53 protein-coding genes (2 of these 53 only partly in view) are annotated in these 56,108 nt (G+C 75.1%); 26 read left to right on the top strand and 27 right to left on the bottom strand.

Translation table 11 applies throughout. The features are described 5' to 3' along the window. From AC5L34_RS12550 to AC5L34_RS12540, 3 genes are all read right to left on the bottom strand, one after another. Window positions 1-598: the 5' portion of a carbohydrate ABC transporter permease gene (locus AC5L34_RS12550; RefSeq protein WP_089001332.1), read on the bottom strand. Its footprint begins 368 nt before the window's first position; only the first 598 of its 966 coding nucleotides appear in the window; it begins with the start codon at window positions 596-598; its stop codon lies off the left edge, out of view. Window positions 599-756: 158 nt separating this feature from the next. Further along, complete coding sequence (locus AC5L34_RS12545) at window positions 757-2,049, bottom strand: ABC transporter substrate-binding protein (protein WP_441175186.1); 1,293 nt, start codon at window positions 2,047-2,049, stop codon at window positions 757-759. A gap of 378 nt (window positions 2,050-2,427) precedes the next feature. Further along, on the bottom strand, window positions 2,428-2,973 hold the full coding sequence (locus tag AC5L34_RS12540) for a plasmid pRiA4b ORF-3 family protein (protein WP_441175187.1): 546 nt from the start codon (window positions 2,971-2,973) through the stop codon (window positions 2,428-2,430). Window positions 2,974-3,124: 151 nt separating this feature from the next. Here AC5L34_RS12540 and AC5L34_RS12535 point away from each other — a divergent pair, with 151 nt between their 5' ends. The 10 genes from AC5L34_RS12535 (at window position 3,125) to AC5L34_RS12490 (ending at window position 14,892) form a co-directional block, all read left to right on the top strand. Then, window positions 3,125-3,871, top strand: a complete 747-nt coding sequence (locus AC5L34_RS12535; RefSeq protein ID WP_441175188.1) for a pyrimidine reductase family protein — start codon at window positions 3,125-3,127, stop codon at window positions 3,869-3,871. Between the two features lie 142 nt (window positions 3,872-4,013). Beyond that, the gene (locus tag AC5L34_RS12530; protein WP_494824957.1) at window positions 4,014-5,768 is read left to right on the top strand and encodes an ATP-binding protein; all 1,755 of its coding nucleotides are present in this window, start codon (window positions 4,014-4,016) and stop codon (window positions 5,766-5,768) included. A gap of 66 nt (window positions 5,769-5,834) precedes the next feature. Beyond that, window positions 5,835-6,983: an exonuclease SbcCD subunit D gene (locus AC5L34_RS12525; protein ID WP_101414770.1), complete on the top strand. Its 1,149-nt coding sequence runs from the start codon at window positions 5,835-5,837 to the stop codon at window positions 6,981-6,983. Further along, on the top strand, window positions 6,983-9,457 hold the full coding sequence (locus AC5L34_RS12520) for an AAA family ATPase (protein WP_494824955.1): 2,475 nt from the start codon (window positions 6,983-6,985) through the stop codon (window positions 9,455-9,457). Before AC5L34_RS12525 ends, AC5L34_RS12520 begins: the two co-directional genes overlap by 1 nt. A 37-nt stretch (window positions 9,458-9,494) precedes the next feature. Continuing rightward, a complete protein-coding gene (locus AC5L34_RS12515; protein ID WP_089001339.1) occupies window positions 9,495-10,454 on the top strand; it encodes a hypothetical protein in 960 nt (319 codons plus the stop codon). Beyond that, entirely contained in the window at window positions 10,454-11,311 is an 858-nt protein-coding gene (locus AC5L34_RS12510) for a spermidine synthase (RefSeq protein ID WP_441175192.1), read from the top strand. Before AC5L34_RS12515 ends, AC5L34_RS12510 begins: the two co-directional genes overlap by 1 nt. 108 nt (window positions 11,312-11,419) lie before the next feature. Next, entirely contained in the window at window positions 11,420-12,118 is a 699-nt protein-coding gene (locus AC5L34_RS12505) for a sigma-70 family RNA polymerase sigma factor (RefSeq protein WP_101414767.1), read from the top strand. Continuing rightward, the gene (locus tag AC5L34_RS12500) at window positions 12,115-12,894 is read left to right on the top strand and encodes an anti-sigma factor family protein (RefSeq protein ID WP_494824953.1); all 780 of its coding nucleotides are present in this window, start codon (window positions 12,115-12,117) and stop codon (window positions 12,892-12,894) included. Before AC5L34_RS12505 ends, AC5L34_RS12500 begins: the two co-directional genes overlap by 4 nt. 289 nt (window positions 12,895-13,183) lie before the next feature. Next, a complete protein-coding gene (locus tag AC5L34_RS12495; RefSeq protein WP_441175194.1) occupies window positions 13,184-13,804 on the top strand; it encodes a hypothetical protein in 621 nt (206 codons plus the stop codon). Window positions 13,805-13,971: 167 nt separating this feature from the next. Beyond that, complete coding sequence (locus AC5L34_RS12490) at window positions 13,972-14,892, top strand: DNA-3-methyladenine glycosylase family protein (RefSeq protein ID WP_441175195.1); 921 nt, start codon at window positions 13,972-13,974, stop codon at window positions 14,890-14,892. Between the two features lie 20 nt (window positions 14,893-14,912). Here AC5L34_RS12490 and AC5L34_RS12485 read toward each other — a convergent pair whose 3' ends face one another. Continuing rightward, on the bottom strand, window positions 14,913-15,416 hold the full coding sequence (locus tag AC5L34_RS12485) for a DUF1990 domain-containing protein (RefSeq protein WP_494824951.1): 504 nt from the start codon (window positions 15,414-15,416) through the stop codon (window positions 14,913-14,915). 89 nt (window positions 15,417-15,505) lie between these two features. On the opposite strand from AC5L34_RS12485, the gene AC5L34_RS12480 reads away from it, so the two are divergent. Then, window positions 15,506-15,997, top strand: coding sequence for a GNAT family N-acetyltransferase (locus AC5L34_RS12480; RefSeq protein ID WP_494825016.1), 492 nt, complete (start codon window positions 15,506-15,508; stop codon window positions 15,995-15,997). Here AC5L34_RS12480 and AC5L34_RS12475 read toward each other — a convergent pair. Both AC5L34_RS12475 and AC5L34_RS12470 read right to left on the bottom strand, forming a co-directional pair. Continuing rightward, entirely contained in the window at window positions 15,972-16,394 is a 423-nt protein-coding gene (locus AC5L34_RS12475; RefSeq protein WP_494824949.1) for an SRPBCC family protein, read from the bottom strand. The genes AC5L34_RS12480 and AC5L34_RS12475 overlap by 26 nt on opposite strands. A 155-nt stretch (window positions 16,395-16,549) precedes the next feature. After that, on the bottom strand, window positions 16,550-16,762 hold the full coding sequence (locus AC5L34_RS12470) for a hypothetical protein (protein WP_494824947.1): 213 nt from the start codon (window positions 16,760-16,762) through the stop codon (window positions 16,550-16,552). A 136-nt stretch (window positions 16,763-16,898) separates the two neighbouring features. Between AC5L34_RS12470 and AC5L34_RS12465 the strand changes: the two genes are divergently transcribed. Continuing rightward, window positions 16,899-18,011, top strand: a complete 1,113-nt coding sequence (locus tag AC5L34_RS12465) for an ATP-dependent DNA ligase (RefSeq protein ID WP_089003615.1) — start codon at window positions 16,899-16,901, stop codon at window positions 18,009-18,011. Between the two features lie 33 nt (window positions 18,012-18,044). After that, window positions 18,045-19,634, top strand: a complete 1,590-nt coding sequence (locus tag AC5L34_RS12460; RefSeq protein ID WP_441175198.1) for an alpha/beta hydrolase — start codon at window positions 18,045-18,047, stop codon at window positions 19,632-19,634. Here the strand turns inward: AC5L34_RS12460 and AC5L34_RS12455 are convergent. After that, window positions 19,561-20,073 (bottom strand): potassium channel family protein, encoded by a 513-nt coding sequence (locus tag AC5L34_RS12455; RefSeq protein WP_494824945.1) that lies wholly within the window; start codon window positions 20,071-20,073, stop codon window positions 19,561-19,563. The genes AC5L34_RS12460 and AC5L34_RS12455 overlap by 74 nt on opposite strands. 74 nt (window positions 20,074-20,147) lie before the next feature. Here AC5L34_RS12455 and AC5L34_RS12450 point away from each other — a divergent pair, with 74 nt between their 5' ends. Then, complete coding sequence (locus AC5L34_RS12450; RefSeq protein WP_441175200.1) at window positions 20,148-20,600, top strand: GNAT family N-acetyltransferase; 453 nt, start codon at window positions 20,148-20,150, stop codon at window positions 20,598-20,600. Between the two features lie 47 nt (window positions 20,601-20,647). Here the strand turns inward: AC5L34_RS12450 and AC5L34_RS12445 are convergent, their stop codons facing one another. From AC5L34_RS12445 to AC5L34_RS12430, 4 genes are read right to left on the bottom strand one after another with little or no spacing between them, the layout of a single operon-like run. After that, entirely contained in the window at window positions 20,648-21,343 is a 696-nt protein-coding gene (locus AC5L34_RS12445; protein WP_494825014.1) for an ABC transporter ATP-binding protein, read from the bottom strand. A gap of 59 nt (window positions 21,344-21,402) precedes the next feature. After that, on the bottom strand, window positions 21,403-22,401 hold the full coding sequence (locus AC5L34_RS12440; protein ID WP_494824943.1) for an ABC transporter ATP-binding protein: 999 nt from the start codon (window positions 22,399-22,401) through the stop codon (window positions 21,403-21,405). A 2-nt stretch (window positions 22,402-22,403) separates the two neighbouring features. Further along, window positions 22,404-25,115 carry an FtsX-like permease family protein gene (locus tag AC5L34_RS12435; protein WP_494824941.1) on the bottom strand — a complete coding sequence of 904 codons (2,712 nt, stop codon included), beginning with the start codon at window positions 25,113-25,115 and terminating at the stop codon, window positions 22,404-22,406. 40 nt (window positions 25,116-25,155) lie between these two features. Continuing rightward, the gene (locus tag AC5L34_RS12430; RefSeq protein WP_494824939.1) at window positions 25,156-28,347 is read right to left on the bottom strand and encodes an FtsX-like permease family protein; all 3,192 of its coding nucleotides are present in this window, start codon (window positions 28,345-28,347) and stop codon (window positions 25,156-25,158) included. Window positions 28,348-28,516: 169 nt separating this feature from the next. Here AC5L34_RS12430 and AC5L34_RS12425 point away from each other — a divergent pair, with 169 nt between their 5' ends. After that, entirely contained in the window at window positions 28,517-28,810 is a 294-nt protein-coding gene (locus AC5L34_RS12425) for a hypothetical protein (protein ID WP_494824937.1), read from the top strand. Window positions 28,811-28,879: 69 nt separating this feature from the next. Here AC5L34_RS12425 and ligD read toward each other — a convergent pair whose 3' ends face one another. Next, window positions 28,880-29,905: a non-homologous end-joining DNA ligase gene (gene ligD, locus AC5L34_RS12420; protein ID WP_441175205.1), complete on the bottom strand. Its 1,026-nt coding sequence runs from the start codon at window positions 29,903-29,905 to the stop codon at window positions 28,880-28,882. Between the two features lie 47 nt (window positions 29,906-29,952). Between ligD and msrB the strand changes: the two genes are divergently transcribed. Further along, on the top strand, window positions 29,953-30,366 hold the full coding sequence (msrB, locus tag AC5L34_RS12415; RefSeq protein WP_101414752.1) for a peptide-methionine (R)-S-oxide reductase MsrB: 414 nt from the start codon (window positions 29,953-29,955) through the stop codon (window positions 30,364-30,366). A 53-nt stretch (window positions 30,367-30,419) separates the two neighbouring features. Here the strand turns inward: msrB and AC5L34_RS12410 are convergent, their stop codons facing one another. From AC5L34_RS12410 to AC5L34_RS12400, 3 genes are all read right to left on the bottom strand, one after another. Continuing rightward, on the bottom strand, window positions 30,420-30,989 hold the full coding sequence (locus AC5L34_RS12410; RefSeq protein WP_441175207.1) for a DUF305 domain-containing protein: 570 nt from the start codon (window positions 30,987-30,989) through the stop codon (window positions 30,420-30,422). A 68-nt stretch (window positions 30,990-31,057) separates the two neighbouring features. After that, the gene (locus tag AC5L34_RS12405) at window positions 31,058-31,804 is read right to left on the bottom strand and encodes a lytic polysaccharide monooxygenase (protein WP_494824935.1); all 747 of its coding nucleotides are present in this window, start codon (window positions 31,802-31,804) and stop codon (window positions 31,058-31,060) included. A gap of 120 nt (window positions 31,805-31,924) precedes the next feature. Further along, complete coding sequence (locus tag AC5L34_RS12400; RefSeq protein ID WP_089001358.1) at window positions 31,925-32,200, bottom strand: isoamylase early set domain-containing protein; 276 nt, start codon at window positions 32,198-32,200, stop codon at window positions 31,925-31,927. Between the two features lie 161 nt (window positions 32,201-32,361). Between AC5L34_RS12400 and AC5L34_RS12395 the strand changes: the two genes are divergently transcribed. The 3 genes from AC5L34_RS12395 to AC5L34_RS12385 all read left to right on the top strand — a co-directional run bounded on the left by AC5L34_RS12395 (window position 32,362) and on the right by AC5L34_RS12385 (window position 34,317). Continuing rightward, window positions 32,362-32,622 (top strand): metallothionein, encoded by a 261-nt coding sequence (locus AC5L34_RS12395; RefSeq protein WP_089001359.1) that lies wholly within the window; start codon window positions 32,362-32,364, stop codon window positions 32,620-32,622. Between the two features lie 37 nt (window positions 32,623-32,659). Then, window positions 32,660-33,118 carry a GNAT family N-acetyltransferase gene (locus AC5L34_RS12390; protein ID WP_441175209.1) on the top strand — a complete coding sequence of 153 codons (459 nt, stop codon included), beginning with the start codon at window positions 32,660-32,662 and terminating at the stop codon, window positions 33,116-33,118. A gap of 110 nt (window positions 33,119-33,228) precedes the next feature. Further along, window positions 33,229-34,317, top strand: a complete 1,089-nt coding sequence (locus AC5L34_RS12385) for a lytic polysaccharide monooxygenase auxiliary activity family 9 protein (RefSeq protein WP_494824932.1) — start codon at window positions 33,229-33,231, stop codon at window positions 34,315-34,317. 69 nt (window positions 34,318-34,386) lie between these two features. Here the strand turns inward: AC5L34_RS12385 and hemQ are convergent, their stop codons facing one another. Genes hemQ through hemE form a run of 3 tightly spaced genes read right to left on the bottom strand, consistent with a single transcriptional unit; the run spans window position 34,387 to window position 37,597 of the window. Next, window positions 34,387-35,088 (bottom strand): hydrogen peroxide-dependent heme synthase, encoded by a 702-nt coding sequence (gene hemQ / locus AC5L34_RS12380; RefSeq protein ID WP_101414747.1) that lies wholly within the window; start codon window positions 35,086-35,088, stop codon window positions 34,387-34,389. Next, on the bottom strand, window positions 35,085-36,494 hold the full coding sequence (gene hemG / locus AC5L34_RS12375) for a protoporphyrinogen oxidase (RefSeq protein WP_494824931.1): 1,410 nt from the start codon (window positions 36,492-36,494) through the stop codon (window positions 35,085-35,087). Before hemG ends, hemQ begins: the two co-directional genes overlap by 4 nt. 5 nt (window positions 36,495-36,499) lie before the next feature. Next, entirely contained in the window at window positions 36,500-37,597 is a 1,098-nt protein-coding gene (gene hemE, locus AC5L34_RS12370; protein WP_441175212.1) for a uroporphyrinogen decarboxylase, read from the bottom strand. 180 nt (window positions 37,598-37,777) lie between these two features. On the opposite strand from hemE, the gene AC5L34_RS12365 reads away from it, so the two are divergent. Then, window positions 37,778-38,350, top strand: coding sequence for a DUF3000 domain-containing protein (locus tag AC5L34_RS12365; RefSeq protein WP_089001365.1), 573 nt, complete (start codon window positions 37,778-37,780; stop codon window positions 38,348-38,350). Window positions 38,351-38,367: 17 nt separating this feature from the next. Here the strand turns inward: AC5L34_RS12365 and AC5L34_RS12360 are convergent, their stop codons facing one another. Both AC5L34_RS12360 and AC5L34_RS12355 read right to left on the bottom strand, forming a co-directional pair. Next, window positions 38,368-39,204 (bottom strand): hypothetical protein, encoded by an 837-nt coding sequence (locus tag AC5L34_RS12360; RefSeq protein ID WP_441175213.1) that lies wholly within the window; start codon window positions 39,202-39,204, stop codon window positions 38,368-38,370. Between the two features lie 76 nt (window positions 39,205-39,280). Further along, window positions 39,281-40,477 carry a S1C family serine protease gene (locus tag AC5L34_RS12355; protein WP_494824929.1) on the bottom strand — a complete coding sequence of 399 codons (1,197 nt, stop codon included), beginning with the start codon at window positions 40,475-40,477 and terminating at the stop codon, window positions 39,281-39,283. 205 nt (window positions 40,478-40,682) lie between these two features. Between AC5L34_RS12355 and AC5L34_RS12350 the strand changes: the two genes are divergently transcribed. The 4 genes from AC5L34_RS12350 to AC5L34_RS12335 all read left to right on the top strand — a co-directional run bounded on the left by AC5L34_RS12350 (window position 40,683) and on the right by AC5L34_RS12335 (window position 46,748). Beyond that, on the top strand, window positions 40,683-42,011 hold the full coding sequence (locus AC5L34_RS12350; protein ID WP_441175215.1) for a ribonuclease D: 1,329 nt from the start codon (window positions 40,683-40,685) through the stop codon (window positions 42,009-42,011). Between the two features lie 260 nt (window positions 42,012-42,271). Beyond that, complete coding sequence (locus AC5L34_RS12345; protein WP_494824927.1) at window positions 42,272-43,468, top strand: thiolase family protein; 1,197 nt, start codon at window positions 42,272-42,274, stop codon at window positions 43,466-43,468. Beyond that, a complete protein-coding gene (locus AC5L34_RS12340; RefSeq protein WP_494824925.1) occupies window positions 43,465-45,534 on the top strand; it encodes a 3-hydroxyacyl-CoA dehydrogenase NAD-binding domain-containing protein in 2,070 nt (689 codons plus the stop codon). The genes AC5L34_RS12345 and AC5L34_RS12340 overlap by 4 nt, the downstream gene beginning before the upstream one ends. A gap of 158 nt (window positions 45,535-45,692) precedes the next feature. Further along, entirely contained in the window at window positions 45,693-46,748 is a 1,056-nt protein-coding gene (locus AC5L34_RS12335; protein ID WP_494824923.1) for a hypothetical protein, read from the top strand. 53 nt (window positions 46,749-46,801) lie between these two features. Here the strand turns inward: AC5L34_RS12335 and AC5L34_RS12330 are convergent, their stop codons facing one another. The 4 genes from AC5L34_RS12330 to AC5L34_RS12315 all read right to left on the bottom strand — a co-directional run bounded on the left by AC5L34_RS12330 (window position 46,802) and on the right by AC5L34_RS12315 (window position 49,752). Then, window positions 46,802-47,188, bottom strand: coding sequence for a VOC family protein (locus AC5L34_RS12330; protein ID WP_441175219.1), 387 nt, complete (start codon window positions 47,186-47,188; stop codon window positions 46,802-46,804). Continuing rightward, window positions 47,185-47,592 carry a VOC family protein gene (locus AC5L34_RS12325; protein WP_441175220.1) on the bottom strand — a complete coding sequence of 136 codons (408 nt, stop codon included), beginning with the start codon at window positions 47,590-47,592 and terminating at the stop codon, window positions 47,185-47,187. Before AC5L34_RS12325 ends, AC5L34_RS12330 begins: the two co-directional genes overlap by 4 nt. Before the next feature lie 247 nt (window positions 47,593-47,839). Then, window positions 47,840-49,009: a sensor histidine kinase gene (locus AC5L34_RS12320; RefSeq protein WP_363897417.1), complete on the bottom strand. Its 1,170-nt coding sequence runs from the start codon at window positions 49,007-49,009 to the stop codon at window positions 47,840-47,842. A 74-nt stretch (window positions 49,010-49,083) separates the two neighbouring features. After that, window positions 49,084-49,752 (bottom strand): response regulator transcription factor, encoded by a 669-nt coding sequence (locus AC5L34_RS12315; protein ID WP_494824921.1) that lies wholly within the window; start codon window positions 49,750-49,752, stop codon window positions 49,084-49,086. 151 nt (window positions 49,753-49,903) lie between these two features. On the opposite strand from AC5L34_RS12315, the gene AC5L34_RS12310 reads away from it, so the two are divergent. After that, on the top strand, window positions 49,904-51,112 hold the full coding sequence (locus tag AC5L34_RS12310) for a C39 family peptidase (RefSeq protein WP_441175222.1): 1,209 nt from the start codon (window positions 49,904-49,906) through the stop codon (window positions 51,110-51,112). Window positions 51,113-51,152: 40 nt separating this feature from the next. Here AC5L34_RS12310 and AC5L34_RS12305 read toward each other — a convergent pair whose 3' ends face one another. Both AC5L34_RS12305 and AC5L34_RS12300 read right to left on the bottom strand, forming a co-directional pair. After that, window positions 51,153-52,436, bottom strand: a complete 1,284-nt coding sequence (locus AC5L34_RS12305) for an outer membrane protein assembly factor BamB family protein (RefSeq protein ID WP_494824919.1) — start codon at window positions 52,434-52,436, stop codon at window positions 51,153-51,155. After that, window positions 52,433-53,734, bottom strand: a complete 1,302-nt coding sequence (locus AC5L34_RS12300; RefSeq protein ID WP_494824917.1) for an outer membrane protein assembly factor BamB family protein — start codon at window positions 53,732-53,734, stop codon at window positions 52,433-52,435. The genes AC5L34_RS12305 and AC5L34_RS12300 overlap by 4 nt, the downstream gene beginning before the upstream one ends. 106 nt (window positions 53,735-53,840) lie before the next feature. Between AC5L34_RS12300 and AC5L34_RS12295 the strand changes: the two genes are divergently transcribed. Beyond that, on the top strand, window positions 53,841-55,712 hold the full coding sequence (locus AC5L34_RS12295; RefSeq protein WP_441175225.1) for a DUF6311 domain-containing protein: 1,872 nt from the start codon (window positions 53,841-53,843) through the stop codon (window positions 55,710-55,712). A gap of 9 nt (window positions 55,713-55,721) precedes the next feature. On the opposite strand, the gene AC5L34_RS12290 is transcribed toward AC5L34_RS12295, so the two are convergent. After that, a protein-coding gene (locus AC5L34_RS12290; protein ID WP_441175226.1) for a DUF6311 domain-containing protein crosses the window boundary here: on the bottom strand, window positions 55,722-56,108 show its end. Its footprint extends 1,404 nt past the window's final position; 387 of the gene's 1,791 nt are visible here — the last part of the coding sequence; its start codon lies beyond the right edge, outside the window; the stop codon is at window positions 55,722-55,724.

The following is a 56,108-nucleotide window of genomic DNA, read 5'->3' as shown; positions in this document are numbered from 1 at the left end:
TCAGGGTGTTGTAGCCGGTCCACCGCCAGTTGACCATCGAGGCGATGGCGGTCCAGGAACTCCAGCGCTCGGCGTCCCAGTCGATCGCGTCGATCCCGACGAAGCTCAGCAGCCAGTTGATGACGCCGAAGTCGCGCTGGAAGAGCATGCCGAAGACGATCGCCACGGCGGCCACCGAGACCACGTTCGGCATGAAGATCGCCATCCGGAAGAACGTGCGCGCGCGCAGGAAGGTGCGGTTGAGCAGGTTCGCCAGGAACAGGGCGAGCAGCAGTTGCGGGATGGTCGACAGCAGGAAGATGCCGAACGTGTTGAGCGTGGCGTTCCAGAAGTACTCGTCCTTGACCAGGGCGACGTAGTTGTCGAACCCGATGAAGCTGTGGTCGCCGATCAGGTTCCAGTCGTGCAGGGACATCCAGGCGGTCCGCAGCATCGGGTAGAGCCCGAAGATGCCGAAGACCACGAAGAACGGCGCGATGTAGAGGTACGGCGAGTACTTCAGGTCCAGCCGGGTCAGCGAGTGCGACCGGCGCCGCGCGGGCGGGCGGGGTGGCGGTGCGGCGGGTGACGGCGGCGCCGTCGTGGCCGAGAGGCTCATGGGGGTCCTTTCCCGGCGTCGGCACGGGCGCGCGCCGACGCCCAGGCGCTCTTACGCGAAAACGGGACGGCGCCGATGGCGTCCGGGGACGGAACGGGGACGGCGCCGGTGGCGCCCGGGTGTGTGAGGACCCGGACGCCACCTGGCGACGAGGTGGGTCAGAAGGCGCCCTGCGTCTTGGCGTCCTTGGCGAACTGCTCCCAGGCCTTGTCCTTCGTGGCCTGTCCCTGTTCGTACGAGCGCAGCGCCGGCTCGAACGCGTTCTCCTTCACCGCCTGGTGCTTCGGGCCGAGGTGCAGCGGCTGGATCTTGGCGACGCTCTCACCGAAGATCTTGCCGGTCGGCGCGTTGTTGAAGTACTCGTTGGTGTAGGCGAGGAACTCCGGGTTCTTCAGCGCCTCCAGGTTGGTCGGCAGCGGGCCCTTGAGCTTGAACGCCGCGACCTGGCTCTGCGCGTTGGTGAGGTACTCGGCGAGCTTCGCCGCCTCCTTGGGGTACTTGCTCTGGGTCGGCACGCCGAGCCAGGAGCCACCCCAGTTGCCGGCGCCGCCGGGCACCGGGGCGACGTCCCACTTGCCCTTGTTCTCGGGGCCGGAGTTGTCCGCGACGATGCCGAGCATCCAGGACGGGCAGAAGGTCGCCGCGAAGGTGCCCTGCTTGAAGCCGGCCGACCACTCCGGCGACCAGGTGGCCGTCTCGGCGGTGATGTTGGCGTCGGCCATCGCGACCGCGGTGTCCCAGGAGGCCTTCACCGCCGCGCTCTTGTCGGCGACGATGTTGTCGTCCTTGTCGTAGAACAGGTCGCCGCCCTGCTGGAACATGACCGCGCTGGCGGCGGTGGTGACCGAGTCGACCAGGCCCTTGCCGGTGGCGGCGCGGTACTTCTTGCCGGTCTCGATGAAGGCGTTCCAGTCCGGCCAGAGGGCGGCGACCTGGTCCCGCTCGACCGGCAGCTTGGCGGCCTGGAAGAGATCACGGCGGTAGCAGACGGCGAGGCTGCCGACGTCGGTCGGCAGACCGATCAGCCGGCCGTCGGGCGCCTTGCCCAGCTCCCACTTCCAGGGCAGGTAGTCCTTGCTGTGGTCGGCGACCAGCGGGGCGAGGTCGGCCCAGTTGGCGGGGTTGGCCTTGAACTCGTTGAGGATGCCCTCCTCCAGGGCGACCACGTCGGCCGCGCCCTTGCCGGTGGCCAGCGCCCGGACGATCTTCGGCCGGTACTCGTTGAGCTGGGCGGTCTTGCGCAGCTCGACCTTGATGCCGGTGTCTTTCTCGTACTGCTTGATGATCTCGTCGTAACCGAACTCGCCGAACGTGTCGACGACCAGCTTGGCGGGCTTCTCGCCGGCCGCGGGCGCGTCGTCGTCCTTGCCGCAGGCCGCGAGACCGCCGATGGCGGTGATCGCGGCCAGTGCGGCAGCCGCCATGCGGGTGCGCCGCGTGGTGAGGCTCATCGGAGACCCCTCTTTCGGTGGTGAGGCTGACTGGGTGTGGTGGGGGGTGCCGTGCGCGCCGTCGGTGCCGGCCGGGGCCGGCGCTCGACGACCGGGAGCGGGGCGCGGGTGAGTCGTGCCACGTTCGCGGGAGCGCTCCCATGAGATTGCCGGCGGGTGTCAGGGGTGTCAATAGGCCTATGGGAGCGTTCCCAGATCGTTACCGCGAACGCGTCCGCCCGCAACGCCGCGCGCCGCGGGCCGATCCGCACCCCGGCACCACCTGGGCATCCGTCGGATTGAAGCGGTTCAGCACACCCGTGCGGGGACGACAGGCACGCTCAACGGCCCGCCCGGCAACCGGATACGGGCCGCGGACGCGTCGCGGGCCGAAGCGGTTCAGCAGAAGCGGCGCAGCAGGGTGCCGGCCCGGCGCGCGTCGAAGGCGTCCGGGTCGAACCGGTCGCCCACCAGGTCCCGCGCCGCCGGGTGCCCGGGGTGCGCCGGGTCCGCCAGCGCGGCCAGCAGCGCCTGCCAGCCGGCCGGGCCGCCGGTGTCCTCGGGCGGGCACGCCCGCTCGCCGCCCGAGCAGGACGGGTACCGCTCGTCCGGGTCGGCCGTGAAGGCGTCCTCCACCACCAGGTCGTGCTCCCACCAGTCGCCGAAGTCGTACGTGTAGTGGAAGCGGCTGCCCTTGCCGACGACGGCGTCGAGGCGGACGTCCAACTCGTCGTGCAGGGCCAGCTCGCCGTCGGGGTCGGGCTCGCCGTACTGGCGGCCCTCGATCTCGAACGAGTGCAGGTGGCAGTCCCGCCAGCCCATGGCGTGCTGCACCACCCGGTGCAGCCGGTCCAGCGTGTAGCCACCGGGGACGAGGACCCGACGCCAGACGGGCGGCCGGACCCCGGCCAGGGAAATCTTCAGCTGGAAGATCTGACGCGGCATGCTGTCCCATCCTTCCTCGGCATAGGCTGCGGGGCATGATCTGCCGAGCGTGCCGGGCCAGGCGGCACGACGACTGCCCGGGGCGGAACTGGTGCGACTGCCAGCACCGTACCTCCCGACCCACCCCTCCGGTCACCGGTCCGGCCGGCGAATGAGCGTCGGAATCCCGATCTCGGCGCTCTGGCCGCGACCGTCGGCGCGCCCGTTGGACGACGCCGCGCTCACCGCGCTCTACGGCCGGGTCGACCGACCCCACCTGCGGGTCAACTTCGTGACCAGCGTCGACGGCGGCGTCTCCGTCGACGGCTACTCCGCCGGGCTCTCCGGGGAGCCGGACAAGCGCGTCTTCGGGCTGCTGCGCATGCTCTGCGACGCCCTGGTCGTCGCCGCCGGCACGCTGCGGCGCGAGGGCTACCGGGCGGTACGCCTCGACGAACGGCGCCGGGCGTGGCGCCGCGAGCACGGCCTGCCCGAGTACCCGACGCTGGTCGTCGTCTCCGGCTCGCTCGACCTCGACCCGGCGCAGGCCGCGTTCGCCGACGCGCCGGTGCGGCCCGTGGTGCTCACCCGGGCCGGCGCCACGGCGCCGCCCGGCCTGAGCGACGTCGCCGACGTGGTGCGCCGCGGCGACGACCGGGTGGACCTGGCGGCGGGCCTGACCGAGCTGCGCCGCCGCGGGCTCGGCCAACTGCTCTGCGAGGGCGGCCCGCAGCTGTTCGGCGCGCTCACCGCCGCCGACCTGGTGGACGAGGTCTGCCTGACCGTCGCCCCGCTGCTCGCCGGGGCGGGCCCGGGGCGGATCACCGCCGGCGACGCCAGCGACGTGCGCCACCTGCCGCTACGGCACGTGCTCGCCGCCGACGACGGCGTGCTCATGCTCCGCTACGCCCGCGACTGACCGTGGCCGGACAGGCACCCTGCGGCTGAGGACACCGACGACGGCGTGGCGTCCGCCGCGTCGCGTGGCAACGTGTCGTACTCCTCGGGCAGGATGCAGGCGTGTGCCCCGACCGCGACGACCAGCCGACCGGAGTTGCCCGATGACTGACGACGGGTTCGACGGCCCGGGCGAGGCGGTCGGCCGGGTGCTGGGCACCGCCGACGCCACCCCCCTGCAGTTCTGGACGGCGGTCTCCCCCGGCAGCTACCTCCAGCTCGACGACGTCGTGGTGACCCGGCGCGAGCTGCCCGACCGCGAGCCGGTCACGATCGCCGGGGTGGTCACCCAGGTGCGGGCCCGGCACGAGGGCGCCCAGTTCGAGTCCGACGTCTTCGCCATCGCCGACGGCACGCTGCCCGCCCAGGTGCAGGAGGCCGCCGAGATCACCACCACCCGCGTCGACCCGGAGCTCTACGTACCGCCGTCGCCCGGCGCGGTGGTGCACCGCGCCGAGGGCGACGCCCGGGCCCGCGCGCTGCACTTCGACCGGATGGAGCGGCGCATCCCGATGGGCATGGGCCGCGACGGGGTGCCGGTCTACCTCAACGCCGACTTCCTCGACGGCAGCCGGGGCGCGCACGTGTCGATCTCCGGCATCTCGGGCGTCGCCACGAAGACGAGCTTCGCCACCTTCCTGCTCTACTCGGTCTTCCGCTCCGGAGTGCTGGGCGGCGACGCGGTCAACGCCAAGGCGCTCATCTTCAACGTCAAGGGCGAGGACCTGCTCTTCCTCGACCACCCCAACACCCGGCTCGACGACGCCACCCGCGCCTCCTACGCCAAGCTCGGCCTGGTCGCCGGCGCCTTCCCCGACGTGCGGGTCTACGCCCCGCCCCGGGTGGGCGACTCCTCCGGCACGCCCGACGTGAGCAGCCGGCTCACCGGGGTCGACAGCTTCTACTGGACGCTGAGCGAGTTCTGCGCCGACCGCCTGCTGCCCTACGTGTTCGCCGACGCCGACGACGAACGCCAGCAGTACACGATGGTGGTGCACTCGGTCGCCGCCCACCTGGCCCGCTACGCCCAGCCCGCCGACGGCGGGGTGAGCATCGACGGGGTGCGTCTCGGCTCGTACGCCGACCTGGTCGACCACGTCGTCGAGCAGCTCAACGACGACGAGACCCGCTCCGACTGGGCCGGCAGCGCCGTCGGGCTGGGCACGGTCAACGCGTTCGCCCGGCGGCTGATCGGCAGCAAGAAGGACCTGTCCCGGCTGATCCGGGGCGACCTGGCCACCCGCCGCCCGCACAGCATCAACACCGCCGAGAGCGCTCAGGTCACCGTGGTCGACCTGCACAACCTCCCCGACCGCGCGCAGCGGTTCGTGGTCGGCGTGACGCTGAAGAGCGAGTTCGAGCGCAAGGAGAAGGCCGGCACCGCCAAGCCGCTGCTCTTCGTGGTGCTCGACGAGCTCAACAAGTACGCCCCCCGCGAGGGCTCCTCCCCCATCAAGGAGGTGCTGCTCGACATCGCCGAGCGGGGCCGCTCCCTCGGGGTGATCCTGGTCGGCGCCCAGCAGACGGCGAGCGAGGTGGAGCGGCGCATCGTCACCAACTCGGCGATCCGGGTGGTGGGCCGGCTCGACCCGGCCGAGGCGTCCCGCCCGGAATACGGCTTCCTCCCACCCGCCCAGCGGCAGCGCGCGCTGCTGGCCAAGCCGGGCACGATGTTCGTCAACCAGCCCGACATCCCGGTGCCGCTCTGCCTGGAGTTCCCGTTCCCGGCCTGGGCCACCCGGGTCTCCGAGGCCGGCCGCGCCCCGTCCGAGACACTCCGGTCGCTCACCCAGTCCGTCGACCCGTTCGCGGTGGTCGGCTCCGGCGGCGGCACCTCCGACGACGACATCCCGTTCTAGGGGGAATCCGGTGAGCGCGAGGAGTGAGCTTGCGAGCCCCGCAGTCGCGAACGAAAGGCGGGCCCCGTGAAGATCCTGCACACCTCCGACTGGCACGTCGGCAAGGTCCTCAAGGGGCAGTCGCGGGCCGAGGAGCACAAGCGGGTCCTGGCCGGCGTGATCGACGTCGCCCGCGCCGAGGCGCCCGACCTGGTCATCGTCGCCGGTGACCTCTACGACACCGCCGCCCCGACGCCGGAGGCCACCCGGCTGGTCACCCGGGCGCTGACCGCGCTGCGCCGCACCGGCGCCGACGTGGTGGCCATCGGCGGCAACCACGACAACGGCCAGGCCCTCGACGCGCTGCGGCCCTGGGCCGAGGCCGCCGGCATCACCCTGCGCGGCGGGGTCCGGGACAACCCCGACGAGCACGTCATCGACGGCACCACCGCCGGCGGCGAGCGGTGGCGGCTGGCCGCGCTGCCGTTCCTCTCCCAGCGCTACGCCATCCGCGCCGTGGAGATGTACGAGCTGACCGCCGCCGAGACCACCCAGACGTACGCCGACCACCTGGGCCGGGTGCTGGGCCGGCTCACGGAGAGCTTCACCGAACCGGACCGGGTGCACCTGGTCACCGCCCACCTGACCGTGGTGGGCGCGACCACTGGCGGCGGGGAGCGCGACGCGCACACCGTGCTGGGCTACGCGGTGCCCGCGACCGTCTTCCCGGGCACGGCGCACTACGTGGCGCTGGGCCACCTGCACCGCTCGCAGCGGGTGCAGGGCCCCTGCCCGATCCGCTACAGCGGCAGCCCGCTCGCGGTCGACTTCGGCGAGCAGGAGAACGTGCCGTCGGTGACCGTCGTCGAGGTCACCGCGACCACGGCCGCGCAGGTGCGGGAGGTGCCGGTGACCGCCGCCACCACGCTGCGTACGGTCCGGGGCACCCTGGCCCAGCTCGCCGAGATGGACGTGCCGGACGCCTGGCTGCGGGTCTACGTCCGGGAGCAGCCGCGCGCCGGGCTGCGCGAGGAGGTGCAGGAGCTGCTCCCGCAGGCCCTGGAGATCCGGATCGACCCGGAGCTGGTGCCCGCCCCGGGCAGCGGCGCCCGGGTGGCGCAGCGGGCGGGCCGCTCGCCCCGGCAGCTCTTTGCCGACTACCTCGACAGCCGGGGGCACACCGACGACGGGGTGCGGGAGCTCTTCGACGAGCTCTTCGAGGAGGTCGACCACTGATGCGGCCGATGCGGCTGGACATGGCGGGCTTCACCGTCTTCCGCGACGAGACCACGATCGACTTCACCGACGCCGACTTCTTCGCGCTGGTCGGGCCGACGGGCTCCGGCAAGTCGACGGTGCTGGACGCGATCTGTTTCGCCCTCTACGGCACGGTGCCCCGCTGGGGTGGCGCCCGGGGCCTGTCCAACGCCCTGGCGCCGTCGGCCACCGAGGCGCGGGTCCGGCTGGTCTTCGAGTCGGCCGGTGCCCGCTACGTGGCGACCCGGGTGGTCCGCCGCGACGGCCGGGGCAACGTCAAGACGGCCAACGCCGGATTGCAGCTGATGCCGGCCGGTTTCGACGTGACCAAGCTCGACACCGGGCTGAGCCCGGAGGACCTCGGCGAGGTGGTGGCCGGCACCCCCGCCGAGATGGAGCAGGCCGTGCTGGAGGCGGTCGGGCTGCCGTACGAGCAGTTCACCAGCTGCGTGGTGCTGCCGCAGGGGCAGTTCGCGGACTTCCTGCACGCCAAGCCGGCCACCCGGCAGCAGATCCTGGTCAACCTGCTGGGCCTCGGGGTCTACGAGGACGTGCAGAAGCGGGCGACCGCGCGGGCCGCGCAGGCCGAGGCGAAGCTGGAGGCGGTCGACCAGGCGCTCGCCGGGCTCACCGACGTCGACGACGCCGCGCTGGAGGCGGCGATCGGGCAGGTCGACCGGATGCGGGAGCTGGCGGGGGCGGTGGCGAGCGCCGTACCGGAGCTGGAGGCGGCCCGGGCGTCGGCGCGGGAGGCGGGCGCGGCCCTTGCGGCCCTCGACGCCGACCTGGCGGTGTTGGCGGCCGTGCGGGCGCCCGACGGCGTGGCGGAGGTGGCCCGGGCGGTGGCGTCGGCGCGGGCCGGCGCGGACGAGGCGGCGACGGCGGTGTCGCTGGCCGAGGAGCGGGAGGAGAAGCTGCGCGGCGAGCTGGCCGCCGCCGGTGACGAGAGCGCGCTGCGGTTGCTGCTGCGGGCGTACACCGACCGGGAGAAGCTGGCCGGCGAGGCGGCGGCGGTCCGCGCGGCGGTGACCGGGGCGCAGGCCGAGCACGGCGCGGCCGTGGCGGCGCTGGCCGAGGCGCGGGCGGCGGCCGAGCGGGCCGAGGCGGAGCTGGAGGCGGCCTTCCGCGCCCACGAGGAGGCGAAGGCGACCGACCAGGCGGTGGCGTTGCGCGCGCACCTGCGCGCCGGGGCGCCCTGCCCGGTCTGTGAGCAGACCGTCGCGACGGTGCCGGCGGTGCCGGCCGATTCGGCGGTGGCCGCCGCGACGGCGGCGGGACGGGCGGCGCGGGCCGCCAGCAAGGCCGCCCAGTCGGTGGTGCAGGAGCGCGACGGGGCGGCCCGGGAGCTGGAGCGGGTGCTGCTGCGCGCGCGGGCCCGGCAGGACCAGGTGCAGGCCCGGCTGGCCGAGCTGGACGACCAACTGGCCGGGGCGGCCGAGCCGGTGGTGCTGCGCCGCGAGCTGGACGACCACGCGCGGCTGCGCCGGGCGCTGGAGGAGTCGGCGGCGGCGGTGCGGGCCGGCCGGGAGGCCGCGCGGCGGGCCCGGGCGGCGGTGGACGCCGCCGAGGAGCGGTTGCGGGCGACGTGGCGCGCGTTCGACGCGGCCCGCGACGGGCTCGCCCGGTTCGGGCCGCCGACGGCGGACCGCGACGACCTGGGGGCCGCGTGGGCGGCCCTCACCGGCTGGGCCGGCGAGGAGGCGGAGCGTCGCCGCGCCGAGCGGGCCGGGCGGGCCGGGGCGGTGGCGCAGGCCGAGGCGGCGGCCGCCGAGGTCGGCGAGCGCATCGCGGGCGTCCTCGCCGCCGCCGGGCTGCCGCCCGCCGACGATCCGCTGCGCGCCACCGACCGCGCCCTCGAGCGGGCCGAGGCAGACCTGCGCGAGCTGGAGCGGCGCCGGGAGCAGGCCGGTGGCCTGCGCGAGCAGCGGGCCGGCTACGAGCGCGAGGCGCAGGTGGCCCGGGCCCTCGCGGGGCACCTGCGGGCCAACAACTTCGAGCGGTGGCTGCTCGCCGAGGCGTTGGACCTGCTGGTCGACGGCGCCTCGGGCATCCTGCGGGAGCTCTCCGGCGGGCAGTACGACCTGGTGCACGACAAGGGCGAGTTCTTCGTGGTCGACCACTACGACGCGGGGTTGCGCCGGGGCGTGCGCACCCTGTCGGGCGGTGAGACCTTCCAGGCGTCGCTGGCGCTGGCGCTGGCGTTGTCGGAGCAGCTCGCCGGGATGTCCACCACGGCGGCGAGCCTGGAGTCGATCGTGCTGGACGAGGGCTTCGGCACGCTCGACGCGGCCACCCTCGACACGGTGGCCGCCACGCTGGAGAACCTGGCCGCCCGGGGCGACCGGATGGTCGGCGTGGTCACCCACGTGCCGGCCCTGGCCGAGCGCATCCCGGTCCGGTTCGAGGTCAGCAAGGACGCCCGGTCGGCCCGCGTCGAACGGACCGGCCGGTGAGCGGGGCCCCGGCGCGCGCGACGGGAGGTCCGCTGCGGTGACCGATCCCCGGTTCTTCGTCGACGCGTGGGACCCGGCGTACGGCGCGTCGTTCGAGGCGTCCGGCGGCGGTCCCGCCGCGCCGAGCAGCGCCCAGGTCGACGCGGACGCCGAACTGCCGGCGGTGGACTGGCGGGCGATCGGGCCACGCTCCGACGTCCGGGCCCCCGACGTGGTGCTGCTCGTCGACGGGGTGCGCCGCATCGACGCGAGCGTGTGGACGGCCGAGGACGACGGCGCGTCCTTCCCCGGCCTCGCCGCGTCGTACGCCGCCGGGGTGGTCCGGTGCGACCTGGAGCGCGGCGCGGCGCAGCTCGCCGGGGCGAAGGTGGGCCGGGGCCTGTTCACCGCCAGTCCGTCGGCGGTGGACGTGGTGGCCGGCAGCGTCCGCTACCCGGTGCACCGGGTGAGCGGCACGGGCGAGCTGAACAAGCTCCCGGCCGCCGTGCAGGGGCCGCTGACGGCGCTGGAGGTGGAGGTCTCGGGGGCGGCCCGCACCGACGGCGACCTGCTGGTGGTCGACGGCCCGCTGCGCAACCGGCGGCAGCTGCCGCGCACCCTCGGCTACATCAAGACGCAGCACAGCCAATACCTGGACGCCCGGCTGACCGCCGTGGTCACCGGGTTGGCGGCCGGCGAGCGCTCCCCGGTGTTCAAGCTCGGCACGGCCTGGGGCGGCTGGTCGTGGTACCTGCGGCTGCCGGTGGCCCTCGGCGCGCCGTGGGCGGGCATCGTCCGGATGGAGTGCTCCGCCGAGCTGGGCATCGACGAGGCGGTGGGGCTCGCCGACCTGTCGCTGGTCACGCTGCCCCGGTTCGCGTCCACCCCCTACAAGGACCCGCGGGCACCGCAGAACCTGATCCCGATCGCCGGCCTGGAGCGCCGGCTGCGGTCGCTGCTCGGCGACGCGCGGCTGCTGCACCGGGTGCTCACCACCGCCGCCCGGGCCCGGCGCTGATGGGCCGCAAGCGGGCGGCCGACACGGTGGCAGCGCGGGTGGACACCGGCCAGGCCGAGCTGGTGCCCGATCCGGACCGGCCGGGATCGTGGACCCTGCTGCTCGACGGCGCCCCGCAGTCGCACGTGGACCTGGCCGATCCCACGCACCTGGAGTTCGAGTACGTCCGGCGGCTCGCCGCCGCGATCGACCTGATGGCCCCGGCCGGGGCGCCGCTGCGGGTGCTGCACCTCGGCGGCGGCGCGCTCACCCTGCCCCGCTACGTGGCGGCCACCCGGCCCGGCTCCACCCAGCGGGTCGTCGAGGTGGACGGCGCGCTCGTGGAACTGGTCCGCCGGGCCCTGCCGTGGCCGCCGGACCCCCGCCTCAAGGTGCGGGTGGCCGACGCCCGGGCGGTGCTCGCCGCCAGCCGGGACGCCAGCTACGACGTCGTGCTCGCCGACGTCTTCGCCGGTGCCCGTACGCCGGCGCACCTGACCTCGGTGGAGTACGCCGCCGAGGTGGCCCGGGTGCTGCGTCCCGCCGGCTTCCACCTGGCCAACGTGGCCGACGGCCCGCCGCTGCGCCACGCCCGGGCGCAGGTCGCCACGGTCCGCTCGGTGCTGCCCCGGGCCTGCCTCGTCGGCGACGCTGCGGTGCTGCGCGGACGTCGATACGGCAACCTGGTGCTGGTGGCCGGCCGGGTCGAGCCGCCGGTGCCGGAGCTGACCCGGCGCGCGGCCGGGGACTGGTTCCCGGGCCGGGTCCTGGCCGGCGAGGAACTCGACCGCTTCGCGGGCGGCGCGGCGGTGGTCCGCGACGTCGACGCCACCGACTCGACCCCGCCGCCGCCCGGGATCTTCTCCGTGGGCCGGTGAGCGGAATCTTTTCCGCGCGCCGTTGATCCGTTCGCCCCGTGGCCGCGTACCACCGGGCGGCCGTGCCCGCGGGGGACGGCCGATGTCATCGGACACCCGGAGGTCTGCATGCATGCGGTGGCGGCGGCCGGTTGGCCCGGCGACGGGGCGCGGGGGGACTGGATGTCCGCGCGGTCCCAGTCCCGGCCGGGCACGGCGGCACGCGGGGTCGACGCCCGCGAGGCGCCTCGCCAGAATGGGCCGGTGACGCCGAGATCCGCCCCCGGACGCCACCAGGCGGCACCGTCCACCGAGGCGGGTCACTCGGACCGGCTGATCCGGCTGCTCTACGCCGAGCACGCCGGGCCGCTGCTGGCGTTCGTCATGCGGCTCACCGGCGGCGACCGGCAGCGGGCGGAGGACATCGTCCAGGAGACGCTGCTGCGGGCGTGGCGCAACGCGCACCGGCTCGGCGCGCAGGGGCAGGGCTCGCTGCGGCCGTGGCTGGTCACGGTGGCCCGCCGCATCGCCATCGACGAGCACCGCAGCGAGCAGGCCCGGCCGGCCGAGACGTACGACCGGGACCTGACCGCGTTCGCCGAGGCGGACAGCACCGACCGGGTCCTGCGCACGATGACGGTGGCGGACGCGCTGCGTACGCTGAGCCAGTCGCACCGGGAGATCCTGGTGGCCACGTACTTCCGGGGTCGGACGGTGCCGGAGGCGGCCGAGGAGCTGCGCCTGCCGCTCGGCACCGCGAAGTCGCGGGTCTACTACGCGCTGCGCGCGCTGCGCACGGCTCTGCAGGAACGGGGGGTGACGGAATGAGCCGGGCGGACCACATGGACGTAGCGGCGTACGCGCTCGGCGTGCTGGACGAGCACGACACGCAACGGTTCGAGGAGCACCTCGCCGCCTGCTGGGCGTGCGCCGCCGAGTTGGAGACGATGGTGCCCGTCGTCGGCCTGCTCTCCGACATCGACGGCGAGACGATGGCCGCGCTGGAGCAGACCCGCACCGATCCGGCCCTGCTGGACCGGACGCTGGTCGCGGTCCGCGCCCACCGGCGGCGCAACCGGGTCCGGCAGCTGCTGGCCACGGCCGCCGCGGTGCTGGTCCTGGGCGGGCTGACGGGGCTCGGTTTCGCCCGGATCGCCGGTGACAGCGCGCCCGAGGTGGCGGCCGAGCCGACCGCGACCGCCCTGGTCGCTCCGCCGACGGCCAGCCGCTCCAGCGACCCGAACGACCCGAACATCGGCGGTACGCTGCCGGAGGGCGACCCGGTCAACGTCGTCGACCCGACCACCGGCGTCGAGGCGACGTTCTTCGTCGTGTCGAAGGACTTCGGCACGGGGGTGGACTTCATCCTCGCCAAGCTGCCCGGGCCCCGGACGTGCCGGCTCGTCGTGGTGCGGAAGAACAACAGCACCGAGGTGATCTCCAGCTGGTCGGTGCCCGCCACCGGGTACGGCACCAACGCGCGCGCCGAGAAGCTGAGCCTGTCGGCGTCGACGTCGACGCGCCTCGGCGACATCAAGCAGATCCAGGTGCAGTCGGTGGACGCCGGCGGGGTGGCGAGCCCGCTGGTCACGGTGCAGCTGTAGCAACCGCCGCGGGACCGGCGCCGGCAGCACGACGGCCGGCGCCGGTCCCGCGTGCCGTCGCGGCACGGTCTCCCGGTCGCGGGTGGATGGCTGCCTGCGCGGCGACGAAGACGCGGGAGGCGATCTCGCGCGGCGTGGTCCTGCGGGAGGAACCGCCCTCGTGGCGGGAAACGGATTTCCGGCCCGTTCGGTTCAACGGTTTCCGGTGACATCGACCACGATCGCGCGTTCAACCTTGACAACGCCCCCTCCGTATCAATCGGTGAACCGCCATAACCGAGGAGGGCACGTGGCACAGATGAAGCGAACCGTCATCGTCGCGAGCGCGATGGTCGCATTGACGGCCTGCGCTCCCGCGGGTTACGAGGGGGCGAACTCGGGCGCGGCCGAGCCGGTCGCCGTGACCGCCGCCGAGCCCAGCGCGGCCGTCGAGCCCGAGGCGTCGCCGTCCCCCACCGCCGCGCCGTCCGACGCGGAGCTGACCGACGAGCTCAACGGCAGGAAGGTCGCCCGGATGGGCAGCGTGGTCACCGACCAGGACGGTTGGATCCTCTACCGCTTCGACAAGGACACCAACGACCCGCCCTCGTCGAACTGCGTCGACAAGTGCGCCCAGGTGTGGCCGCCGGCGCTGACCGACGGCGCCCCGGACCTCAACGGCGTCTCCGACGACAAGGTCGGCACCGTCACCCGGCAGGACGGCACCCGGCAGATCACCCTGGACGGCTGGCCGCTCTACCGCTACGTCGGCGACAAGAAGCCCGGCCAGTGGAAGGGCCAGGGCGTCGGGGGCACCTGGTTCGTGGTCGCCCCGGACGGCAGGAAGAACCTGAGCTGCCTGCCAACGGGCACCCCGAAGCCGGTCGCCCCGCCGGCGGACGAGAAGGCCGACTCGAACTACTCGTACTGACCCGAACGGGCCCGGCGGGCCGGTCGCAGCCTCGACGGGCGCGACCGGTCCCCGTGCCGGGCGGGCGCAGCCGGCCGACGCCGTGGACCCGCCGGGTCGCCGGCGACGAGGCAGGACGCGTCGGCCGTGTCGCCGGTCACGGGGCCGGGGCGTGACAGCATGTGCGGGTGACCGGGACCGAACCGACCGCGCGTCGGGAGCTGCGCCCGCCGGCCGGGTACCGGCTGGCCGCCTCGGTGCGGGCGCTGACCTTCAGCCCGTACGACCCCTGCGCGCGCGTCGCGGCCGGCACCTTCTGGTGGGCCACCCGGACCCCGGACGGGCCGGCCACCCTCGCCCTGCGGCCGTCGGGCGGCGCCCTGCTGGCCGAGGGCTACGGCCCGGGGGCCGACCGGGTGGTGCAGCGGGCGGACGCGATCGCGGGGCTGCGCGACGACGTCAGCGGGTTCGCGGCGCTCGCCGCGGCCCATCCCGTGGTGGCGCGGCTCGCGGCCCAGCACCGGGGACTGCGGATGCCGGCCACCGGGCAGGTCTTCCGCCAACTGCTGCGGGCGGTCTTCGAGCAGAAGGTCACCGGCAAGGAGGCGTACCGGGCGTACGCGGCGACGGTGCGGCACTTCGCCGAGGCGGCGCCCGGTCCGATGCAGCCGCTGCTGCTCCCGCCGGACCCGGCGGCGGTGGCCGCCGCCGGGTACTGGGTGTTCCACCCGTTCGGCGTGGAGCAGCGTCGGGCCGAGACGCTGCGCCGCGCGGCGGCCGTCGCGGACCGGCTGGAGCGCTGCGCGGACTCCGCCGAGGCCACCCGCCGGCTCACCGCCATCGCCGGCATCGGAGCCTGGACGGCCGCCGAGGTGGTGCGGATCGCGTACGGGGACCCGGACGCGGTCAGCGTCGGCGACTTCCACGTGCCCAACACGGTGGCGTGGGCGCTGGCGGGCGAGCCGCGCGGCGACGACGCCCGGATGCTGGCCCTGCTGGAGCCGTTCCGGGGTCACCGGGGGCGGGTCTGCGTACTGCTGGCGGCCGGTGGCGTCCAGGCACCGAAGTACGGTCCACGGATGCCGATCCGCTCCTTCGCCCGCTTCTGACGCGCGACGGCGGCGCGAGGTCAGCGCCGGGCGCAGAGCCGGCGCAGGGTGCGCCCGAGCCACCAGGCGTACGCCTGCTGGAAGGCCCGGCCGGCGGGCCCGGCGGCGCGCATGACCCAGCGGTCCGGCCGGCTGAACGCGAGCACCTCGAACCAGACGTGGCCGGCGGCGTCACGGCTGACCACGAACGCCTCCTCGCCGCGCGCCGGATGCCCGGGCAGCGTGCCGTAGCCGAAGCCGACCCGCCGCCCGTCGTCGACGGCCCAGACCACCTCGCAGGGCGCGGCCAGCCGCAGCGGGCCGACGCCCAGACCGGAGACCACCCGGACCCCGGGCGCGGCCCGCTCGGCGTCGGCGTAAATCCGGATGCCGGCCGCCCGGTGCAGCCGCCAGCCGAGCACGGCGTCCCCGGCGGTGGCGAAGCAGGAGTCGGGCAGCCGGACCCGGTGCCGCACGTGCCGCCAGCCGGGCGGCAGCTCGCCGGTCTCGGTGGCGCCCACGTGCGGATAGGTCAGTGCCGGCACGACGTACCCCCACGACTCGACGGGACCACCGCCAGCGTACGGGCGGTGCGGGCGGCCCGCCCGGCGGCCTGTGGTTGGCTGTCGAGGTGATCACCGAGCCGCGCATCGCCCCCGCCGACGTCGCGGACGCCGGCGAGATCCTCACCGTGCAGCGCGCCGCGTTCCTCACCGAGGCACAGCACTACGCGGACCCGTTCCTGCCCCCGCTGACCGAGACCCTGGACGAGGTGCGGGCCGCGCTGGCGGGGCCGGCGACGGTGCTCACCGCCCGGCTCGGCGACCGGTTGGTCGGTTCCGTCCGGGCGCACGTCGACGGCGACACCGCGCACGTGGGTCGGCTCTCCGTCGCCCCCGACCAGCAGGGCCGGGGCGTCGGCGGGCGGCTGCTGCGCGCCGTGGAGGCGGCCTGCGCCGCCCGGGTACGTCGTTTCGCGCTCCTCACGGGCGCCGACAGCGAGCAGAACCTGCGGCTGTACCAGCGGCACGGCTACCGGGTCGTCGGGCACCGGCCGGACCCGAACGGCATCCGGCTCGCCCTGCTGGAGAAGACGCAGGTCAGTCCCGCTCGCAGCGACGCCTGAGCCCGTCGGCCTCCAGCCGCAGGTAGCGGCGCATCAGGTCGCCGTAGAGCCAGCCGATGGGCCCGGCGAGCGGCCCGGTCTGCGTGATGGCCAGCTCGACGCGGCTGCGCCCGCCGGGCAGCGGCAGCACCCGGTGCTCGCCGAGGGTGCGCACCCCCGGGCTGCCCGACACCCAGGAGAACGACCGCCCCTCGGCCAGCTCGGTGACCCGCCACACCGCCGGTCGCAGCTTCGGCTGCTCCAGCCGGGCGGTGGCGCCCACCGTTAGCGGCCCGGACTCCCCCCGTCGTGCCCGGCGCACCGAGGGCGTCCACTCCGGCCACCGCTCGACGTCCACCAGCACCGCCCAGACCCGTCCGGCCTCGGCGGCCACCTCCGTACCGGCCTCGAACCGCATCGTGCCCCCTCCCCGTGGGCGGCGCCCGACCGACGCCGCTGCCCGTCCCGACGACGCTGCCCCACCGATCGTGACAGCGGCGGGCACCGGCCGGTCCGCCCGGGTGCCGGGCCGGCGGATCGCCGGGGTGTCCGCCGGGCTCGGCCGCCGCCGGGTCAGGCGGCCTCGCGCAGGTCGGCCAGCCCGAGGGGGGTACACCGACGCAGCAGCTCCGCCAGCTCTTCGACGGAGCCGACCTCGCCGAGCACGTCCTTGCCCCCGCCGAACTGGCGGGGGTAGCGGCGCACCAGGCGGTACCGGTAGCGGCCCCGGATCAGCTCGACGCTCACCCGCCACCGCCCGCAGCACCCGCAGACCCACTCCGACACCCCGCGAAAGTAGCTCTGACCTGCGGTTTCCTGATTCGCCCGGTGCGGCACGAGCGGCGCTCGGCCGGACACGCCGCCCGTGCACCGGCCGTGATCTGCCTCACCACTGTCGGTGCGGTCTGGTTGACTGGTCGCCGTGAAGCTGCCGATCTCCCCGCCCGTCGAGCCGATGCTGGCCAAGAGTGTCCCGCGGGTCCCCACCGCGCCCGGGATGACCTACGAGCCGAAGTGGGACGGCTTCCGGTGCATCGTGTTCCGCGACGGCGACGAGGTGGAGCTGGCCAGCCGGGGCGGCAAGTCGATGACCCGCTACTTCCCCGAGGTGGTCGAGCAGGCCCGCCGCCAACTGCCCGAGCGGTGCGCGGTCGACGGCGAGCTGATCGTCATCCGGCGCGACGGCCCGGGCGGGCAGCCCCGGCTCGACTTCGAGCTGCTGGCCCAGCGCGTGCACCCGGCCGCGTCGCGGGTGAAGCTGCTGGCCGAGACCACGCCGGCCGACTTCGTCGCCTTCGACCTGCTCGCCCTCGACGACGAGACGCTCCTCGGTGAGCCCTATCCCCGGCGTCGGGCCCGGTTGGAGTCGGCGCTGGCCGGGGTCCGCCCGCCGGTGCACGTCACCCAGGTCACGACCGACGTCGACACCGCGCACCGCTGGTTCGACGTCTTCGAGGGCGCCGGCCTGGACGGCCTGATCGCCAAGCCGGCCGACCTGCCCTACGAGCCGGGCAAGCGGCTCATGTTCAAGGTCAAGCACGCCCGTACGGCCGACGTGGTGGTGGCCGGCTTCCGCTGGCACAAGTCGGGCCCGGTGATCGGCTCGCTCCTGCTCGGCCTCTACGACGACGACGGGGTCCTGCACCACGTCGGGGTGAGCGCCTCGTTCACCATGGCCCGCCGGGCGGAGCTGCTGGAGGAGTTGGAGCCCTACCGCGAGGTGGGCGCCGACCACCCGTGGGTGCACGGCGACCACGAACGCGGCCAGCGCCTCCCCGGCGGGGTGAGCCGCTGGACGGGCACCCGCAACCTCGAGTGGGAGCCGCTGCGCCCCGAGTTGGTGGTCGAGGTCGGCTACGACGCCATGGAGGGCGACCGGTTCCGGCACACCGCCCGCTTCGTCCGCTGGCGGCCCGACCGCGATCCCCGCTCCTGCCGCTACGACCAGCTCGACCGGCCCGTACGGTTCGATGTGGACCAGGTGCTGCGCGGCGATCCCACGGCGACCGTGGGGCCCGCCACCGGTCCGGCGTAGCCTGGCCGTCGACTCGACCACGGAGGCTCGCTCGTGACCCGCACCCCCGCCCGGATCCGCCGGTTCCGGCTCACCCTCGCCGGGCTGGCCGCCGCCGCGCTGGTCGCCGCCGGTTGCACCCTGCCGGCGATCGCACCCCGGACGGAGGCCGGCGGCGAGGCCGCCGCGCCCGGCACCGCGCCCACCTGGCGGGCCTGTCCCGAGGTGGCCGAGGAACTTGTCGGGCGCGGCGCGGCCACCATGCGCTACGAGTGCGCGCGGATCAAGGTGCCCCGCAACTGGGGCACGGGCGCGGCCGGCGGGGCGACCGCCGGCCCCGGCGCCGGGCAGACCTTCGAGATCGCGCTGCTGCGCGCCCGGTCGACCAAGCAGCGCGACCGGATCGGCTCGCTGGTCGTCAACCCGGGCGGGCCCGGCGGCTCCGGCGTGGACACCGCCGTCTACCTCTCCTTCGGCCCGGCGTTCGGCGGTCTGCCCGCCTCGATCACCGACCGGTTCGACATCGTCGGCTTCGACCCGCGCGGGGTGTCCCGCTCCAGCCCGGTCGAGTGCATCCCCGACAAGGACCTCGACGCCAGCTTCGGCTACGACCCCGACCCGCGCAGCCAGGAGTCGTTCGACGGGTTCGTGGCGCTCAGCCAGCGGATCGGGCGCGGCTGCGGCGACCGTTACGGCGACCAGCTGCCGCTCTACGGCACCGAGCAGGCCGCCCGCGACATGGACGCGGTCCGCGCCGCCGTCGGCGACGACAAGCTGACCTACCTCGGCTACTCCTACGGCACCCTGCTCGGCGCCACCTACGCCCAGCTCTACCCGCAGCGGGTGCGGGCGCTGGTCCTCGACGGCGCGGTCGACCCCCGGCAGGGCCTGGTCGCCGGCTCGGAGGGCCAGGCCAAGGGCTTCGAGCGGGCCTTCGGCAACTTCACCACGTGGTGCGCGGCCAACGCCGGGCGCTGCCCGATCGCCCCGGACGCCCGGGCCGCGGTCACCTCGGCGATCGACAAGGCGCGGGTGTCACCAGTACGCGGGGACGACGGCCGGGAGGCCACCGCGGGCTGGGTCTTCTACGCGATCATCTCGTCGCTCTACACCGAGTCGGGGTGGCAGGAGCTGGCCGGCGCCATCGACAAGCTGGAGGGCGGCGACCCGCAGGACGTGTTCCGCCTCGCCGACGCGTACGCCGACCGGGACTCCGACGGGCGCTACTCGAACATGTTCGACGCCAACCTGGCGGTCAACTGCGCCGACGAGGAGGAGAAGCCGAGCCGCGAGCGGATCCGGCAGCTCCAGTCGCAGTGGCGGGCGAAGTACCCGCTGTTCGGGCCGGCCCTGGCCGTCGGCCTGCTCTCCTGCACCGAGTGGCCCGGCGGTCGCGACCCGTACCCGACGGGCCCGGCCACCGGGGCGCCGCCGATCCTGGTGGTGGGCACCACGGGCGATCCCGCGACGCCGTACGAGCAGACCCCGGCGCTGGCCGCGATGCTGGGCGTGGGCCGGGTGCTCACCTGGGAGGGCGAGGGGCACACCGCGTACCCGCAGACCTCCTGCATCACTGAGGCCGTCGACGCCTATCTGATCGACCTGACCGTGCCCAGGGAGGGGCTGCGCTGCCCGGCCCGCTGACCGGCCGCTCCGGCGGCAGGTCCGGCAGGTCGATGCCCTGCCGGGCGGCGATCTCCTCCAGCAGCGCCCGCATCCGGCGTACGTCGGCCTTGAGCTGCTCCTGCTCCTCGTGTTCGAAGGCGTCGTCGTCGACGATGAGCTGGCTGGCGAAGTGCGCCGTGATCAACGGGATGACCAGCAGCACCATGGTGGAGATGAGCAGCGCGGCGAGGGTGCGGCCCTGCCAGCTCACCGGTGAGATGTCGCCGTAGCCGACGGTGGACGCCGTCACCACCGCCCACCAGACGGCGTCCGCCGGGCTGCGGTTCTCCACGCGGCCGTAGATCATGCCGGCCACCACGATCATCAACAGGTACGAGATGATCAGCGTCCGGGGCGAGTTGGCGAACCAGACCAGCCCCCGGTAGATCAGCCGGAACGGCAGCAGCAGGGCGTCCATGGACAGTCATGTTGCCCGGCTCAGGCAAGCGCCGCCCGCCCATCGGTCCGGTTCGCTGTGCCACGCTGGGCGGCATGAGTGATGTGATCTTCCGCGAGGCCGTCCGAGCCGACCTGCCGGCCGTGGTCGCCCTGCTCGCCGACGACGTGCTCGGCAGGGCCCGCGACTTCACGGAGGTCGACGCCGCGTACGAGAAGGCGTTCGCCGACATCGACGCCGACCCGCGCAACCAGCTGATCGTGGCCGACGCGGACGGCGAGCTGGTCGGCTGCATGCAGCTCACCTACATCCCCGGCCTGGGCCGGCACGGCGCCGAGCGACAGTTGATCGAGGCGGTCCGCGTCCGCTCCGACCTGCGCGGGCGGGGCGTCGGCGGGCAGATGATCAACTGGGCGATCGACCAGGCGAGGCAGCGTGGTTGCGCCCTGGTCCAGCTCACCACCGACAAGACCCGCCACGACGCCCACCGCTTCTACCTCAACCTGGGCTTCCTCCCCACCCACGAGGGCCTGAAGCTCCCTCTCTGACCCCCCCACCCCCGCCCCGTCCCCGCCGCAGAGCGGGGTGGGGCGGGTCAGGCGGGGAGGAGGTGGCCGTCGCGGAGGGTGAGGACGCGGTCGGCGAGGTCGATCAGGGCCGGATCGTGCGTGGCGACCAGCGCGGTCATACCCCGGGCGTGCACCACCGCGCGGAGCAGGTCCATGATCGACCGGCCCGTCTCGGAGTCGAGCTGACCGGTGGGTTCGTCGGCGATCAGCAGGTCCGGCTCGTTGGCCAGGGCCCGCGCCACCGCCACCCGCTGCTGCTGCCCGCCGGAGAGCTCGTACGGGCGCTGGCCCGCGTGCCCGCCGAGGCCGACCAGCTCCAGCAGCACCGCCACGCGCTCCTCCCGCTCGGCCGCCGGGACCCGCGCCAACCGCAGCGGTACGCCCACGTTCTCGGCGGCGGACAGGATCGGCACCAGTCCGAACGTCTGGAACACGAAGCCCACGGTGCCCCGGCGAAGCTCCAGCAGCTCCTTCTCGCCGAGGCCGGTGACGTCGTGCCCGGCCACCACCACCCGGCCCGAGTCGGGGCGGTCCAGCCCGCCGACCAGGTTCAGCAGGGTCGTCTTGCCCGCCCCGGAACGGCCACGCACCGCGACCAGCTCGCCCCGCCCGGCGGAGAACGAGACGTCCCGTACGGCGTGCACGGCGTGCTCGCCCCGACCGAACGTCCGGTTGACCCCCTCGACCCGCACCACCTCGTCGGTGACCGTGGCACCCGCCACCGCTGCGTCGGCACCGCCCACGCCCGCCGCCGCTCCGGCCGGTCGTCCGTCCCGTTCGCTCACTGCCTCGCCTCCCGCTCCTCCTGCGCCCGGTCGCCCGGCCGCACCTCCACGTGGTCCGGCTCCAGGTTGAGCCGCACCCGGTCGCGCAGCGACAACGCGTCCACGAACGGCGCCGGCAGCTGCAACCGGCCGCTGCGGTCCAGCACGGCGTACTCCTCGCTGACCAGTTCTGTGCTGCCGTCCGCGCCGATCCGCGCGGTCCGGCGTACCTCGGAGGCGGTCCGGCCGTCGCGGATCGCGACGGTCCGGCGGACCTGGGTGGCCACGGCGTGGTCGTGGGTGACCACCACGATCGTGACGCCGAGCTCGGCGTTGATGGTGCGCAGCGCCCCGAAGACCTCGGCCCCGGTCGCCTCGTCCAACTCGCCGGTCGGCTCGTCGGCGAAGAGCACCTCGGGATCGTTGGCCACGGCCACCGCGACCGCGCAGCGCTGCTGCTCGCCGCCGCTGAGCTGCCCGGGCCGCCGGTCGGCGCAGTAGCCGACCCCGACCATGTCGAGCAGTTCCCGGGCCCGCTCGCGGTGGGCCCGCCGGCCGCCCCGCCGCCCGGCCAGCCGCATCGGCAGCTCGACGTTCTCCCGCGCGGTCAAGTACGGCAGCAGGTTGCGGCCGGTCTGCTGCCAGACGAAGCCGACCATGCTCCGCCGGTAGCTCAGTCGCCGCCGCGCGGAGAGGTTGAGCAGGTCGTACTCGCCGACGCGGGCGATGCCGGCGGTGGGCGTGTCCAGCCCGGAGAGGATGTTCAGCAGCGTCGACTTGCCGGACCCGGAGGCGCCCACGATCGCCACCAGCTCGCCCCGGTCGATGACCAGGTCGAGCCCCTGCAGGGCGACCACCTCCACCCCCTCGGTCTTGAAGATCCGCACCAGCCCGTCGCAGACGATGTGCCCGCGCAACCGGTCCCGGCCGCCGGCCCGCTCCGCCGCCCGCTGGGCGGCCCGCTGTTGCAGGGTGGCGAGGTCCGGCGCGGCGGTGCTCTCCGCGGTAGCGGTCATGGTCAGTTCTCCTCTCCGAGCCGGAGCACCTCGCCGAGGCGCATCCGACGGTTGTTCAGGGCCTCGACGGCGACCGCGAAGCCGAGGGCGAGCGCCCCGAGGGCGACGACGGCGGCCACCAGACCGGGCTCGAACGCCACCCGGACCTGGACACCGTCGGTGAAGGCGGACAGTCCGAGCACCGGGGTGAGCAGCAGTGGCAGGGCCGTGCCGACCAGCGCTCCGGTCAGCACCGAGACGCCCACCAGAGGCGCCAGCTCCACCAGCAGCAGCCCGCGCCACTGACGTCGGGACAACCCGAGGGTGCGCAGCCGGGACAGCACCTGGCCGCGTTCGCGGGCGCCGGCGAGCACCGTGAAGGCGATCGCGAGCAGCCCCAGCGCCGTCCCCCCGGCCGCGCCGGCGGTGAAGCCGAAGGCGAGTACGCCGTTCGCGCCGCCCTCGCCCACCTGGCGGCGGGTGTCCGCGTACGTCAGCACCTCCACGCCGCGTGGGGGCTCCCGGCCGGCGACCGTCCCGCCCGTCTGGAAGCGGGACTGTCCCGCGTCGCCGGCCCGGCGCAGCGCCTCGGCGTCCAGGTCGTCGCCGGCCACCAGGAAGCCGGTCGGTACGGCGGCGTAGTCGCGGCGGGGCAGCGCCTGCCAGGGCAGGACGACGAACCGGGCGCTGTCGGCGCGCAACAGCGGGAAGCTCTCCGCCCGCTCGGCGACCCGGAACTCGTACCGCTGGCCCTGGGCGCTGACGAAGGCGGAGCCGGCCAGGCCGGCGTCGGCCAGTTCGGCGGCGACCGTCGGGGAGACCACGGCGGGCAGCGGGCCGGAGCCCCCGGCGGGGGCGAGCAGCGCCGCCGGCACCGTCACGTCGACGTCGGCCTCCCGGGCCATCCGGGCCAGGGCCGGACCGTCGACCATGAGCACGGTGACCCCGCCGAGCCGGGTCTCGGTGCCGATGGCGTCCTTCGCCAGGCGCTGGCCGGCCTCGCGCAGCACCGGGCTCGCGGCGCGTACCCCCGGCAGCCGCTCCAGTTCGACGCCCGTGTCCGCGGCGATGCGCTCCCCCAGGATCAGGGCGTCGGCCGGCACCACCCGGCTGGCGGCCCGGTCCCGGCTCGCCTCGATCGCGGCGGCCGTCACCGCGCAGAACGCCGCCGTCGCGATGGCGAGCACGACGACCACCAGCGGTACGGCGACGACCGACCGGCCGGCCCGCGCGGTGCCCAGGAACGCCACGCTGCCCCGGGCGCGGGCCGCGAGCCGGCTGACCAGCCGCAGCGGCCACGGGTACACCCGCATCGCGACCAGCGCCGCGGCGACGGCCAGCAGCACCGGTACCGAGACCAGCAGCGGGTCGACCTCGCCGGGGGTGAGGCCGCGGCGGCGCAGCAGCACGACCGCGAGACCGGCGAGGACCAGCAGTCCCGCCTCCACCGTGAGCCGGCGCGCGGAGGGGCGCGCGCGGACCAGGTCGCGCCGCCCGCCGCCGCCGGTGGACGCCGCGAGGGTGGCCACGGGCAGCGCCGCCGCCACCAGGACGGCCGCGGCGAGGGCGTACCACCGGGTCTCCCCCGGCGCCCCGGGGACGAGGCCGCCGACCAGCCAGCCGAGTACGGCGGCGGGCGGCACCACGAGCAGCGCCTCCGCCAGGCTGCGGCCCGCGGTCGTGGTTCCCGCCCCGCCCCGGGCGCGCAGCAGGGTGAACTCCGCCCGGCGCCGGCGCACCAGCAGCCCGGCGGCCAGCACGACGAGCCCGGCCAGCGTGGCCAGTACGCCCGCCGCGATGACCCCGAGCACCGTCCGGGCGCTGTCCACCTCGGCGGCAAACTGCCGCAGCGGGATGTCCAGCCCCTGCACGAGGTTGCGGCCGGCCGCCTCCCGGGTCATCTGCTGGAGGGCGTCGAGCACCTGGTCCAGCTCGCGGGCGTCGATGCGGTCGGCGCCCATCCGGTAGCGCCAGCTGAACGTCAGGGGCCGGCCGGCGACGGCCTGGCGGTTCAGCGCGGCGCCGTCGACGACCCCCACGGCGATGAAGGGTTCACCGTCGCCCACCGGCTCGACGATGCGCAGCAGCGGCGGCAGGCCGTCCCAGAACCCGTCGGCGCCGTCGCGGGGCGCGAAGAGACCGACCACGGTGATCGGGGTGGGGGGCGGGGAGTCGGGGGTGAGCGGCTCCGGCGCGGCGAGGGTGAGGCGGCTGCCGAGCCGCAGGTTCAGCTTGCGCGCGACGTCCGCGGCCAGCGCCACCTGCACCGGCTCGTCCTTCGGCACGTCGGCCGGCCAGCGTCCCTCGACCAGGGTGCCGGCCTCCTGGATCCCGGTCACGGACCGCAGGCCGAGGTCGACCAGGAGGTTCTTCGCCGCCAGGTCCGGGCCCCGCACCCGGCTGGCCGGGGTCTCCCCGGCGTACCACCGCTGTTCGACCATCCGCCGGACGACCGGCGGCATCGCGCTCTCGATCGCCGCCAGGTCGCCCTCGTGCGCGGCCACCAGCGAGGTGCCGTTGTCCGTCGCGGCGAGCGTGCCGGTCGAGTACGTCACGTCCCGCTGCTGTGGCGCCACGGTGTCCAGGTGCGCCCGCAGGCCCTCCTGGGCGTGCCCGTTGACGATCCTGGGCACCCCGCTGATCACCAGCGTGGTGACCAGCGTCAGGGCCGCGAGGAGCAGGAACTGCCCGCCGTACGCCCGCACCCGGCGCGCGACCGCCCCGATGCTCACCACGCCGCGACTCCGATCCCGCTCGTCCCTACGCTCCACCCGGTCACCGGTCTCCCCCGATCCGCAGCTGCGCCACGGCCACCCGCTGCCGGATGCCGAGGGCGATGAACGCGCTGAAGGCGAGTGCCGCCAGCAGCAGGCCGAGCGCGGTCAGGCCGATGGGCAGCCAGGGCAGCACGAAGGCGGCCTCCGGCACCGGCCGGCCGGCGGACGGCGTGAGGATGACCAGCGGGGCCATGGTCGCGCCGACCGCGGCGCCCAGCAGCAGGCCCACGCCGACGCCGATCCCGGCCAGGAAGGTCTGCTCGGCCAGCAGCGCCCGGGCCAGCAGCCGGGGGCTGGCGCCGAGCGTGTGCAGCACGGCGAACTCCCCCAGCCGGTGCCGGGCGGTCGCCCAGACGTCGACGATCAGCCCGACGAGGGCCAGCAGCACCGAGCCGAGCGCGGCGGCGAGCAGCCCGGTGCGGGCCCCCTGCCAGTACGGGTCGTCGGCGGCCCGCTCGGCCACCTCCCGCCGGTCGAGCAGCGTGGTGCCGGTCAGGCCGGCCGCCGCGCGGGCCGCCTCGGCGTGGCCGCCGGCGTCGGTGCCCAGCCACCACTCCGCGACCGGCCGGACGCCGCCCCGGTCCCGCATCAGCCACTGCGCCGCCGCCGGCAGGTCCAGTAGTACGCCCTCGCCGGCCGTGGACGGCACCTCGTCCAGCTCGCCGACCAGCGTGACCGGCAGCGTCGCGCCGGACAGCACGAGGTCGACCGTCTCACCGACGTCCAGGCTCAGGGCGTCGCGCACGGCCGGGGTCATCAGCGCCGGCACCGGCCGGTTCTCGCCGGCCGGCACCACGGCGAAGCGGCTCGGCGGCTGGAACGCGAACCGGCCACCCGCCCGGTAGTCGACCTCCCGCTCGGCGCTCAGGCCGGCGGCCGTGACCGCCGCGCCGGCCGCCTCGCCCTGCCCGTCGACGGCGATCCACCCGCCGTCCAGCGACGCCGGCCGGGCCGCGCCGTCGGCGCCGACCAGCCGCAGGTCCGACAGCTCCACGCGGTACGCCCGCCCACGCGCGCTCCCGCCGTCGACCTCGAAGCCGGTCAGCCGCACGGGGCCCTCCCCGTCGGGAACGGCGACCGTGAACGGCGCCGGCCGCCCGTCGCTGCCGCTGCTGCCCGCCGGCAGCCGGAAAGCCTGCCCGTCCGCCCGGGTCAGCAGCACCCAGAGGCCGATCTGGTGCGGCGTGACGGCGGCGCGCACGGGCGTACGCACCGTGCCGGTGAGCGACCGGGTGCCGGCGGGCAACTCCAGGCCGGTCGGCGCGGCGCGCGCCCGGGCCAGCCGGTCCAGCAGCGCCGGGGCCGGCTCGTCGGCCAGCCGTTCGTTGAGCCGAAGCACACCGGCCGCGCTCGCGGCGTCGAGGCTCACCACCGTCGTCGGCAGGTCGGCGCGGCCGAGGCGGATCTCGTCCCGCCAGGCCGGCAGCGCCGCGTCGACGCCGGGCAGCGCGCCGAGCTGGGCGGCCCGCTCGTCGGGTGCCGCGCCGGTGCGCTCGACCACCCGCAGGTCGGCACCGACGCTGTGGTCGGCCTGGTCGGCCTGCGACCGTTCGCCGGTGGTCACCAGCGACCAGGCCAGGGTGCTGCCGCCGACGGCGAGGGCGAGCAGCAGCACCGGGCCGGCGTGCGGGCGCCGGCCCGCCTGCCACATGCCGAACATGGTCGCGGTCCAGGGCCTGCGGTCGACGAACCGCTCGGCGAAGCGGGTCGCGGGCGGCAGCAGCCGCAACGCCACGACCGCGCCGGCCAGCACGCCCAGCGTCGGCGCGGCGACCAGCAGCGGGTCCACCCCGAGCCGGCCGGCCGCCCCGGCGACCGGCGACGAGTACTGGCGCAGCTGGGTCCAGGCCAGCACCGCGAAGCCGACCAGCACCAGGTCGAGGCTGGCGCGTTGCACGCTCGCGGCGCGGGTGGGACGGGACCGGGCCGCCATGTCGGCGACGTACGTGCCGGCCCCCCGCAGCGTCGGGACGACCATCGCGACCAGGCAGCCGGCGGCGGTGGCGGCAGCGGCGGCCCAGACGAGCGTGGTGTTGCCGGGGGAGAGCGTCAGCGGCGCGGCGCCGCCGGTGCCCACGTGCCGCAGCGCCTCGCCGGCGATCAGGGGTCCCAGCACGCCGGCGGGCAGGACGACCAGGGCGGCCTCCCGGGCCGCCAGGCCGGCGAGTTGCCGCCGCGCGGCGCCCCGGGCCCGCAGCAGGGCGGTCTGGCTGCGCCGGTCCTCGTGCAGCAGGGCGGCGACCAGCACCAGCGCGTACCCGCCGAGGACGACGATCAGCAGCAGCGGGGTGGCCAGCGAGGAGCGGCCCACCAGGTCGGCCCGGGTGACCCGGTCGAGGAGCCGGTCGACGGCAGTGACGGTCTGGCCGGAGGAGCCCAGCCCGGCGGCCTCGGGCACCTCGGCGAGGGCCGTGGTCAGCGCCTGCCGCACGTCGGGCAGCCGACCCGCGCCCGCCACCGCCACGAGGTCCGGCTCCACGATCCAGGACGCCGAGACCGGGCCCGGGTAGGTGGCGACGAAGTCCGCCGGGTCCAGCACGAACGGCCCGTACGAGGTGTCGGCCTCGACGGCGCCGGCCCCCACTCCCGGCGCCAGCCGCCAGTACGCCTCGGCGGGGTCGCGGGGCCGCCAGGTGCCGACGAGCACGACTCTGCTGGCCTCGTCGGAGCGACGATCCAGCATCGGCACCTGGTCGCCGACCGCCATCCCGAGCGCGGCGGCCACCTTCTCGGGCAGCGTGACCTGCAACGGCGTGGCTCCCGGGGCGGGCCAGGCGCCACCGGTCAGCTCGGCGTGGCCGGCCAGGTCGTCGAGGGTCGCCAGGCTGGCGAAGACCGGGTCGTCGCCGTCGCGGACCACGGAACCGAGGTCGCCGGTCAGCTCGCGGCCACCGCCGTACCGGGCGGCCCCGACGGTGATCGGCACCCCGCCGAGGCGGGCGGCGAACCCGTCGCGGATCGCCCGGTCCCGGGTGGCGAACTCGGCGGCGTCCCGGCCGGCCGTGCCGCTCACCAGGAGGCTGCGCTCCTCGAACGACGCGCCGCTGAGCAGGGCGCGCTGGCCCGCCTCGACGGCCCGCCGGTTGTAGTCGGACAGGCCGGTGACCAGTGCGACCGCCACCAGGGCCGCGACCACCGCGGCGAGCAGCAGCCCGCGTGCCTCGCGGGCCCGCCTCCACACCAGCTTCATCCGACGCCCTCCCCTGGCCCGGGGTCGGGCCGACGATCAGGGAGAGCGGCGACGGGCCGGGAAAGGTTCGCGCCCGTTACTTGATCGTTATCCGGGCGCGCGGCCGGGTCGCCGCGCGGGCGGACCGGGCGACGGCGGCGCGGTGGTGTGGATGTGCTTCCATCACCGGATGGAGATCACCCTCGCCCTCCTGATGGTGGCCGTCGTCGGGCTGCTGGCCGCCCAGTTGCCGGGCAGGACCGAGCAGGCGCGGACCGCGTACCGGCTGGCCGAGATCGAGCGCCGGCTCCGGCTGGTGATGGACCACCTGGGCGTGGTGGACCCCTCGCCCGTGCCGCCGGAGGTGCAGCAGCACCTGGCCCGGGGCGACAGGATCAAGGCGATCGCCGCGTACCGAAAGGCGACCGGCGCGGACCTGCTCTCGGCCAAGCAGGCGGTGGAGGCGTACGAGGGCCGGCGGTGACGGCGCGTGCCACCGGGCTGGGGGCGCCGAGCGGGCGTCGGGTGACGACGCCGTGCCGGGGCGCGGCGGTCAGCGGGGGCGGTCGCGGTCCTTGGAGGGCTGCACGCGCTTCGGCTCGCCGGGCATCTTCGGGTGGTCCGGCGGGTAGGGCATGTCGCCCTGGCCTGCGGCGGCGTCCCGGTCGGCCCACTCCAGCAGCGGGGTGATGTCCCACCCGGTGTCGTCGATGCCGGCGTGCGGGTCGCCGCGCTCGGCCAGCCGGGCCGGGACGGTACGCAGGTCGAAGTCGTCCGGGTCGACGTCGGGCAGCTCGTCCCAGGTGACGGGGGTGGACACGGTGGCCCGGGCGTTGGCCCGCAGCGAGTACGCGCAGGCGATCGTGCGGTCGCGGGCCATCTGGTTGTAGTCGACGAAGACGCGCTCGCCCCGCTGCTCCTTCCACCAGGCGGTGGTCACCAGCTCCGGCCGGCGCCGCTCCAGCTCGCGGGCCAGCGCGATGGTGGCCCGCCGCACCTCGGTGAACGTCCAGCGCGGCGCGATGCGCAGGTAGACGTGCACGCCCCGGCCGCCGGAGGTCTTCGGCCAGCCGGTGACGCCCAACTCGTCGAGCAGCCCCCGCAGCTCGCCGGCGGCGGTCGCCGCGTCGGCGAAGTCCGTGCCGGGCTGCGGGTCGAGGTCGATGCGCAGCTCGTCGGGGCGGTCGACGTCGGCGGCGCGCACCGGCCACGGGTGGAACACGATGGTGCCCATCTGGGCGGCCCACGCCACGTGGGCCAGGTCGGCCGGGCAGAGCTCGGCGGCGCTGCGACCGCTCGGGAAGCTGATGGTGGCGGTGCGCACCCACGGCGGCACGCCCCGCGCGGGCACCCGCTTCTGGAAGAACGCCTCGCCCTCGACGCCCTCGGGGAAGCGCTGCAACGTGGTGGGTCGATCGCGCAGTGCGCGCATGATGCCGTCGCCCACCGCCAGGTAGTAGTGGAAGACGTCGCCCTTGGTGAAGCCGCGCTGCGGGAAGATCACCCGGTCGGGGCTGGTCAGCCGGACGTCGCGCCCGGCCACCTCGATCTGCTCGGCTGCGGCCTTCGTGCCACCCATTGCGCGACCATATGCCACACCCCCGACGTCCGACGTACCGTTGGCGGGTGAGTCTTGACGAGAGTGAACTGCCCCGTACCGAGGAAGAGTGGCGGGTCCGGCTCAGCCCGGAGGAGTTCCGGGTGCTGCGGGAGGCCGGCACAGAGCGCCCGTGGACGGGCGAGTACGTCGACACGAAGACGCCGGGCACCTACCACTGCCGGGCGTGCGGCGCGCAGCTCTACCCCAGCGACACGAAGTTCGACTCGCACTGCGGGTGGCCCAGCTTCGACGACGCCATCCCGGGCGCGGTCAAGGAGATCGAGGACCGCAGCCTGGGGATGAGCCGCACCGAGATCCGCTGTGCCCGCTGCGACAGCCATCTCGGGCACGTGTTCCGGGGCGAGGGCTTCACCCCGAAGGACACCCGGCACTGCGTCAACTCCGTCTCCATCCGCCTGGAGCCGCGCGCCGACGCCTGAGGGCGTACGCCCCGGGTGTCCCCGGCGGGCGGCCGGGCCGCCGCCCGCCGGGGTCACGGTCGGGCCGGCGTCAGCCCGGCCATCAGCGAGACCTCGGCCGTACGCGAGCGTTCGACGCGTCCGGCGAGGTCGCGTACGCGCGGATCGGCGCCGACCGTCTGCTGCGCCCGGGCCAGGTCGGCGGCCGCCTCCTGGTGCGGGGCGAGCAGGTCGAGCAGGACGCGGTCTACCTCCCCGTCCGCAGCGGTCCGCAGGCGTGCCATGTCCTCGGCCGCGATCCCGTGCCCGTCGTGGTCGTGCCGACGGACGGCCTCGGCGGCCTCCGGCCCGGCGTCGCGCAGCCAGCCGCGCATCGTGGCGAGCTCGTCGGTCTCGGTGGCCTCGATGGCGGCGACGAGGGTGCGCAGCTTCCGGTCGGTGATCCGGTCGCGGCTGATCCGCACCATCTCCAGCGTCTGCTCGGTGTGCGCCGCCAGCGTGGCGAGGAAGACCACGTCGAGGCCGTTCATCCCGGTCCCGGTGCTCGCCGCGGGACCCGTCGGCGCGGGGGCGGGCGGCGCCGGGGCGCAGGCGGGGACCAGCAGCAGGGCGGTGAGCAGGACGACCGTGCGCAGCCGTCGCATGGCGTACTCCGATCCACAGAGGGGTGACGGGTGCGGCGGACGCCGGTGGGCGGGCCGCACCCGCGCGGTCAGACCTGGGTCCAGAGCGCCGGCACGTACGGCGGTTCCCAGCCGGGGATCGCGGTGTGCGCCTGCTGGCAGCGGTACGTCAGCCCGCCGTAGGTGACCTGGTCACCGACCTGGTAGGCCCGGCCCGCCGTCCAACTGCCGCCCGGGGCGGGCGGAGTGGTCGGGGCGGCGGTGGGGGTCGGGGTGGGCGACGGGGCCGGCGGCGTCGGGCTCGCGGTGGGCGACGGGTTGCCGCCCCCGCCGACCTGGAGGTCGACGCAGGAGTAGAACGCGTTGGCGGTGTCGGCGATGTTCCACACGGCGAGGACCTTCTGCCGCCCGGAGTAGCCGCCCAGGTTGACGGTGTGCGAGACGCTCGCCCCGGGCTGCTGCCCGCCGCCGCTGAAGACGGCCACCCGGGTCCCGCCGATGAAGTACTCCCAGTTGCTGGTGGCGTGCCGGGCGGTGTTGGTCCAGGTGAAGGTGACGGAGCTGCCGACCGAGGTGGCGGGCCAGCCCCGGCTGTCGTCGTTGAGCACGGCGAACTGGGCGATCCCCGCGTGGCAGCTACGCAGCCCCTTGGGCCCCTCGACGCTCTGCGGCTCGTACTTGATCTGCCCGCAGTCGGGGACCCGTCCCTGCGCGCAGAGCGCCTGGCGGCTCGGCGGGCCGGAAACGTAGCCGTGGGCCTGGGCGGGCGCCGCGACGGCCAGTGCGGAGACGACGGCGCCCGTCGCCACGAGCGGGATCGTGATTCTTCGGCGCATGGTGGCAGCTCCTTCGGACTTAAGCCTGGTGAGGTGCCTCCAAAATAAATTAAACCTTGTTAACAGTAAAGACTCCTGTCGATAGGAACATCGAACGGAACGAGCACGCAGCGTGACCGGTCAGAGCAGCAGCAGGCTGCCCCGCTCGTCCACCCGGTCGGCGGACTCGTCGTCGAGCCACACCCCGCCGGTGGCGAGGTAGCGGAAGCGGTGCTCCCCCGGGCCGAGCCGCACCGTGACGGTGCGGGTGCCGTCGCGGCGCGGGACGAGCTCGTGCCGCCCCGGCTCCCAGCCGTTGAAGGAGCCCACCACGCTGACCGGGCCGGGCGGGGCGTCGCGGGGCAGGCTGAAGGTCACCCGCACCTGGTTGCCGAAGAGCTTGTTCCGCTTGATCATGTCGTGTTCCTCCGGGGTCGTACGCGGTCACCGGGTACAACGCCCGACACGCCGGGGGCGACACGCCGCCGGACCCGGGTGACCTGGGCGGTTTCGCCCGTCCGGCGACGCGCGATGCCGCAGGCTGGGGCAAAGGTGTCCGCGTTTCGGGGGGTTCTGTCGTGGCGACGTGCGAGGTCTGCGGTAACGAGTACTGGATGGCGTTCGAGGTGCGGACCGTCAGCGGCGACGTGCACACCTTCGACTGCTTCGAGTGCGCCGCGCACAAGTTGGCGCCGATCTGCGAGCACTGCCAGGTCAAGATCGTCGGGCACGGGGTGGAGGTGTCCGGCCGGTTCTTCTGCTGCGCGCACTGCGCCCGCGCCGAGGAGGGCACCCAGGGCGCCGAGATCCGCGACGCGGTCGGCGCCCGCCCCGCCTGACGCCGGCGGGACCGGGGGCGCGGCCTACCATCGCGGGGTGCCGCAGACCCCCGTGACGAGGGCCGCCTCGTTCGCCGACCTCGACGCCCGCACCTTCCACGACTTGCTCCGGCTCCGCATCGACGTGTTCGTGGTGGAGCAGGAGTGCCCGTACCCGGAACTCGACGGACGCGACGTCGAGCCGGAGACCCGGCACCTCTGGCTCGACGACGGCGGCGCGCCCCTGGCGTACCTGCGGATCCTCGCCGACCCGGGCGGCGTGGCGCGGATCGGGCGGGTGGTGGTGGCGCCGAAGGCGCGCGGCGGCGGCCACGCGGGCCGGCTGATGGCCGCGGCGCTGGAGCTGGTCGGCGACCGGCCCTGCGTGCTGGAGGCCCAGTCCCACCTGGTCGGCCTCTACGCCCGTCACGGCTTCGCCGTCGCCGGCCCCGAGTACGTCGAGGACGGCATCCCGCACACCCCCATGCGGCGTGAAAGCATTGACCAGAGCCGATAGATGTGGGAGCCTCCGGGCAGAGCCGTCGCGGAAGCCACGCAGCGCGCACGGGAGGGGCAACTCCCGCGCCGTCCGGGCGTCGTCGTCCGACCTCTCCCCCCGGGGGCTCCATGTCCACTCAACTTCGATCATCCCGCCTGGCCTGGCTGCTCGCCGTCGCGGCGACCGCCGTGCTGCTGCTGACCACCGCCCTGGCCAACCCCGTGTCGGCGCACGGCTCCGTGGTGGACCCGGCGTCACGCAACTACGGCTGCTGGCAGCGCTGGGGCAGCGACTTCCAGAATCCCCGGATGGCCACCGAGGACCCGATGTGCTGGCAGGCTTGGCAGGCCAACCCGAACGCCATGTGGAACTGGAACGGCCTGTTCCGCGAGGGCGTCGCCGGCAACCACCAGGCCGCCATCCCCGACGGTCAGCTCTGCTCCGGCGGCCGCACCGAGGGCGGCCGCTACAACGCCCTCGACACGGTCGGCGCCTGGAAGACCGCCCCGGTCTCCAGCAACTTCCGGGTCCGCCTGTACGACCAGGCCAGTCACGGCGCCGACTACATCCGGGTGTACGTGACGAAGCAGGGCTTCGACGCACTCACCGAGCCGTTGGGCTGGGATGACCTGGAACTGGTCGGCCAGATCGGCAACACCCCGGCGTCGGGGTGGAAGCCGGAGCCCACCGGCGTGTCCATCGAGATCCCGGCGAACGCGCCGGGGCGGACGGGGCGGCACGTCGTCTACACCATCTGGCAGGCCAGCCACCTGGACCAGTCGTACTACCTGTGCAGCGACGTCGACTTCTCCGGCGGGCCGACCACCCCGCCACCGACGACGCCGCCGCCGACCACTCCCCCGCCCACCACGCCGCCGCCCACCACGCCGCCGCCGACGACCCCGCCGCCGGCCGGGGCCTGCACGGCCACCTACCGGGTCGTCGGGCAGTGGGGCGGAGGCTTCCAGGGTGAGGTGATGGTGACCGCCGGCGGCGGCGCCGTCAAGGGCTGGTCCGTGACCTGGACCTACGCCGACGGCCAGCAGGTCACGTCGGCGTGGAACGCGACCGTCACCACCAGCGGCACGCGGGTCGTCGCCCGCAACGCGGCCCACAACGGGTCGTTGGCGCCCGGGGCGAGCACCACCTTCGGGTTCCTCGGCTCGTGGTCCGGCACGAACGGCACGCCGACGCCCACCTGCACGACCGTCGTCTGATCCGCACCGGGACCCCGGCCGGGGCCCCGTCCCACTCCCTCCGGGACGCGACCCCGGCCGGCCCGCGCGTCAGACCAGGCAGTTGACGATGTCGGCGACCGAGCGACGGCGGCCGGTGTAGAACGGGATCTCCTCCCGGACGTGCCGGCGGGCGCCGGAGCCCCGCAGGTCGCGCATCAGGTCGACGATGCGGTGCAGCTCGTCGGCCTCGAACGCCAGCATCCACTCGTAGTCGCCGAGCGCGAACGAGGCGACCGTGTTGGCCCGCACGTCCGGGTAGCCGCGGGCCATCTTGCCGTGCTCGGCGAGCAGCTCGCGCCGCTCGGCGTCCGGCAGCAGGTACCACTCGTAGGAGCGGACGAACGGGTAGACGCAGACGTAGGAGCGCGCCTCCTCGCCGGCCAGGAACGCCGGAATGTGGCTCTTGTTGAACTCCGCCGGCCGGTGCAGCGCCATCTGCGACCAGACCGGCGTGAGCGCCCGCCCCAGCGTCGTGCGGCGGAACCGCAGGTACGCGTCCTGGAGGTCGTCGCTGGAGGCGGAGTGCCACCAGATCATCAGGTCGGCGTCGGCGCGCAGCCCCGAGACGTCGTACGTGCCGCGGACCACCACGTCCTTGCCGGCCAGCTCCGCGAAGAGGGCCTCGACCTCGCCGGTGACGTTCTCGCGCAGCGACGGCAGCGGGCTGCTGGCCCGGTACACCGACCACATCGTGTAGCGGATGCTGTCGTTGAGTTCCCGCAGCCGGGCCGCGTTGGTCTGCTCGGTCATGTCCCCGATCCTCCCAGTGCTGTGATGATCTCCTCGGCCGCCGTCTCGCCGGAGCGGACGCAGACCGGGATGCCGACCCCGTCGTACCCGGCGCCGGCCAGGGCCAGCGTCGGGTGGCCCGCCCGCAGCGCCGCCCGCGCGGCGGCGACCCGGTCGCCGTGGCCCGGGGTGTACTGCGGCAGCGACCCGCCCCAGCGCTGCACGTGACCGGCGACCGGCGCGGGCAGCGGCACGCCGAGCACCGCCGACAGTTCCCGGTGCACGGTGGCGGCCAGGTCCTCGTCGGTGCGCTGCACCTGCCGTTCCTCGCCGTAGCGGCCCACGGAGGCGCGGACCAGCGCCAGCCCGTCGGTGCGGCGCAGGTGGCCCCACTTGGTGGTGAAGAAGGTCGACGCCTTGATCAGCAGGCCCTCGGTGCTCGGCACCAGGAAGCCGGACAGCTCCGGCAGTTCCGGCTCGGGCAGCGCCAGGGTGACCAGCGCGACGCTGGCGTAGTCCAGCCCGCCGACGCCCTCGGCCACCCGCGGCGCCCAGCTGGCGAGCAGCCGGGCCGCCGGGCGGGCCGGCACGGCCAGCACCACGGCGTCGACGTCGACCAGCTCCGCGTCCCGGGTGGAGCCGACGGTCAGCCGCCACCCGGGGCCGGCCGGCGTCAGCTCGCGGACCGCCGCGCCCCGCCGGACCGTCGCCCCGCTGGCCGCCGCCGCAGCCTCGACCAGGGTGCTGAGCCCGCCGGCCAGAGTGCCGAAGACCGGCGCCCCGGGCGCGCGGGGGGCCGCCGCCTGCGCGGCGCGCACCGCGCCGACCAGGGTGTGTTCCACCCGGGCGGCCCGGGCCAGCGCCGGCATCGTGGTCACCAGGGACAGGTCGTCCGCCCGACCGGCGTAGACGCCGCCGAGCATCGGGTCGACCAGCCGGTCGACCACCTCGGCGCCGAACCGGGCCCGCACCAGCGCGCCGACGGAGACGTCGTCGTCCGCGCCGAGCAGCGGACGGCCGGCGTCGGGGTCGGCGTCCGCCGCCGGGCGCGCGACCGTGGTCACCCGCTCCAGGTCCCCGGGTACGCCCACCAGCGTGCCGCCCGGAATCGGGCGCAGCCCGCCATCGACGACGAGCGCGGCCTGCCCGACGGTGGGGTGCACGATCCGCTCGCCGAGGCCGAGCCGGCGGACCAGGGCCACGGCGGCGGACTCGCCCCCCGCCGGGTCACGCATCAGGAACGACTCGGCGCCGAACTCCACCGGTGAGCCGGCCAGCTCGCCGGTGCGCAGCTTGCCGCCGAGCCGGCCAGACTGCTCGTACACCGTGATCTCGGTGCCGGCGGGGGCCCGGTCGCGCAACCGGACCGCCGCGGCCAGCCCGGCGATCCCGCCGCCGACCACCGCCACCCGCCACGGCGCCCGCATGCCGCTCAGCCCCGGTCGCCCGACTGGGCGGACAGCTCGTGCACCAGGGCGACCACCCGGGTCAGCACGTCGGGGTCGGTCTCCGGCAGCACCCCGTGCCCCAGGTTGAACACGTGCCCGGGGGCGGCCCGGCCCTGCTCCAGGATCCGCCGCACCTCGGCCTCGACGACCGGCCACGGCGCGAACAGCACGCACGGGTCGAGGTTGCCCTGCACCGCCCGTTCCGGCCCGATCCGCCCGGTCGCCACGTCCAGCGGCGTACGCCAGTCGACGCCCACCACGTCGGCGCCGGCCTCGCCCATCGCGGCGAGCAGCTCGCCGGTGCCCACGCCGAAGTGGATCCGGGGCACGCCCGCGTCGGCCAGCCCGGCCAGCACGCCCGCCGAGTGCGGCAGCACGAAGCGGCGGTAGTCGGCCTCGGACAGCGCACCGGCCCACGAGTCGAACAGCTGCACGGCGGAGACCCCGGCGGCCACCTGGACCCGCAGGAACGCCAGCGTCACCTCGGCCAGCCGGCCGCAGAGCGCGTGCCACAGCTCCGGCTGGCCGTACATGAGGGCCTTGGTCTTCGCGTGGGTACGCGACGGCCCGCCCTCGACCAGGTAGCTGGCCAGCGTGAACGGCGCGCCGGCGAACCCGATCAGCGGGGTGTCGCCCAGCTCGGCGACGAGCATCCGCACCGCCTCGTCCACGTAGGAGACGTCGTCGCGCGTGATCGGCCGGATCCGATCCACGTCGGTCAGGGTGCGTACGGGCTCGGCGACCACCGGGCCGGTGCCGGGCACGATGTCGAGGTCCACCCCGGCGGCGGCGACCGGCACCACGATGTCGCTGAACAGGATCGCGGCGTCCACCCCGTGCCGGCGTACCGGCTGGAGGGTGATCTCGGTGACCAGGTCGGGGCGGCGGCAGGACTCCAGCATCCCCACGTTGGCCCTGATCGCGCGGTACTCCGGCAGCGACCGGCCGGCCTGGCGCATGAACCAGACGGGGGTGTGCGGGCCGGGCTGGCGACGACAGGCCCGGACGAAGGGCGAGTCGGCCGGACCGCCGGGACGGGGGTCTTCGTCTCGGGCGTCGGCGCCCGTCGTCGTGGTGCTCATCGCGGCCATCGTGCCACGCGGGACGCGGCCGGCAGCGGGCACCGCCGCCTTTTGTGACCCGGTCGGCCCGGCGGGGCGCGGGTACCGAGGGACCCCTGTCCCAGGCGGTAGGGGTCGCGGCGTGGGCGGCCTCGGCGCGCCTCTCGGGCGGGCGGGTGGCTTGCGGCATAGGCTGCCGGCATGGCCCCCCCGATCGCGCTCCCGGAGACCTTCGCCCGCGCGGTCACCGGGCTGCGGTCCGCGGCGCCCCGGTCGGAGATCGTGCTGGAGGAGGTCGGCGCCCCGCAGCGACTCGCCCCGTACGCCTTCGCGCTCTCCGCCACCGTCGGACGCGACGGCGACGAGGTGGCCTCCGGGCGGCTGATCCTGCTGCACGATCCGGCCGGCCACGAGGCGTGGCAGGGCACCCTGCGGCTGGTCACCTACGTGACGGCGGAGCTGGAGGTCGACCTGGCCGCCGATCCGCTGCTGCCGGGGGTGGGCTGGACGTGGCTGACCGACGCCCTGGAGGCGCAGGACGCGCGGCACCGGGCGATCGGCGGCACGATCACGCAGACCCTGTCGACCCGGTTCGGTGACCTGGCCGGCCCGCCGGCGGCCGGCGACATCGAGATCCGCGCCTCCTGGACGCCGGTCGACGACGACCTCGGCCCGCACCTGCTGGCGTGGTGCGCACTGCTGGCCTCCACCGCCGGGCTTCCCCCGCCCGGGGTGACCGCGCTGCCGGAGCGTCGCCCCGCCGGCGCGGCCTGACCCCGGTTCGGGTCACCTCACAGATACTTCTCGGCCTCGTTGCAGACCTTGTCCATGCCCTGGATTGCCTTGTCGTAGGCCGACTTGTTGCCGTTCGCCGCCGCGGCGAGCGCGGTGGTCAGCTTGTCGAGGCAGCTCGCGATGACCTTCTTCTGCCGGGCCTGCTCGTCCCGGTCGTTGCGGGTGCCCGTGAGGTCCTGCTCGGTGTCGCCGAGCTTGTCCCGGACCGCCTGGAGATCGGTCTTGAGCTTCTCGATCTCCTTGCCGTTCGCCGCGATGGTGCCGTCGCGCTGGCTGACCTCGCTGGCCATCTTCTTCTCGGTCCGGTCCAGCTCGTTCGTGGTCGACACGAACAGGCCGGTCATCACCCCGCCCAGGACGAAGAGCAGCCCGGCCACGACCGCCAGGATCAGCACCTTGTGGCTCTTGCCGGGGCCACTCGGCGCGGGGGCGCCGAAGGGCGGGGCGGAGCCGGGCGGCGTGGACATCGGCTGCCCGAAGGCCGGCCCGGAGGCCGGGGGGACCGACATCGGCTGTCCGAAGGCCGGCCCGGAGGCCTGCCCGGCGTGGGGCGACGCGCTGCCGGGGCCGTAGCCGGGCGACGCCGGCGGCGCGGACTGCGGGTAACCGGAGGGCCCGGCCGGCGGCGCGGACTGCGGGTAGCCGGCGGGCGGGGCCGGGTTGTACTGCTGCGGGGTCGCGGCGTACTGCTGGCCGGCGTCCGGCTGTTCGGGCGAGTACTGGCGCGGGCTGCCGTAGGTGGTGCCGTGCGGGGCGCCGCCCGACGGCGGCTGACCGGGCGCGGCCGGCGGGTACGGCGGGTAGCCCTCCGGCCCGGTCGGTGGCTGGGACATTCGTTCTTCCTCCACGTGTGCTGGTCCGGGCGGCATGCTCCGCCGGGCCGAGGGGGTGGGTTGGGCGCTGACGGGGTCAGCAGATCTTGAAGCCGTCGCAGGCCACCTTGATGGGTACGGCGAGGCCGATCCCCTCGGCGTTACGGGCCTTGGCGGTGGCGATGCCGACGACCTGCTTGCTGCCGTTGATGACCGGGCCGCCGGAGTTGCCGGGGTTGATCGGGGCGTCGAACTGGATGACCGGGCCCTCGCCGCCGCCGGCCTGACGGAAGGCGCTCACGACGCCGGTGGTGACGCTGTCCTCCAGGCCGAGCGGCGCGCCGACGACCACGATCTGCTGCCCGGACTTCACGGCGGCGGGCGCGGCGACCAGGCCGGTGAACTTGCCGTTGGTGCGCAGGTGGGCCACGTCGTTGGCCTCGTCGACCCGGACGATGGTCGCCGGGAAGCGCTGGTCGGTGCGCTCCAGGAAGACCTCGCGCTCGCCGGTCTGCCAGAGCGCGTCCACCACGTGGTAGTTGGTGAACAGGTTGGTGCCCCCGCCCGCGGCCGGCTTGCCGATCGCGAACGCGGTACCGGTGGAGTTGCCGGCCCGGACCCGGAACACGCTGGGCAGCACGGCGCTGGCGACGGCCTCCGGGTTGAACGCGGCGCCGGCCTGCTTCTCCAGCGCCTCCGCCCGGGACTCCAGGCCCTCGATCCGGGTGCTGTCGGCCGCCTGCCCCGCCGCCACCTTGCTGTCGGTGTCGCCCAGCCGGTTCGAGAGGCGGTTGATCTGGTACGCCTGCACGCCCGTCACGACGGCGAGCAGGCCGGCGAGCACGAGCGCGGCGACGGTGAGCCCGCGCCCCCTCGTCGCCGGGGCGGGGTAGGGCTGGCCCGGTCCGGGACCCTGGGGGTGGCCCGGGGTGGCGACGCCCGACGGCACGGGCCCGGACGCGGGGGGCCAGGCGGGCCCCGGCGGGTTCCCGGGCGGTGTCGACGGGCCCGGGGTCGTGGACGGCGCGCCGCCCTGCCGCCAGCCACCGGCGTGGGGCGTGGCGGCCGGGGCGGGCGCGTTGGCCGGGGCCGCGCCCCACTGGCCCGGCTGCGCCGGCGGCGACCAGCCGGGTCGGGCGGGCGCGGGCTGCCGGGGGGCGCCCGGCGGCAGGTACGCGGGGGCGGCCGGCTCGATGCGGGGCGGCAGCGGCCCGGGACGGGCCGTCCCCGGCGGGAACCCGCCGTCGCCCGGTCCCGCCGGGCCCGTGTCCGCCGACCCGTAGCCAGCAGTCATTCGCCTTGCCTCCCCGTAGACGCCCCGCTCCGTTCCGGGACCTGATGATGCCCTACCCGCGCAACGGCTCGATGGACCGTACCTGCGCCAACGGTCTTTGTCTTCCCCTATGTCCGGCTCCTGCGGGGACGCGTGGCGGTCGTCCCGTCGACACACACCGGACCGGCTTCACCCACCGCGTCGCGTCGCGCACTAGGGTTGTCAGGTGACCGACGAACCACCCCTGCGCCGTCGGCCCGCCGAAAGCCGTACGGGAAACGATGCGCCCCACCCGCCGTCGGCCCGACCGGAGCCGGAGGCCGCGGGGACCGAACCGACCGCCGACGGGCCCGTGCCGCTGACCGCGCCGCGCGAGGGCACACCCCAGCCGGCCGCCACGCCCGACGAGCTTGCCGAGGTCGTGGCCCGCTTCGCGGCGGGCAGCGGCCCTGTCGCCCTGGACGCCGAACGCGCCTCGGGCTACCGCTACAGCCAGCGCGCCTACCTGGTGCAGCTGCGCCGGGCCGGTTCCGGTACGGCGCTGATCGACCCGTTGCCGCTGCCCGACCTGAGCGCCCTCGACGCGGTGATCGGCGAGGCCGAGTGGGTGCTCCACGCGGCCAGCCAGGACCTGCCCTGCCTGGCCGAGGTGGGCCTGCGCCCGCGCCGGCTGTTCGACACCGAACTGGCCGCCCGGCTGGCCGGATTCGAGCGGGTCGGCCTGGCCGCGCTGACCGAGCAGCTACTCGGGTTCAGCCTGGAGAAGCACCACTCGGCAGCCGACTGGTCGAGCCGCCCGCTGCCGGAGTCCTGGCTGACCTACGCGGCGCTCGACGTGGAGATGCTGGTCGACCTGCGCGACGCGCTCGACGAGGAGCTGACCCGGCAGGGCAAGTCCGCGTGGGCGGCGGAGGAGTTCGCCGCGCTGGTGCGCACCGGGGCCCGCCCGCCGCGGGCACGCGCCGAGCCGTGGCGTCGCACGTCCGGCATCCACCGGGTGCGCGGGGCACGGGCCCAGGCCCGCGTCCGTTCCCTCTGGTACGCGCGGGACCAGATCGCCGCCCGACGCGACGCCGCTCCCGGGCGGGTGCTGCCGGACTCGGCCATCGTCGCGGCGGCGGAGCTGGATCCGAAGGACGAGAAGACCCTGCTCACCCTGCCCGGCTTCGGCGGCCGCTCGGTGCGCCGGCTGGCCCGCACCTGGCTGGCCGCGCTGGACGACGCGCGGCAGTTGCCCGACGACGCGCTGCCGGTCGCCCCGACGGTCGAGGGTCCCCCGCCGCCGCACCGCTGGGCCGAGCGGGACCCGGTGGCGGCGGCCCGGCTGGCCCGCTGCCGGGAGGTCGTGGTCCGCGTCGCCGGCGCGCACCAGCTGCCGCCCGAGAACCTGATCGCCCCCGACTCGATCCGCCGCCTGGCCTGGGTGCCACCGGAGGAGGTCACGGAGGCGACGGTCGCGGAGACCCTCCGGGGCCTCAACGCCCGCGAATGGCAGATCACCCTCCTCCTCCCCGCCCTCGCCGAGGCCCTCACAGACCCACCCCCCACCCCCTGACCCCCCAACCTCCCCGCCCCGCCCTCCCCGTTGATCATGAAGTTGTCGTCGCCCGATCCGGTGTGTCGGCACGACAACTTCATGATCAACGCGCCGGTCGCTGGCAGGGTGGTGTGGGGTGGGCCACACGGGGGCGGGTGCCGGCGATGGTTACTGGCGAGTAGCATCCGGGGGAACACGCCCGTGCCGGCGACCTTCGTTCGGTCCGTAGTGCCGCCCGTCGGCGCGGCGGCCGAATCGTGGTCGAAGAGGAGGCTCAAGTGCCCCGTGAAGTTCGGGATGTCGTCTTCGTCGACGGCGTCCGTACCCCGTTCGGCAAGGCGGGTGGCATGTACGCCAACACCCGCGCCGACGACCTGGTGATCCGCTGCATCCGCGAGCTGCTGCGCCGTAACCCGCAGCTGCCGCCGGAGCGGGTCGAGGAGGTCGCGATCGCCGCCACCACCCAGATCGGCGACCAGGGCCTGACCATCGGCCGGACCGCCGCCCTGCTGGCGGGCCTGCCCAAGACCGTCCCCGGCTTCGCGATCGACCGCATGTGCGCCGGCGCCATGACCGCGGTGACCACCGTCGCCAGCGGCATCGCCATGGGCGCCTACGACGTCGCCATCGCCGGCGGCGTCGAGCACATGGGCCGCCACCCGATGGGCGAGGGCGTCGACCCCAACCCGCGGATCGTCGCCGAGAAGCTGGTCGACCCGTCCGCGCTGGTCATGGGCGCGACCGCGGAGAACCTGCACGACCGGGTCCCGCACATCACCAAGGAGCGCACCGACGCGTTCGCGCTCGCCTCGCAGCAGAAGACCGCCAAGGCGTACGCCAACGGCAAGCTCCAGGACGACCTGGTGCCGGTGGCGGTCCGCGACGAGGAGAACGCCTGGGGCATGGCCACGGTCGACGAGGCGCCCCGGGACACCTCGCTGGAGAAGCTCGCCACCCTGAAGACCCCGTTCCGCCCGCACGGCAAGGTCACCGCGGGCAACGCGGCCGGCCTGAACGACGGCGCCACCGCCAGCCTGCTCGCCTCCGAGGACGTCGCCCGCGAGCTGGGCCTGCCGGTCGCCATGCGGCTGGTGTCGTTCGGCTTCGTCGGCGTCGAGCCCGAGGTGATGGGCGTCGGCCCCATCCCGTCGACCGAGAAGGCGCTGCGCCTCGCCGGCCTGACCATCGACGACATCGGCCTGTTCGAGCTGAACGAGGCGTTCGCCGTGCAGGTGCTCGCCTTCCTCGACCACTTCGGCATCGCCGACGACGACCCGCGGGTCAACCCGTGGGGCGGCGCGATCGCCATCGGGCACCCGCTCGCCTCCTCGGGCGTGCGGCTGATGACCCAGCTCGCCCGGCAGTTCGCCGAGCACCCCGAGGTCCGCTACGGCGTCACCGCCATGTGCATCGGCATCGGCATGGGCGGCACCGTGATCTGGGAGAACCCCCACTGGGAGGGTGGAGACAAGTGAGCGCGCTCGCCGCTACGAACGAGGTCGTCACCAGGGCGCTGCTGCGCCAGGTGAACGTACCGGGGCTGGATCGGCCGGCCGCCCTGATCACCCTCGACAACGGCTTCGACCACACCAAGCCGAACAGCTTCGGCCCGGGCGGGCTGACCAGCCTGGACGAGGCGATCACGGCCGCCCTGGCCGCGAACCCGTCGTTCGTCGCGGTCACCGGCAAGCCGTACGTCTTCTGCGTGGGCGCGGACATCACCAGCCTCCCGCAGCTCGCCGACCGCGAGCAGGCACTGGAGATCGGGCGGCTCGGCCACCGGGTCTTCGCCCGGCTCAAGGACAGCGAGGTCCCGACCTTCGCCTTCGTCAACGGCGCGGCGATGGGCGGCGGCCTGGAGCTGGCGCTGCACTGCCACTACCGGACGCTCTCCGGCGGGGTGGCGGCGCTGGCGCTGCCCGAGGTCTTCCTCGGCCTGGTCCCCGGTTGGGGCGGCACGCAGCTGCTGCCGAACCTGATCGGCATCCCGGCGGCGACCCAGGTGATCATCCAGAACCCGCTGATGCAGAACAAGATGCTCAAGCCGAAGCAGGCCGCCGAGATGGGCATCGCGGACGTGCTGCTGGAGCCGGCGGACTTCCTGGAGCGGTCCCTGGAGTGGGCGGCCGGCGTCGTCCGGGGCGAGGTCACCGTGACCCGGCCCGAGGTCGACAAGGACATGTGGGCGGGCGTGCTCTACTTCGCCCGGCAGACCCTCGACGCGCGGCTGCACGGCGCGGTCCCGGCCGCGTACAAGGCGCTGGACCTGCTGGAGACGGCGAAGGACGCCGACTTCGCCACCGGCACCGCCGCCGAGGACGAGGCCCTCGCGGACCTGGTCTTCTCCGAGGAGCTGCGCAGCGGCCTCTACGCGTTCGACCTGGCGCAGCGGCGGGCCAAGCGGCCGGCCGGCGCACCGGACAAGGGCCTGGCCCGCCCGGTCACCAAGGTGGGCATCGTCGGCGCCGGCCTGATGGCCAGCCAGCTCGCCCTGCTCTTCGCCCGCCGCCTCCAGGTGCCGGTCGTCATGACCGACCTGGACCAGGCCCGGGTGGACAAGGGCGTCGGCTACGTGCACACCCAGATCGAGAAGGCCGTCAGCAAGGGCCGGATGGACAAGGGCACGGCCGCCAAGCTGTACGGCCTGGTCAGCGGCTCGGTCGACAAGGGCGTCTTCGCCGACGCCGACTTCGTCATCGAGGCCGTCTTCGAGGACCTGGGCGTCAAGAAGCAGGTCTGGGCGGAGCTGGAGAAGATCGTCAAGCCGGAGGCGGTGCTCGCCACCAACACCTCCAGCCTGTCGATCACCGCGATGGCCGAGGAGCTGGAGCACCCCGAGCGGGTGGTCGGCTTCCACTTCTTCAACCCGGTCGCGGTGCTGCCGCTGCTGGAGATCGTCCGGGGCGAGCGCACCGACGACGCCACGCTCGCCACCGCGTTCGCGGTCGGCAAGCAGCTGAAGAAGTCGAGCGTGCTGGTGAAGGACGCCCCGGCGTTCGTGGTCAACCGGCTGCTCACCCGGTTCCTGGGCACGGTGTTCGCCGCCGTCGACGCCGGCACCCCGCTGGAGGTGGCGAACAGCGCGCTGGACCCGCTGGGCCTGCCGATGCGGCCGCTCGCCCTGCTCCAGCTCGTCGGGCCGGCCGTCGCGTACCACGTGGGCGGCACCCTGCACGCCGCGTTCCCGGACCGCTTCGGCGTCAGCGAGAACCTCAAGCGGATCGCCGACTCGGGCCAGCCGATCGTCGTCGACGACCAGATCAACGACGAGGTCGCCAAGCTGCTCGTGGTCGGCGACCAGCCGCTCACCGAGGAGCAGGTACGCCAGAACGCGCTCGACGCGCTGGCACAGGAGATCCGGCTGATGCTCGACGAGGGCGTCGTCGCCGAGGCGCAGGACATCGACCTGTGCATGATCCTCGGCGCGGGTTGGCCGTTCCACCTGGGTGGCGTCACGCCGTACCTGGACCGGACCGGCACCTCCGAGCGGGTCACCGGCCGCCGGTTCCTGCCGCACGGGGTGGCGAGCCTGCCCGCCTGATCCGCACCGCCCCCGCGTTCGCGGTGGTTGCCCCGTCCAGCTTGGATGGTGGTGGCCACCGCGATCGTCGTTGCGGCCGATACGGTCGGGATCGGGACAGCGGTACCGTGCCGTGGCTGGCTACGATCACCCGTTCGCAGACTCGCCTGGAGCTGATCATGTCCCAACCGCCGGTCGATCCCTGGTCCGGGCAGCCGGAGCACGACACGCACTACGACTTCCACCCGCCGCGGCCGGACGGCTACCCGGCACCGCCCCCCAGCGGCTGGACTCCCCCGCCCCGCGGCCAGCACCCGTCCGGCGGTCAGCACCCGTCCGGCGGTCAGCACCCGTCCGGCGGCCAGCCCTCGCCGGGCGCAGGGTGGCCCGCCACGCCACACCCCGGCCCCGCGCCGACCCAGCCGTACCCCGGCCCGCCGCCGGCCCAGCCGCACCCCACCCAGCCCTACGGCGGCTACCCCGTCACGCCCCAGGCCGGCTTCCCCACCAGCCCGTACGCGGGCTATGCGCCGCCGGCGCAGGGCGCGGGCCAGCCGGCGAGGCCCCACCAGCTGATGCTGACCCTGGGCCTGGTCGGGCTGCTGGTGCTCTGCCTCGGCGGCGGCGGCATCGCCTACCTCGCCTACGAGGGCGATCAGGGCGCCGACCCCCGGCCCAGCCCGAGCGCGTCCCCGACCGCGTCGGCGTCGAGCGCCACCCCGAGCGCCGCCACGTCGTCCGAGGCCGCCCCGTCACCGGAGTCGTCCAGCGACGCCCCGCAGATCCGGGTCGTCACGCCGGAGACGCTCGCGGGCCGCCCGAAGAGCACCGAGCCGACCCTGCGTAAGGCCGCCGACGACATGGTCCGCGAGCTGCGGACCTCGGTACGCGGCGCGACCGGCGTAGCCGGCGCCTTCTACGGCAGCGCCGACGAGCGGAACATGGTCATGGTGATCGCCGCCTCCACCTTCGTGCTCAATCCGGAGCGGGAACTCGACGACGCGATCAAGGGCATCTCCAAGGACCTCGCCGTCACGAAGATGACCACCATCGCCCCGGGACCGCAGGGCGGCCTGGCCAAGTGCGGCGACGGCGAGTCCGCCGGCGTCCCCCTGGGCGTCTGCGCGTGGGCCGACCACGGCAGCGTCGGCATGATCGTGATGTTCTTCTCCTCCGCGGCCGCCTCGGCGGCGGAGTTCGTCGCCATCCGCAGCCAGATCGAGCAGAAGTACTGAGCCGTACGGCGGTGCGCGGGGGCCCGTCCACGACGTGGACGGGCCCCCTCGCGTCAGCCCGCCGTGGCGGCCCGCTCGGCGGCGCTGCGCAGCACGCAGAACTCGTTGCCCTCCGGGTCGGCGAGCACCACCCAGCCCGAGCCGTCGGCGCGACGCTGGTCGGCGACCTGGGTCGCACCGATGGCCAGCAGGCGCGCCACCTCCTCGTCCCGGGTGCGGTCCGCGGGCTCCAGGTCGAGGTGGAGGCGGTTCTTCACCTGCTTGCCCTCGGGCACCGCCACGAAGAGCACCTCCGGGCCACCCGGGGGCAGCAGCATGGCCTCCGGGTCGCCGGGGAAGTCGTCCGGCTGGCGGGGGCAGTCGAAGACCTGCGCCCAGAAGCCGGCCAGCGCGTACGTGTCGCGGCAGTCGATGCTGACGTTGTGGATCCGTGCGCTCACGGGTGTTCCTCCTCGATGGTCGTACCCGCCCGCTCCGCCGCGCCGCGCAGGACGCAGAACTCGTTGCCCTCCGGGTCGGCGAGCACCACCCAGCCCGTACCGTCGGCGCGCCGGCGGTCGCTCACCGCGACCGCGCCGAGGCCGAGCACCCGCTCGACCTCCTGCTCCCGGGTCCGGCCGGTCGGTCGCAGGCAGACGTGCACCCGGTTCTTGACCGTCCTGGCCTCGGGAACCCGCTGGAAGAAGACGTGCGGGGTGGAGTCGTCCGGGGGCAGCAGCACCGCCTCCGGATCGCCCGGGGCGTCGTCGGCGTGCCGGGCGTACCCGAGCACCGCCGACCAGAAGCCGGCGAGGGCGTAGGTGTCGTGGCAGTCGAAACTGATGTTCTGGATCCGTGGATACACGGGTTCCTCCGCTAGGGATGGAGGCGCCCCGCGTGTGTGAGAGTCAGCCGGCGAGACGGGGCGCGGAAGTCATGACGGTGGACATCGACGCACCCCCCTCCGGTCCTCGAGCTGACGGCATGATCCTTCCACCGGGCCGGCTCCCGCCGCAACCCCCACGGCGCGAGCCGCACCCCCGCAGCGCGAGCCGCACCCCCGCAGCGCGAGCCGCACCCCCACGGCGCGAGCCGCAAACCCCGCCGGCCCGTCAGCGACGGGCCGCCGGCTCCTCGGCGGTGATCGCCGGTGCGGCCTCCGCCGCCGGCAGGGTCACCGTGACCTCCAACCCCCCGCCGGCCTGAGCGATCACCTTCACGGTGCCGCCGTGCGCGTCGCAGACCGCCCGGACGATGGAGAGCCCGAGACCGGAGCCGCGTGCGCCGGTACGCTCCCGGCCGCCGCGCCGGAACGGCTCGAACAGGCCGGGCACGTCGGCCTGGTCCACCTCGAAGCCGGTGTTGCCCACCACCAGCCACGACCGGCACCCGTCCGACCCCGTACGCACCCAGAGCCGGCCGTGCAGATGGTTGTAGCGGATCGCGTTCTCGATCAGGTTGCCCGCCAGCCGGTCGAGCAGCCCGGGATCGCCGACGACAGGTGCGGACTCCAGCGAGGTCTGCACCCGCAGCTTGATCCGCTCCACCTCCCGGCGTACGGCCGACAGGGCGTTGGCGGTGCCGGCGGCGAGGTCGCACTCGGTGCGCCGGCCCAGCCGGCGGCCCGCCTGGGCCTCGCTGCGGGCGAGCACCAGCAGGGCGTCGACCAGCCCGTTGGCCCGCTCGGAGGCGTCCCGGACCACCATGGCCATCCGGCGGTACTCGGCCGCGTCCGCCTCGTCGTCGCTCAGCGTCACGTCGATCTCGGTGCGCATCACCGCGAGCGGGGTCCGCAGCTCGTGCGAGGCGTTCGCCACGAACCGCTTCTGCGCCTCGAACGCGGCGGCTATGCGGTCCAGCATCTCGTCGAAGGTCTCCGCCAGCTCCGCGACCTCGTCGTCGGCGCCCGAGTAGCCGATGCGCTGGTCCAGCGTGGTCTCGCCGAGCCGACGGGCGGTGGCGGTGACCTGGTGCAGCGGGCGCAGTGCCCGCCCGGCGACCGCGTACGCGCCGGCCACCCCGACGACGCTGATCGCCAGCAGCGCCACCAGCCCCTTGACCAGCAGCTCCCCGCTGGCGGCGTCCACCAGCTGACGCTGCCACTGCGCGGCGTCCAGCGACCGGCCGTCGGCCAGCACCACCGTGGTGCCGGGCAGCAGCTCGTCGGTCGGTCGCAGCGCGTCGCGGACCAGCAGCCAGGCCAGCAGCACCAGGATCGCGCCCGCGCCGACCAGCAGCACCCCGTTGAGCAGGGTCAACCGCAGCCGCAGCGTGGGCCGCAGCCGGGCCCGCCGGCTCGTGGCGTCGGCCCTCGTCCGCGACCGCCCGGCCTTCAGCGCCGGCTCGCTCCGCGCGCTCACGCCGGCGTCTCCGCCGTGCGGTAGCCCGCGCCGACCACCGTCTCGATCAGCGGCGGGTCGCCGAGCTTCTTGCGCAGCGTCATCACGGTGACCCGGACGATCGTGGTGAACGGGTCCGTGTTGGCGTCCCAGACCCGTTCCAGCAGCTCCTCGCTGGAGACCACCGCGCCGCGCGCCTTGAGCAGCTCGCAGAGCACGCCGAACTCCTTGTTGGTCAGGTCGACCGGCTGGCCGCCCCGGGTGGCCACCCGGCGGGCCGGGTCGAGGACCAGGTCGGCGAGTTCGAGCACCGGCGGCGCGGCCGGGGTGGCCCGGCGGCCGAGGGCCTGCACCCGGGCCACCAGCTCGTCGAAGGCGAACGGCTTCGGCAGGTAGTCGTCGGCCCCGAGCTGCAACCCCTCCACCCGGTCGGCGACGGTGCCGCTGGCCGTCAGCATCAGCACCCGGGTCAGGATGCCGGAGGCGGCCAGCTCCGCACAGATCTGGTCGCCGTGCACACCGGGCAGGTCCCGGTCCAGCACCACCACGTCGTACCGGGTGACGAACGCCATCTCGTGGCCGCTGTCGCCGTCGTAGGCGACGTCCACCGCCATGCCCCGCTTGCGCAGCCCCCGCGCGATCGCGTCGGCGAGGTTGCGCTCGTCCTCGACCACCAGTACCCGCATCCCGGCCTCCTCGCGCCCCTGACCACTGACAACCTAGTGGCGGTAGCCAAACCGGTCCGCACCCGGCGTCCCCGGCCGACCCCGTTGCAGAAAACCTTCGTCGTACGCAATGCTCTCGGCACCAAGCTTCGTGCGACGGACGGGGAGACGCATGACCGACGCGGCGCCGACGATCCGGCGGGACGTCACCTACCGGGGCTTCCGCCTCCCCGACGACGCCGGGCTGGGCGACCTGTCCGGGCTGCGCGCGGGCGGGCGCGGCCTCGAACTGGCCGAGCCGGCCGACCGGCTCGAACACACCGACGCCGACGGCCGCACCCGCCGGTACGCGGCCGGTAGCTGGACGTCCCCGCCGGTGCCGGTCGGCTTCGCCGTACGCGACGTGGTGCCCTCGTGGACCGGCGACACCCCCGGCGACTGCTGGCTGCGCGTGGAGCTGCGCGGCTGGCACGACGACGCCCCGGCCACCGGGTGGTACGTCCTCGCCGACTGGGCGGCCGACGACCACGCGATCCGCCGGACGACCGTACCGGGGCAGCGCGACGCCGACGCCCGGGTGGACACCGACACCCTGCTGGTGACGGACGCGACGGTCACCGGCTGGCAGGTGCGGGTGACCCTGCTCCGACCGGAGGACGCCGACGGGACCCCGGTGCTGCGCGCGGTCGGGGCGGTCGCCGCAGGCCCCCGCCCGGCGGCGACGACCGGACCGTCCCGCCCGGCAAGGGAGGACGCCCCGCCCACGGCCTGGGGCACCGTGCTGGACGTGCCGCGCTACTCGCAGCGGCTGCACGCCGGCAGCCACCCGCAGTGGGGCGGCGGCGGAGACTCCTGGTGCAGCCCCACCTGCACCTCGATGGTGCTGGCCTTCTGGGGTGCCGCCCCGGCCCCGACCCGGTACGCGTGGGTGGCCCCGGCCGGCCCCCGCCCGGTGGTGGTACACGCCGCACGGCACTGCTACGACCACGCCTACGCCGGGGCCGGCAACTGGGCGTTCAACACCGCGTACGCGGGCCTGCACGGTGTGGACGCCTTCGTCACCCGGCTGCGCTCACTGACCGAGGCGGAGGCGTTCGTGGCCGCCGGCATCCCGCTGATCGTCTCCGCCGCGTTCACCGCCGGCCAGGTGCCCGGGCTGGACTACGACACCGCCGGGCACCTGATGGTGCTGGTGGGCTTCACCGACACGGGTGCTCCGGTGCTCAACGACCCGTACGCGCCGGACGACGACGCGGTGCGCCGGATCGTCGACCGGGACCGCTTCGAGGCCGCCTGGCAGGGCGGCAGCGGCGGGGTGGCGTACGTGCTCCGGCCGCCCGGCGTGCCGCTGCCCCCGGCGCCGGAGCAGCCCAACTGGTGACCCCGGCACCGCAGCCGGCACACCGTGCCGGAGGGCGGGCTCAGCCGGGATAGCGCCAGACGCCCAGCTCGCCGGTGCGCAGCCGGCACACCACCGTGTCGGCCCGGCTGCGGCAGTTGCCGGAGGCCTCCCGGAGCACGTCCAGCACCCCGGCCCGACCGGCGGCGACGTCCAGCTCGGCCACCACCAGCCCGCCGCCGGCGACGGCCGCCCGCACGGTCAGGAGCCGCTCGTCGGGGTACCAGGGCAGCAGTTGCCAGCTGCCCAGGTCGGCCACCTGCCGGCCGGTCGCCGCGTCGAGCACGCCCAACCGGTCGCCGAGGGGCCCGGGCGCGACCGCCAGGAGCCGGTCGCCCCGGGTCGCCAGCACCCCGAACCACCGCTCGCCGGTCCACCGCGGCGCGCCGGTCGCCGGGTCGAGCGCGACGAACCTGTTGCCTCCGGGCGCGCACAGCAGCTCGCCGCACTCGTTGACGTGTTCCACCATGGGCACGCGCGCCTCCCAGCGCCGCCGCAGCCCGTCCAGCCCGTAGGCGGTCACCAGGCCCTGAGGCGGCCGGACGACCAGCAGCAGGTCGTGCGCCACCACCGTGTGCCCGGACGCCTCGCCGAGGCCCAGGTCCGCCGCGTGCACCAGCGCGCCGGAGCGGGGGTCGCGCACCTCGACCCGCCCCGTGGCGGGGGCCAGCACGATCCGCTCGACACGCCCGTCGCGCAGGGCGTACGTCGCGGCCTCGGGCGGCGTCGGCACCGACCAGAGCGCCCGGCCGGAGGCCGGATCCACCGACCGTACGGTGCCGCCCTGCGCCCCGCCGGTCTGCATCAGCAGGATCCCGCTCGGGTCGAACCAGGGATGGCCGGGCTGCCGCCAGCGTTCGCGGCCGGTCCCGTCGTCGAGGGCCACCGTCTGCCCGTCGTCCTGGTCCCCGGTGATGGAGAACAGCACCGTCCCCGGCCCCGTCTGGACATGCCAGAACCGGCCGGCGGCCACGAGCCGGGTACGCCAGAGCGGGTGGGGCGGGTCGGCGTCGGCCGGCGCCCGTTCGGGCAGGACGTACGCGCGCACCTCGACGGTCCCCTCGGGCTCCCCCTCGGCCGGTTCGACGACGTAGAGCCGGTCGCCGTGCGGGAACGCCTCCGACCCGAGGCGGGCCGGAACGACGAGCGCGACCCGTGCCGACACCGGCACGGCCGCCGCCACGGTGGCCAGGAGGAACGCGAGCGCCAGCGCGACCCGCAGCGGCCTGCCGACGGCGCGGGGCGGGCGGGGCGGCGCCTCCCGCTCCGGCTCGTCGCGCACCTCGCCGAGGTCGATGAGCGTCACGCCCGCCCCTTCCGGTCGCGGTCGCCGGGCAGTTCCCACACGCCGAGCCCGCCGTCCTCGTGCCGGCACACGACGTACGACCCGTGGGCGCCGCACTCCCCCACCACGGCGCGCAGCGCCGCCAGCACCCGCACGCCTTCCCCGCGTCCGTCGATCCGGCCGACCAGGTACCGCCCGTCGCGCTGCCGGCGGTGCAGGGTCGTCCCGTCGGCCGAGAGAATCCCCGGGGCGCCGGCCCGCCAGCGGCCCAGGTGCCGCACCGGCCGACCGGTCGCCGCGTCGAGCAGCACGTGCTCCGCGGCACCACCGGAGGAGCGCCGGACGGCCAGCAGCCGGCCCTCGACGGCGACCGGCCCCAGGGCCGCGTTCTCGCTCCGCCACCGCACGGTGCCGGTGGCGGGATCGAGCAGCCGGGTCACGGGCGAACCGTCGTCGAAGCAGATCAGTACGCCGCAGTCATAGACGTCCGGCTGGTCGGCCGGGCCACGGGGCACCCTCCACCGCCGGCGCAGGGTGGCGATCTCGTAGCCGCTGAGGGCGCCGCTGTCGTCGGTGAGCAGCACCAGCTCCTCCGTGACCGTCAGCACGCGGGCGCGGCCGGGCACGGCCGTCGCGGCGCGCGCCGCGCCCGTGTCGGGGTCGCGCACCTCCAGCCGCCCGCCGGCGAGCACCGTCAGCAGGCGTATCCGCTGGTCCCGCCGCGACAGGTGCGCGTCCTCGAGGGCCAGCGGCTGCGACCACCGGACGGCACCGGTTGCGGGGTCCACCGAGCGCAGCACGGACGCGCCCGACCCGGCGGAGCCCGACAGCAGCAGGTGCCCGACCGAAGTGGCGCCGCGCAGCTGCCCCTCGACCCGCCAGCGCACCCCGCCGTCGCCGAGGGAGAGCCCGACCACCTGGGGCGCCGCCCGGTCCCCGGCCAGGCCGACCGCCAGCAGGTCGCCGACCCGGACGGCGTGGAACACCCGACCCGGCGCGGGCAACGGCACCCGCCACAGGGGACGGCCGGAGGGCAGCCGGTGGGCGGCCAGTCGCGGCACCGGGTCCCCGTCGGGCACCGCGCCGGGGCCCGCCGCGTCGGCCACCAGGAGGACCCCGTCGGCGAGCAGGACGCTCGCGTCCGGGCCGGCCGGGACCGTGGTGCCCGGCGGTTGCGCGGGCCACGGCGCGGCGGCCGCCGACGTCAACAGGCAGAGCAGGGCGACCAGGGCCGGGGCCCAGCGGCGAGGGAACCGGCTCGGGCCGGGGCCGGCGGCCCCGTCGACGTCCCGTCGCTCGCCGAGGTCGATGACCGTCACGTGCCGTCCTCCCCGTCACACCGTGGCCTCCGGCGGGCCGGCAAATCGGCCGTGGGGGCACCGGCCCGGCAAAAGCGACGCCGCCGCGCCTGTACGATGGCGCGTCGTGGCTGTGCCGGTGGTAGACCCCTCGCTGAACTCCGTCTCCGCGCCCGTCGCGGCCGAGCCGACGCGCCGGCTGCGGCGTAGGCCCTCCCGCGCCGACGTACTGGCCATCGGAGCCTATGTCCTGCTCGGCGTTCTCGTGTGCCTGAACTACTGGGCGGACGTGCAGAACCGGGTGTCGTCGCACCTGCCCACCGACCACAGCTGGTTCGAGTGGCTCTTCTCGCACGGCGCGTACTCGGTGCGGCACCTGGAGAACCCGCTGTTCACCGAGCGGCAGAACGCCCCGGACGGGGTGAACATGATGGCGAACACCTCGCTGCTCGGGGTGACGCTGCCGCTGGCGCCGCTGACCATGCTCCTCGGCCCGCAGGTCATGTACGCGCTCTACCTGGGCGGCGCGCTGGCCGCGACCGCCGGCACGTCGTACTGGATGCTGTCGCGGCACCTGGTGCGCTCCCGCGCGGCGGCCTTCGTCGGCGGCGCGTTCCTCGGCTTCGCGCCGGGCATCGTGCACCACGCCAACGGCCAGCCCAACTTCGTGTCGAACTTCCTGCTGCCGCTGATCGTGGTGCGGGTGCTCCGGCTCGGCGAGCCCGGCCGGTGGCGGCGCAACGGCATCGTGCTCGGCCTGCTGGTGGCGTACCAGATCTTCATCAACGAGGAGATGCTGCTGCTCACCGCGCTGGCCTGCCTGGTCGTCGTGCTCGCGTACGCGATCATGCGCCCGGCGCGGACGCGGGCGGTGGCCGGCACCTTCGCCGCCGCGCTCGGCGTCGGCGGCGGGTTGGCGCTGCTGCTGACGGCCTACCCGATCTGGTTCCAGTTCAACGGCCCGCAGTCCTACCGGGGCTTGCAGGGCGGGGTGTTCCACAGTTGGGGCGAGGACCTGGCCGCCTTCGTCACCTTCGCGCGGGACACCGTGGCCGGCGACGAGGCCGTGGAGAAGACCATCGGGCTCACCGAGCAGAACACCTGGTTCGGCTGGCCGCTGGTGCTGCTGTCGGTGGTGGCCCTGGCGCTGCTGGTCCGCCGCTCGCTCGCCGCCCGGATCCTCGCGGTGCTGGTGGTGGTCTTCACGGTGGCCTCGATCGGCCCGAAGGTGCGGATCAACGGGGTGGAGACGGAGACGGACGGTCCCTGGGCCTACATCTCCGACGACCTGCCGCTGGTCGAGATGATGATGCCGACCCGGCTGGCCCTGGTGGTGGCGGCGGCCCTCGGCGTGCTGCTCGCCCTGGCCTGGGACACCGTCGCCGGCTACGGCCGCCCGTCGGTGCCGGCCCCCCGCGCCGGCACCGACGGCGACGACAGCGCGGCCGGTGCCGACGCCGCCGGGCCGCGCCGCCGTTGGCTGCGCCCGGTCGGGTACGCGGCCGTCGCGCTCGCCGTGCTGCCGCTGTTCCCGCGTCCGCTGCCGGCGCAGCCCGTCGAGCCGCCGCCACACTTCATCACCGCCGGCGGCTGGCGCCCGTACGTGCCGGACGGCCGGACGCTGGTGCCGGTGCCCATCCCGAGCAACGTGCACGGTCTGCCCACGCTGCGCTGGAGCGCCCTGACGCAGCACGCGTTCCCGATCCCGGGCGGCTACTTCATCGGGCCGAACGAGCGGGGCGAGGGCGTCTTCGGCGCGCCGAACCGGCCGACCAGCACCCTGATCTACTCCACGATGGACAAGAACGCCGTCCCCGCGCTGACGGAGGAGAACCGTCGCCAGGCCGTCGAGGACCTGCGCTTCTGGCGGGCGTCCGTGGTCGTCCTCGGCGCACATCCCCGCGAGGCGGTCCTGCGTGAGCTGATGACCGCGCTGATCGGCCCGCCGCAGCGCGTGGACGACGTGTGGCTCTGGGACGTCCGCCCGATCGTCGGCTGAGCCGGGTCGTCAGCCCACCAGCGGGCGGACGTCCCACACGTGGGCGCCGGCCACCTCCCGGCCCGGGCCGAGCAGCGCGTCGACCGTACGGCGCACCGGGTGGCCGTGGTGCAGGCCGCCCTGGACCACCAGGGCGGCGCGCCAGTGGCGCAGGTCCTCGACCGCCTGCCGGCGGTGCTCGTCGGTGATCACCGGCACCTCGCCGGTCTCGGCGACCCGGCGCAGCAGCGCGGCGGTGGGGCGGTCCGGGGCGCCCCACCGGGCGGTCGGATCGTCGGCGGCCCGGGGGCCGATGAAGTAGCCGCCCGGAGCCGGGAAGGCCAGCCCGGTGCGGGCCGACCAGAGCATCGCCGGGCTGACCCCGGCGCCGGTCACCGGCGGCACCGGGACCAGGGT

Source organism: Micromonospora sp. ZG13, assembly GCF_059359355.1.
This window is presented reverse-complemented; position numbering and strand designations above follow the sequence as displayed.

Coding starts and splice junctions, on each gene's coding strand:
- AC5L34_RS12545 (WP_441175186.1), bottom strand. CDS start 2,049: ATGAGCCTCACCACGCGGCGCACCCGCATGGCGGCTGCCGCACTGGCC.
- AC5L34_RS12540 (WP_441175187.1), bottom strand. CDS start 2,973: ATGCCGCGTCAGATCTTCCAGCTGAAGATTTCCCTGGCCGGGGTCCGG.
- AC5L34_RS12535 (WP_441175188.1), top strand. CDS start 3,125: ATGAGCGTCGGAATCCCGATCTCGGCGCTCTGGCCGCGACCGTCGGCG.
- AC5L34_RS12530 (WP_494824957.1), top strand. CDS start 4,014: ATGACTGACGACGGGTTCGACGGCCCGGGCGAGGCGGTCGGCCGGGTG.
- AC5L34_RS12520 (WP_494824955.1), top strand. CDS start 6,983: ATGCGGCCGATGCGGCTGGACATGGCGGGCTTCACCGTCTTCCGCGAC.
- AC5L34_RS12510 (WP_441175192.1), top strand. CDS start 10,454: ATGGGCCGCAAGCGGGCGGCCGACACGGTGGCAGCGCGGGTGGACACC.
- AC5L34_RS12505 (WP_101414767.1), top strand. CDS start 11,420: ATGCATGCGGTGGCGGCGGCCGGTTGGCCCGGCGACGGGGCGCGGGGG.
- AC5L34_RS12500 (WP_494824953.1), top strand. CDS start 12,115: ATGAGCCGGGCGGACCACATGGACGTAGCGGCGTACGCGCTCGGCGTG.
- AC5L34_RS12475 (WP_494824949.1), bottom strand. CDS start 16,394: ATGCGGTTCGAGGCCGGTACGGAGGTGGCCGCCGAGGCCGGACGGGTC.
- AC5L34_RS12455 (WP_494824945.1), bottom strand. CDS start 20,073: ATGGACGCCCTGCTGCTGCCGTTCCGGCTGATCTACCGGGGGCTGGTC.
- AC5L34_RS12450 (WP_441175200.1), top strand. CDS start 20,148: ATGAGTGATGTGATCTTCCGCGAGGCCGTCCGAGCCGACCTGCCGGCC.
- AC5L34_RS12440 (WP_494824943.1), bottom strand. CDS start 22,401: ATGACCGCTACCGCGGAGAGCACCGCCGCGCCGGACCTCGCCACCCTG.
- AC5L34_RS12430 (WP_494824939.1), bottom strand. CDS start 28,347: ATGAAGCTGGTGTGGAGGCGGGCCCGCGAGGCACGCGGGCTGCTGCTC.
- AC5L34_RS12425 (WP_494824937.1), top strand. CDS start 28,517: ATGGAGATCACCCTCGCCCTCCTGATGGTGGCCGTCGTCGGGCTGCTG.
- ligD (WP_441175205.1), bottom strand. CDS start 29,905: ATGGGTGGCACGAAGGCCGCAGCCGAGCAGATCGAGGTGGCCGGGCGC.
- AC5L34_RS12410 (WP_441175207.1), bottom strand. CDS start 30,989: ATGCGACGGCTGCGCACGGTCGTCCTGCTCACCGCCCTGCTGCTGGTC.
- AC5L34_RS12405 (WP_494824935.1), bottom strand. CDS start 31,804: ATGCGCCGAAGAATCACGATCCCGCTCGTGGCGACGGGCGCCGTCGTC.
- AC5L34_RS12400 (WP_089001358.1), bottom strand. CDS start 32,200: ATGATCAAGCGGAACAAGCTCTTCGGCAACCAGGTGCGGGTGACCTTC.
- AC5L34_RS12385 (WP_494824932.1), top strand. CDS start 33,229: ATGTCCACTCAACTTCGATCATCCCGCCTGGCCTGGCTGCTCGCCGTC.
- hemQ (WP_101414747.1), bottom strand. CDS start 35,088: ATGACCGAGCAGACCAACGCGGCCCGGCTGCGGGAACTCAACGACAGC.
- hemG (WP_494824931.1), bottom strand. CDS start 36,494: ATGCGGGCGCCGTGGCGGGTGGCGGTGGTCGGCGGCGGGATCGCCGGG.
- hemE (WP_441175212.1), bottom strand. CDS start 37,597: ATGAGCACCACGACGACGGGCGCCGACGCCCGAGACGAAGACCCCCGT.
- AC5L34_RS12365 (WP_089001365.1), top strand. CDS start 37,778: ATGGCCCCCCCGATCGCGCTCCCGGAGACCTTCGCCCGCGCGGTCACC.
- AC5L34_RS12360 (WP_441175213.1), bottom strand. CDS start 39,204: ATGTCCCAGCCACCGACCGGGCCGGAGGGCTACCCGCCGTACCCGCCG.
- AC5L34_RS12355 (WP_494824929.1), bottom strand. CDS start 40,477: ATGACTGCTGGCTACGGGTCGGCGGACACGGGCCCGGCGGGACCGGGC.
- AC5L34_RS12335 (WP_494824923.1), top strand. CDS start 45,693: ATGTCCCAACCGCCGGTCGATCCCTGGTCCGGGCAGCCGGAGCACGAC.
- AC5L34_RS12315 (WP_494824921.1), bottom strand. CDS start 49,752: ATGCGGGTACTGGTGGTCGAGGACGAGCGCAACCTCGCCGACGCGATC.
- AC5L34_RS12310 (WP_441175222.1), top strand. CDS start 49,904: ATGACCGACGCGGCGCCGACGATCCGGCGGGACGTCACCTACCGGGGC.